Genomic DNA, 56,726 nt, shown 5'->3' on the forward strand with positions numbered 1-56,726 from the left:
GGCCGGGTGGCGCTGATCGCCGGTGACGTGGTCGGGCACGGGGTCACCGCGTCCGGGGCGATGGGCCAGTTGCGGGCGGTGCTGCGCGACCGGCTCGACGACGGTGCCGGCATCGCCGAGGCGCTCGGCGCGGCCGACCGGTTCGCGTCCCGGTCGCCGGCCGCGCACGCCACCACGGTGGCCATGGCGGTGGTCGACCCGGTCAGCGGCGAGGTCGCCTACTGCACGGCCGGGCACCCGCCGCCGCTGCTGGTCACGCCCGGCGGCGAGGCGCGTTACCTGCCCGGCACCGGCGGCACCCCACTGGCCACCGGCGGCTCGTTCCCGGTCGGCACGGCCCGGCTCGAGCCCGGTGACCTGCTGCTGCTCTACACCGACGGGATTCTGGAACGCCCCGGCCGGTCCCATCCGGAGAGCGCGGCCGAACTCGCCGCGGTGGCGGCCGACAGCGCCGCCGGCCGGGCCCTGCACGAGCCGGACGTCACCGCGGCCGAGCGGGTCTGCACCCAGTCGGTGGAGCTGCTGGTGCGGCTCACCGGGCACGCCGACGACATCACGTTGCTCGCGGCGCAGCGGGTGCCGGTGGCCGCCGACCTCGACCTGGAGCTGCCGGCGGTGCCCGCGTCGCTGAGCGCGGCCCGGGAGCGCATCGGCGCCTGGCTCGATGCGATCGGGGCCACCGCCCGCGACGGTTTCGTTCTGCAACACGCCCTGGGCGAGCTGATGTCCAACGCGATCGAGCACGCCGGCTCGGTCGGCTCGGTGTCGGTCCGGGCAGGTTTGTCGGCGTCGGGTCAGATCGATGCGGCCGTACGCGACCAGGGCGTCTGGCGGGCACCGACGCGTGAGCCGAACCGGGGCCGCGGGCTGGCGCTGGCCACCCAGCTGGTCGAGATGCTGCGGGTGGAACCCGCCGCGGACGGCACGGTGGTCCGGCTGCGGCACACCCCGGTGCGCCCGGCCCGCCTGCTCGACGTCCGCGACCCGGTGCCGGCCCGGCCGCTGGCGCCGCCGGCCACCGGCTTCCGGATCGTCGAGCAGCCCGGCGACGACGAGGCCCTGGTGCGCATCGAGGGACCGGTGGACGCGGCCACCGCGGTCAACGCCCGGCAGGAGCTGCTGCGGCGCAGCCGGGGCGGCATGGTGCCGATGACCGTCGACCTGTCGGCGGTCACCCATCTGTCCAGCGCCGGGGTGTCCGCCCTGCACCAGTTGGCCGGCAAGCACGCCGAGCAGCATGCGCCGCTGAGCCTGCGCGCCGCGGCCGGCAGCCCCGCCCAGCTCGTCCTCGAACTGGTCGCCCTGCCGTACGTCCTCGCCTGAAAAAGTTGCACCCTTGCAAGCTTCTGGCCGGCCCTCTAACCTTTGCGCCCTCGGGGGCGGGCCGGGGGCGTCGTTCGGCGCCGCCCCGGCCGCGTTATCCACAGGCCGTCGGCAGACTGTCGGCCCACGTCTCTAGTATCGCGGGGTGACCTCGGCCCCCCTGCTCCCCGGCGCGTCCGCCACCGACGTCCTCAACAAGGTGTTCGGTTACCCCGACTTCCGCGGGCAGCAGCGCGACATCATCGAGCACGTCGTCGGCGGCGGCGACGCGCTCGTGCTGATGCCCACCGGCGGCGGCAAGTCGCTCTGCTACCAGATTCCCGCCCTGGTCCGCCCCGGCACCGGCGTGGTGATCTCCCCGCTGATCGCCCTCATGCAGGACCAGGTCGACGCGCTGCGCACGCTCGGCGTCCGGGCCGGCTTCCTGAACTCCTCCCAGGACTACGAGGAACGCCGCATCGTCGAGGCCGAGTTCGTCAACGGCGACCTCGACCTGCTCTACGTCGCCCCCGAGGGCCTGGGCGTGGCGGCCACCCAGCGGCTGCTCGACCGCGGCAAGATCTCGCTGTTCGCCATCGACGAGGCGCACTGCGTCTCGCAGTGGGGCCACGACTTCCGCCCCGACTACCTGGGCCTGTCGATGCTGCACGAGCGCTGGCCCGACGTGCCCCGGATCGCACTGACCGCGACCGCCACCAGCGCCACCCGCACCGAGATCGCCACCCGGCTGCGCCTGACCGACGCGCGGCACTTCACCGCGAGCTTCGACCGCCCCAACATCCAGTACCGGATCGCTCCCAAGAACGAACCCCGCCGCCAGCTGCTCGACCTGCTCCGCACCGAACACCCCGGGGACAGCGGCATCGTCTACTGCCTGTCCCGGGCCGGCGTGGAAAAGGCCGCCGAGTTCCTCAGCCAGAACGGCGTTCCCGCGCTGCCCTACCACGCCGGCCTAGACAACCGGGTGCGCGCCGCCAACCAGTCCCGCTTCCTGCGCGAGGACGGCCTGGTCATGGTGGCGACGATCGCGTTCGGCATGGGCATCGACAAACCGGACGTCCGCTTCGTGGCCCACCTCGACCTGCCGAAATCGGTCGAGGGCTACTACCAGGAGACCGGCCGCGCCGGCCGCGACGGCCTGCCGTCCACGGCCTGGCTCGCGTACGGCCTCCAGGATGTCGTGCAGCAGCGCAAGATGATCGACAGCTCCGACGGCGACGCCGCGTTCCGGAGGAACGCCTCCCAGCACCTGGACGCCATGCTGGCCCTGTGCGAGACGGTCTCCTGCCGCCGCGGCCAGCTGTTGGCCTACTTCGGCGAGACGCCGGAGGGCGCCAACTGCGGCAACTGCGACACCTGCCTCAACCCGCCCGAGTCCTGGGACGGCACGGTCCCCGCCCAGAAACTGCTGTCCACAGTGCTGCGCCTGCAACGCGAACGCGGCCAGAAATTCGGCGCCGGCCAGTCGATCGACATCCTGCTCGGCAAGCAGACCGACAAGGTGACCCAGTTCCGCCACGACCAGCTCTCGGTCTTCGGCATCGGCACCGAGTTGCGCGACCAGGAGTGGCGGGGCGTCGTCCGCCAGCTGCTGGCCGCGGGCTACCTGGCCGTCGAGGGCGACTACGGCACGCTGGTGCTCACTGGCACCAGTTCCCAGGTGCTGCGCGGCGAGGTCAAGGTGATGATGCGCCGCGAGCCACCGCCCAAGGCCCGCACCCCCCGCTCCCGCAGCGCCACCGCCGCCACCGCCGCACCGCCCGCCGCCGACCTCCCCGCCGAGGCCGCCGCCGACTTCGAACGCCTGCGAGCCTGGCGAGGCGCAACCGCCAAGGACCAGGGCGTACCCGCCTACGTCATCTTCCACGACGCAACGCTGCGCTCGATCGCCGCGCTGCACCCCAGGACCCTGGGCGAACTGGGCACGGTGAGCGGCGTAGGCCAGGCCAAACTGACAAAGTTCGGCCAGCAGGTCCTCGACATTCTGGCCGGCGCCGCTCCCTCGACCAGCCCGGCGCCCGCTGCCAGCCCGCCGCCCGCTGCCAGCCCGCCGCCCGCTGCCGTCCCCCGGTCCGCTGCCGTCCCCCGGTCCGCTGCCGTCCCCCGGTCCGCTGCCGTTCCTCCGCCGGCCGCGGCACCTCCGGCCGCGCCGGGGCCGCGCCGCCCGGCTCCCGCGTCCGCCCGCCTCGGCCCCGACGAGCCACTGCCCTTCTTCGACGACGAGGAGCCGCCCCTCGACGACTACCCACCCGACGACTGGGACCGCGGGTAGCGCACCCCGGCCCTGCCCGCGCGAACCACTACACCCGCCAACAGCCAATCACCGCTCGGCGGGGCTTCGCGGCGATCGCGGTCAGGACCAACGCGCGTGCGGGCTGCCCCGCGACAGCCCAGCACCGCACCCGCCACATCCCCATGGACCCCGTGACAGTCGGCGGGACGGTCAGTGACAGTGGAGGGTGGGCTGCTGCCTGGCTCGGCCACGACGCCTCCCGCCCGCGGTCCGCCATCGCGGTTGGCGGGCGGCGGTGGGCGTCGGCGGTCCGCGGTCTGCGTCGGCGGTCCGCGTCGGCGGTCCGCGGTCAGCGGTCCGCTGTCGATCCATGTCGGTTATTTTGGGTTTGTCGTTTCTGGTGGCGCTCCCCCATGTGAAGCCGCGTCCATTGGAGCAGCGATCCCCGATCTTGGCGGGTTCGTGTTCGGCGCGGGCACTAACTTTTCAAGGTCGGAAGCATCGGAGCCGGCCTTGGAGAGATGCTGTTTCGCGGGCGCAGAAAGTCACCTAGATCTAGAGCCGCAGAACGGCACGCGCGGGACCATGCTGCGCTGTGCGTTGTGCGGCGGAACCACGAGAATGGGCCGGCGAGACAGTCGCGAGCCGCACGGGTGCGGGCAGTCGGCGGAGGCGCCCGCGCCGACGACTGACGGTGTTGGCGGCGACTGGCGGTGTTGGCGGCGACGGCTGCCGGTGGTGCGGACGCCGGTGGAGTGGTGGGAGGTCGGGGGTCTTGGTGGTTCGGGTGGCTATGTGGTCGGGGCCGCGGAATGTGTCGACGGCTCTCATGCGCAGCTTCGGGGCTCGGGACGACACCGTGGTGGTGGATGAGCCGTTGTATGCGCACTACCTCGACGTGACCGGGATCGATCATCCGGGGCGGGAGGAGATCCTGGCCAGCCAGCCTCGGCGGTGGGAGGACGCCGTTGCGGGGCTGGTCGGGGAGCTTCCGGCGGCGGTGGGGGTGCATTATCAGAAGCACATGACGCACCACCTGCTGCCGGACATCGGGCGGGGGTGGCTCGGGCAGGTCAGCAACGCCTATCTCATCCGGGATCCGGCGGCCGTGGTGGCGTCCTATGCCAAGGTTCGCGGGGAGCCCACACTCGACGACCTCGGCTACGCCCAGCAGGTGGAGATCTTCCGGGCGCACGGCGGGCCCGTGGTGGACGCCGCCGATCTGCTCCGGGACCCGGGGGCCGTGCTCGCCGGGTTGTGCGCGGCGCTGGGGATCCCGTACCGCAAAAGCATGTTGGCCTGGCCCGCCGGACGGCGAGAGACGGACGGGGTTTGGGCGCCGCACTGGTATGCGGCGGTGGAGAAGTCGACCGGATTCGCACACTACAACCCCGCGGTGCCGGAGGTGCCGGAGCGGCTCCGGCACCTCGTGGCGGCGGCCCGGCCGCACTACGACGAGCTGGCGGCGTGCCGCATTCAGGCCGGTGGGGCAAGTGGGAGCGGCTCGCCGGCCGCGTAGGCGTGCGACTGGTAGATGCCGGCCAGGCGGGACGTCAGCTTGCCCACTTCGCCGCCGGCGATCGGGCGGCCGTCGATCGCGACCACGGCGGCCAGTTCGCCCATCGTGCCGGTGCAGAAGACCTCGGCGGCGGTGTGGAACTCGGTGAGCGAGACGTCGCGGACCGCCGACGGGATGCCGTGCTCCGCGGCCAGGTTCAGGACGGTCTGGCGGGTGATGCCCTCGGGGCAGGCCACCGTGTGCGGGGTGGTCAGCACGCCGTCGAGCACGGCGAACAGGTGGGTCGCGTTGGTCTCGGCGACGAAGCCGCGGGCGTCCAGCATCAGGGCGTCGTCGGCGCCGGCCACGTTGGCCTCGATCTTGGCGAGGATCGAGTTCAGCAGGTTGTTGTGGTGGATCTTCGGGTCGAGGACGTCGGGTGCGGGGCGGCGGGTGCTCGACGTGATCAGGCGCAGGCCGGTGGTCTCGTACACCGGAGGCTTGTGCTCGGCCAGCACGATGAGCGTGCCACCACCGGTGTTGAGGCGCGGGTCCATGCCGCTGGTGAGCTTCACGCCCCGGGTGAGGGTGAGGCGCACGTGCACGCCGTCCCACATGTTGTTGGCGGCCAGGGTGGCCACCAACGCTTCGGTGATCTCCTCGTGGGTGGGTACGGCGGCGAAGCCCAGGGCAACCGCCGAGCGGCGCAGGCGGTCCAGGTGCTCGGTGAGGCCGAAGACCCGGCCGCGATACAGCCGCAGGCCCTCCCAGACCGCGTCGCCGCCCTGCACCACCGAGTCGAACGGGGAGATCCCGGGCTCGTCGCGGTGCCGGAGCACACCGTTCACCGAGTACTTCAGGTCGGCGTTTCGTTCGTCGTAGCGCTGCAGCATCCGCCAAGCAGATCATGCCCGCCGCCGGCCGGTGGCAGGAGGGAACCGGCCGGCGACGGGGGTCAGGCGGCGGCCCGGTGGAAGGCGCGTACCTGGTCCTCCACCGTGGCCCGCAGCGACAGGAAGCCGGGCAGGCGCTTCACCGTCAGCGGGCGGTCCTCGGGCAGCGGAACCGGCAGGTCGGCCGCGATCCGCCCCGGGTTGCAGGCCAGCACCACCACGCGCTGACCCAGGAACACGGCCTCCTCGACGTCGTGGGTGACCATCACGACCGTGGTGCCGGTGTCGCGCCACACCCGGCGCAGAAAGACCTGCATGTCCTCCTTGGTCTGGACGTCCAGCGCGCCGAACGGCTCGTCGAGCAGCAGCACCGACGGCTCGCAGGCCAGCGCGCGGGCGATCGCCACCCGTTGACGCTGGCCACCGGAGAGCTGTTTGGGCAGGTGGCGGCGCAGCGCCGTGAGGCCGGTCTCGGCGAGATACCAGTCGACGCGGCGGTCCCGTTCCGCTTTGGTCAAGGGCAGAAGTTCGAGGCCGAACGCGACATTGCGCTCGACCGTCCGGAAGGGATAGACGGCTCCGGACTGGAAGACCAGGCCGCGCTCCGGGCCCGGTCCGGTCACCGGGCGGCCGTCCAGGGTGACCGTGCCGGCGGTGGGGCGGGTCAGGCCGGCGATCAGCGACAGCAGCGTCGACTTGCCGGAGCCGCTCGCCCCGACCAGGCACACGAACTCGCCCTCGGTCACCTGCAACGACACGTCGGACAGCGCGGTGAAGTCGGCGTACCGCATGGTCACGCCGGACAGCGTGAGGGCCATCAGACCCACCTACCGACGCGGTCGCGCAACAGCCGCAGCAGTACGTCGATGGCCAGCCCGATCAGGGCGATGACCACGAGAATCGCGAAGATCCGGTCGCTGGCCAGGAAACGCTGGCTGCGGGCGATCCGGTAGCCGAGGCCCTCCTCGCTGTTGATCAGTTCGGCGACGACCACGAAGTTCCAGGCGGCCGCGGCGTTCACCCGTACGGCGTCGATCATGCCGGGCAGTGCATGCAGCACGACCACCTTGCGCAGCACCTCGCCGCGGCGGGCGCCGAGGGTGTACGAGACGTCGATCTGCGCGCGCGGCACCTGGCGCACCGCGTCGGCGATCATCAGCGTGTTGAAGAAGACCGTGCCGATGAACAGCAGCATCACCTTCGACGGCTCGCCGATCCCGAGCCAGATGGTGAGCAGCGGGATGAACGCGCTGGCCGGCAGGTACCGCAGCAGGCCGACCACCGGCTCGCACAGCGCCTGCCCGGCCGAGAAGCCGCCCATGAGCAGCCCGAGCGGCACCGACACCAGCACCGAGAGCCCGAAACCGATCAGGATGCGCTGGACGCTGGCCCAGGTGTCGGCGGCCAGCGTGCCGGAGCGGGCCATGTCGAGGCCGGCCTGCCACACCGCGGCCGGCGACGGCAGGAACTCCTCCGGCACCCGCCCGGTCGCCGACACGATCACCCAGACCGTGACCGGCACCAGCACCGAGGCCGCGATCAGGCCGAGCCGCCAGCCGCGCGGGATCGGGGCCCGGGGCGCCCAGATCCGCGGCGGCCGCACCGCCCGCCGCCGCGGCAGCGGATCGGCGAACGGGCGGGCCGGTGCGGTGTCGACCATGGCCGGTGTCATTTCGCGGCCTGCACGAAGGACGGATCGAACAGGCCGTCCAGCGGCGGCTTCTCCTCGGCCAGGCCGGTGGCCACCAGGAACTCGACGATCTGCTGGGCCTGGAAGTCGAGGTTGGCGGGGGTGCTGCCGGGGGTGAACGCGTCCAGGTTCTGCTGCTTCGTGAAGATCGTGGTGCCGGCGTCGTACGACTTGTAGTCGGTCGCGGTGACGCCGCCGCGCTTCGCCATGATCTCGACCGCCTGGTCCGGGTTCGCCTTGATCCACGCCACGGTGTCGAACCAGGTCTGCACCACGGCCTGCACCTCGGTCTTGTGCTCCTTGACGAAGCCGGCCGTGAACACCAGGTGGTCGGGGATGGCGCCGGGGAAGTCCTTGGAGGTGGCGATCGCCTTGCTGCCGGGCAGTTCGAGGGCCGTGGTGGTGAACGGAGCGAAAACGCCGACGGCGTCGACCTTGCCGGCCACGAACGCGGCCGCGGCGGCGTCGGTCAGCAGCGGGGTGAACTCGACGTCCTTCTCGGAGAGACCGGCCTGCTTGAGCGCGAGCAGCAGCAGGTAGTGGTCGACCGTGCCCTGCTCGGCGGCGACCTTCTTGCCGCGCAGGTCGGCCACCGTGGTGATGCCGGGGCGGGCGATGATCTGGTCGTTGCCGGTGGAGTTGTCGTTGACCAGCACGACCGTCTGCTTGGCGCCGCCGCTCACCGAGGAGAGCGTGTCGTTGAGCGTCTGGCTGTTGGCGTCCAGGTTGCCGGTGCTCAGCGCGGTCAGCGAGTCGGTGTAGGACTCGAAGTACTTGAGGTCGACGGTGACCCCGTTCTTGGCGAACAGCCCCTGCTCCTGGGCCACCTGCCAGGGGAACCAGCCGGGCCAGGCGGAGAAGCCCAGGCGCACCGTCGTCGTGCCGGCCGCGGCGTCGCCGGTGGTGGGCGTGTCGGCACACGCGACGAGCACCAGGAACGCCGCTATCGCACAGAAAAGTCGCTTCATCGAGCGGCACCCCCCAGGTGACCGGAACGGACCAGGCAGCCGAGGGTGTCGCAGATGACCCGGGTGGCCAGCAGCGCGGTGATCTCGGCGTTGTCGTACGGTGGCGCGCACTCGACCACCTCGATGCCGGCCAGCGGCCGCGCGTCGGCGATGATCTGGATGAACTTGAGCACCTCGCGGGGCAGGAAGCCGCCGGGCTCGGGCCAGCCTGTGCCGGGGACGAAGGCGGCGTCCAGGCAGTCGACGTCGAACGACAGCCAGACCGCGTCCGCACCGTCCCAGGCGACCTCGAGTGCGCGCTCGGCGGCCTGCTCGATGCCCATCTCGACGCAGTCGGTGACCGTCATGATCGTGGTGCCGCGCTCCCGGCCCACCCTGACTCCCGGGCGGGGCGCCTGCCAGCCGCCGATGCCGATCTGCACCAGGTTCTTCGGCGGCACGTTCGGGATGTCCGTGGCGTGGAACCAGGGCGTGGTGTGCATCCGCTCGTCGAGGTCGGTCTCCTGGGTGTCGACGTGCCGGTCGAAGTGGATGATCCCGAGGTTGCCCTGCAGGTGCTGGGCCACCCCGCGCACGGTCGGATAGCCGATCGAGTGGTCGCCGCCGAGGACCACCGGGAACGCGCCGGACTCGTACACGTGCGCCACGGCCTTGGAGATCTGGTCGAACGTCTTCTCGATGTTGGCCGGGATCGTGAAGATGTCGCCGAGGTCGCACATGGTGATCGACTCGCGAAGATCAACACCAAGTTCGAAGGAGTACGGGCCATAGAGCGCCGAAATCTTGCGGATGCCCTGCGGGCCGAACCGGGTGCCGGACCGGTAGGTCGTGCCGCCGTCGAACGGCGCGCCGAGGACCGCCACGTCGTACTCGCCGCAGCGCCGCACGTCCTCCAGGTAGTGCGCCTTGAGGAACGTGTTGATCCCGGCGAAGTGCGGCAACTCGCCGCGGGAGAACGTCGGGATGGTGCGGTCCCGGATCGAGTCGGCCCCGGGCAGGCCGTACTCCAGGCCGCGGGTGATCTCCTCCTGCCATTTCGTGGTCGGCAGCTTGGCCTCGGCCGCGACCGCGAAGGCGGCCTCCGGCCCGTATCGGTCGTGGATGGTCGGCTCGGCGTCGGTCTGCTCGACGGCGTCGTGCGGATGATCGTGGTGGTGCAGGCCCACGGGCGCCTCCGGGTGGCGAAGGCCCTGGCTGGGAGCAGCCAGAACCTATGGCTGTCTCCCGGGCTTTTGTCCCGCCGTGGAGCGGCCCGGCGAACCGGGCCGCCTGCGCCTCTCGGACCAGTCCCCTGCCTCACGGAAGGGCGGAACCCTAGGCGCGCCCCACCGGTTGGTGAGTCACCTGGCAGTAGAGACCCGCATCATTGCCTGCCGATATCCCTTCCGTTACCGCCGCGTGTCGGGACCCGCGGTCAGCTGGCGGCCACCACGTTGACCATCCAGGGAATGCCGAACCGGTCGGTGCACTGCCCGAAGACGTCGCCCCACATCTGCTTCTCGAAGGGCACCTGCACCTGACCGCCCTCGGACAGCTTGTGCCAGGCGTCCTCGAGCCCCTCCCCGGGGTCACCGCTGAGGCTGACGGTGATGCTGGCGCCGGCCTTGTAGGTCTCGCCGGGCGGGATGTCGGACACCATCAGCGTGTAGCCCTGCGGTGTCTCGAGCTGGCCGTGCATGATGCGGTCGGCGGTGGCCGGGTCGGGGCCGCCGAACTCGCCGTACGTGTTGACGTGCAGCTCACCGCCGAACACGGACTGGTAGAACTCGATCGCCTCGCGGGCCTGGCCGTCGAAGTTGAGGTAGGGGTTGAGTCGCGATGCCACCACAGGCTCCCTTGGCTGGAATGACGGTGTCTGTCACCCGCAGACGTTAGCGCTCCCCTGAAGATAAGAATGGGCTTATGGGTGACACCACGGTGGCCGGCCTGATGGCCGAGCTGGCCGCGCTAGACGACCCGAGGACGCGCGCGGTGAACGAGAAGCACGGCGATGACCACGGGGTCAACCTCGGCCGGCTGCGCGAGATCGCGAAGCGGCTGAAGACGCAGCCGGACCTAGCCCGCGAACTGTGGCGGACCGGAGACAGCGCGGCCCGCCTGCTGGCCCTGCTGATCTGCCGCCCGCGGGCGTTCGAGCGCGCCGAGCTGGACGCCATGCTGCGCGCGGCACGCACACCGAAGGTGCACGACTGGCTGGTCAACTACGTGGTGAAGAAAAGCCCGCACGCCGAGGACCTGCGAGTCGCGTGGTCGGCCGACCCGGACCCGGTGGTGGCCAGCGCCGGCTGGCAGCTGACCACCGAACGGGTGACGAGGAAGCCCGACGGCCTCGACCTGCCGGTCTTGCTCGACACGATCGAGGCGGACATGAGGCAAGCCCCGCCGCGCCTGCAGTGGGCGATGAACCACTGCCTCGCGCAGATCGGCATCGACCACGCCGATCACCGGCCCCGCGCCATCGACATCGGCGAGCGCCTCGAGGTGCTCAAGGACTACCCGACGCCGCCGGGCTGCACGTCGCCGTTCGCCCCGATCTGGATCACCGAGATGGTGCGCCGGCAGACCACCTAGACAGCCACCGGACCTTTCGGATGGACGTGCCACGGTGACCGGCCCCGCCGGGCGGTCAGCGGTGGTCGGAGCCGGCTGACTCGATCGCGGCGCGGCCCGCCTCCAGCCGGGCCACCGGCACCCGGAACGGGGAGCAGGACACGTAGTCCAGGCCCACCTCGTGGAAGAAGTGCACCGACTCCGGGTCGCCGCCGTGTTCGCCGCAGACGCCTAGTTTGAGCCGCGGGCGGGTGGCCCGGCCCTCCTCGGCGGCGATGCGCACCAGCCGGCCGACGCCGTCGCGGTCGATCGACTCGAACGGGCTGATGCCGAAGATGCCCAGTTCCAGGTAGCGCCAGAAGAACGCGCCCTCCACGTCGTCGCGGGAGAAGCCCCAGCCCATCTGGGTCAGGTCGTTGGTGCCGAACGAGAAGAACTCGGCGGCCTCGGCGATCTGGCCGGCGGTCAGCGCCGCGCGCGGGACCTCGATCATGGTGCCGATCAGCACCTCGACGCCGGAGTCGCCGACGACCTCGGCGATGATCTTCTCGGCTTCGGTGCGTACCGTCTCCAGCTCCTGGACCGCGCCGACCAGCGGGACCATGATCTCGGGCCGCGGGTGGCCGCCCTCGCGGGCGAGGGCCACCGCGGCCTCGGCGATGGCCCGCACCTGCATCCCGAACAGGCCGGGGATCACCAGGCCGAGGCGTACGCCGCGCAGGCCGAGCATCGGGTTCTGCTCGTGCATCCGGCGCACGGCCGCCAGCATCCGCTCGTCGCGCTCGGCCTGCTCGCCGCGCTCCTTGGCCACCGCCACCTGCACGGCCAGGTCCTCCAGCGAGGGCAGGAACTCGTGCAGCGGCGGGTCGATCAGCCGCACCGTGACCGGCAGGCCGTTCATCTCGCGGAAGATCTCCAGGAAGTCGGCGCGCTGCAACGGCTGGAGCGCGGCCAGGGCCTCGGACCGTTCCCGCTCGGCGCGCGCCAGGATCAGCCGCTCGACCAGCTCGCGGCGGTCGCCGAGGAACATGTGCTCGGTGCGGCACAGGCCGACGCCCTGCGCGCCGAACCGCCGGGCCCGGGCCGCGTCGGTGCCGGTGTCCGCGTTCGTCCGCACCCGCAGCCGGCGGCGCTCGTCGGCGTGCGTCATCAGCAGGTGCACGGCCGCCACCAGCGGCTCGTTGGCCAGGGCCGGGTCGAGGTCGCCCTCGAAGTACTGCACCACCTCGGACGGGCGCACCGGCACCTCACCGAGGTAGACCCGCCCGGTGGTGCCGTCGATCGAGACCACGTCGCCCTCCCGGACCACGTGGCCGTCGACGCTGAACTGGTCGCTGCCGACCTCCATCTGGTCGGCGCCGCACACGCACGTCTTGCCCATGCCGCGGGCCACCACCGCGGCGTGCGACGTCTTGCCGCCGCGCGAGGTGAGGATGCCCTGTGCCGCGATCATGCCGGGCAGGTCGTCCGGGTTGGTCTCCCGGCGTACCAGGATCACCGCGCGGTCCTCGGCGGCCAGCTCGACCGCGCGCCGGGCGGTGAAGACCACCTCGCCGAACGCCGCGCCGGGTGAGGCGCCGACGCCGCGGGTGATCGGTGCGGGCTCGCCGGACATGTCGAAGCGGGGGAACATCAGCTGGGCGAGCTGGGCGCCGCTGACCCGGGTGAGCGCCTCGTCCAGGTCGATCATGCCCTCGTCGACCAGCTGCGCGGCGATCGTGAAGGCCGCGGCCGCGGTACGCTTGCCGACCCGGGTCTGCAGCATCCACAGCTTGCCGCGCTCGATCGTGAACTCGATGTCGCACAGGTCGTGGTAGTGGCCCTCGAGGGTGGCCATGATGGTGAGCAGCTCGTCGTACGACTTCTTGTCGATCTTTTCGAGGTCGGCCAGCGGAAGCGTGTTGCGGATGCCGGCGACCACGTCCTCGCCCTGCGCGTTCTGCAGGTAGTCGCCGTAGATGCCGGTCTCGCCGGTGGCCGGGTCGCGGGTGAAGGCCACCCCGGTGCCGGAGTCCGGGCCCAGGTTGCCGAACACCATGGCGACCACGTTGACGGCGGTGCCGAGGTCGGCCGGGATGCGCTCCTGGCGGCGGTAGAGCACCGCGCGATCGGCGTTCCAGGACCGGAACACCGCCTCGATGGCCAGGTCGAGCTGCTGGCGCGGGTCCTGCGGGAACTCGTGTCCGACGTGCTTGGAAAAGACTTTCTTGTACGCCGTGACGAGCGCGCGCAGATCCTCGGCGTCCAGCTGCACGTCGTCCTTGACGCCCTTGGCCTGTTTCGCCCTGTGCAGCTCCTCCTCGAACTCCCCGCCGGGCACGTCGCAGACGGTCTTGCCGAACATCTGGATGAGGCGGCGGTAGGAGTCCCAGGCGAACCGGTCGTTGTCCTCATTACCCGCCTGGCCGTTTCTTGCTTGTGCAGCCAGGCCGGCCACCGACTCGTCGTTCAGCCCGACGTTGAGGACCGTCTCCATCATGCCGGGCATCGAGAACTTGGCCCCGGAGCGCACCGACACCAGCAGCGGGTCGGCCGGGTCGCCGAGCCGGCGGCCCATGGTGGACTCCAGGCCGGCGAGATGCTCGTCGAGCTCGGCGCCCAGGCCGTCCGGATGCGAGCCGTCGGCCAGGTACTGCTGGCAGGCTTCGGTCGTGATGGTGAAACCGGCCGGCACCGGCAGGCCGAGATTCGTCATCTCGGCCAGGTTCGCACCCTTACCGCCGAGAAGGTCCTTGAGGTCCTTGTTTCCTTCGGCGAAGTCGTAGACGAACTTGTGCATGCCAGCCACCTCCGGTTTCGATTCCGCGGCCGTACTGGTTCCTGCCCCGAGATTCGTAAGGCTAAGCAGACTCCGGCCGAATAGTTAACGCCCCGTGGGGTTTTCCACAGGCCCGCGGCGGCGGTTGTTCGGGAAGCGCTTTCTTCGCGCAGTTCCGTGCAGATGCGCACGCCGGGTAGCCTGACCGCGATGGAGGGTCTCCGGCGGCAGTGCGAGCGGCGTCTGCGTGGTATCCGGATACCCAATCCGTTCGACCTCGATGCATTCTGCGGCGAAGTGTCCCGCCGCCGGGGCCGCCCGCTGATCCGGCGGCCGGTGCCGGGGCTCTCCGCGGACGCGCCCTGCGGCCTGTGGATCGGCACCGACCGGGCCGACCACGTCTTCTACGACCCGGGCACGTCGCCGCTGCACGCCGAGCACATCGTGCTGCACGAACTCGCGCACATCCTGTGTGGGCACGCCGGGCACACCGGCGCGGGCGGCGCGCTGGCCCAGCTCTTCCCCGACCTCGACCCGGAGACCGTGCGCCGGGTGCTGGGCCGGGTCAGCTACTCGTCGGCGCAGGAGCGCGAGGCCGAACTGATGGCGTCGCTGATCCGCGGCCGCTCGACCAGGCCGCCGGGCACCCCGCTCGGCCGGCTCACCGACGTGCTCGGCTTCCACTAAGGCCTGTTTCAAAGGGGGGTCGGAGTGAGGCGAGGTCCAGGTGTCGTCTGGGTGTGCGGCGCGGGCGCCCAGATACCGGGGTTGTATCTGGGTGTTCGCGACGTGCGGCCAGGCGGCGGCTGGGCCACGCCGCAGCCCGGCCATCCCTTTGGAAACAGGCCTTAGGACGACATGGTCCTGGACGGCACCCTGCTGGTGCTCCTGTGGGGCACCGTCGCGGCCCGGGTACCGACGCTCTGGCGCGACGCCCGGCAGCGGGCGCTGTGGGCCAGCGTCCTGATGCTCGCCCTGGTCAAGACCGTCGTCCTGCCGCCGGTCGCGGCCGTGCTGGGCGTCCCGATCCTGCCGCACCTGCTCGGTGTGGCCGCCGCGTACTTCCTGCTGCGGTTCGTCATGCTGGTCGCCGGCGCCCGGCACCGCCGCTGGCCGCTCGTCCTGGCGGCGGCCGTGCTGCTGGCGCTCGGCACGCTGGCCGCGGTGTCCGGGGGCATCGAGACCAGCGCCGAACTGCTCACCCGCGACCTGCCGCCGGCCACCGTGGCGTACTGGGTGGTGCTCGAGGCCTACCTGGGTGCCGTGCTGGCCACCACCACCGTGCTGTTCTGGACCGTTTCCCGGGAGGCACCCGCCGGCCTGGCCCGGCTCGGGCTGCGGGCGATCGCGGTGGGCGCCGCGCTGGTCGCCACCTATGCCGCGGCCAAGACCGGGATGATCATCGCGCGCGGCACCGGGACACCGGTGGACTTCCCGGCGATCGAGCCGGTGGCCCGGGATGTGCAGGCGGCGGGTTTCCTGCTCACGGTGGCCGGCGCCACGGTGCCGGCCAGCCGCCGGGCCCGCTCGGTCTGGGCGGCGTACCGCTCGCTGCTCGCGCTGCGGCCGCTCTGGACCGCGATGCGGGACGCGTTCCCCGAGGTCATCCTCTTCACCCCGCGGCGCGCGGTGATCGAACTGGCCGGGGTCGACGACGTGCACCTGCGGCTGTACCGGCGGGTGATCGAGATCCGGGACGGGATGCTGGCGCTGCGCCCCTACCTGCCGGCCGGCCCGCCCGCCGGCGACGACCCGGCGGCGGCCGAGGCCGCGGCGATCGCGCTGGCGCTGCGGCGCCGGGCGGACAGCGGGCCGGCGGACGGCCCGGAGGGTGCCTGGGCGGCGGTGGGCCCGGAGATGACCGACGAGGTGGCCTGGCTGAGCCGGGTCAGCCGCCAGTTCCGCCGGGTGCGTCGCGCTCCGCTTCCCAGACCTTGCGGATCAGCTCGTTGATCGTCTCGCGGCCGCGTGGCGAGACGTCGGCGGCACGCAGCGCGATCTCGGTGACCCCGGCGTCCCGGATGGTCCGCAGCAACGCGAGCTGAGCGTCGACCTGCCGGGTCTGCTCGTCGTCCAGGAAATACGAGACGGGTACGCCGAAGTACCGGGCCAGCGCGGTCAGGTGCTGCACGGTCGGGTTGTCCCGGCGCCCGGTGCGCAGCTGCCAGATGTACGTGTGCGAGATCGGTACACCCTGCTGCGACCGGATCGCCTCGGCCACGGTCATGTAGCTCGGCTCCGCCTGGCCGGTGGGCCGGACCTGACGGAACAGCCGGTCGAGCTTTTCGGCGATGGAGAAGGCGCCCACCCACGCCCTCCTCCCCGCTGACGCCATGAGCAGGGGCGCACCCCGCGCACCCGTGCACATCCCCCGATGTAGGACGCCATAAACTGTGGTTGATGAAACCGCGCAAATCCTAAGCCACGACCTCCCGCCGCTCAAGCCCTGCCCTTGTATGGTCGACCGTGTGGTGGACATTGTGGATGGACCCGAGGTCTCGGCCCTGCTCGGTGAGCTGACCACGCTGACCGGGCGGGACGATCCCTACCCCCGCTACCGGCGCCTGCGGGAGATCTCCCCGGTGGTCCGCGCCGACGACGGCGCCCTGGTGGTGACCCGGCACGCCGACTGCGCGGCGGTCGCCCGGGACGCCAGACTGGGCCACATGCCGGCGCACATGCTGGCCTTCGTCGGCCTGCCCGACTGGGAGCAGAGCCCGGCGCTGCGCCAGCTGTTCACCAGCATGCTGGCGCTCAACCCGCCCGACCACACCCGGCTGCGCCGGCTGGTCAGCTCGGCGTTCACGCCCCGGCGGGTGCAGGCGCTGCGGCCGGCGGTCGAGCGGATGGTCGACGACCTGCTCGACGGCCTGGACGGCGAGGCCGACTTCATCGCCTCGTTCGCGTTCCCGCTGCCGGTGAACGTGATCGGCGAGCTGCTCGGGGTGCCACCGGCCGACCGGCCGCCGTTCCAGTCGCTGGTCCGGGACTGGTCGCAGGTGATCGAGGTGATGACACCGGACGTGCTGGCCACCGCCGACCCGGCCGCCGCCACGATGCGCGAGATCCTCGGCGGGCTGATCGCCGAACGCCGCCGCGACCCGCGGGACGACCTGCTCAGCGCGCTGGTGGCCACCGAGGAGGGCGGCGACCGGCTCACCTCCGACGAGCTGGTCACCATGGCGGCGCTGCTGTTCGCGGCCGGTTTCGAGACCACCACCAACCTGCTGGGCAACGGCCTGGTGGCGCTGCTGGAGCACCCCGGCCAGGTGCCGGCGCTCGCCGCCGACCCGGCCACCGCGGTCGAGGAACTGCTGCGCTACGACTCGCCGGTGCAGATCGTCGGCCGGGTGGCCTGGGAGCCGACCACGATCGGCGGTGCGGCCATGGAACCCGGTGACCGGGTGGTGGCGTACCTCGGTGCCGGCAACCGCGACCCGGAACGCTTCGCCGACCCGGACCGGCTCGACCTGTCCAGGACGGACAACGCGCCGCTGTCGTTCGGCGGGGGCATCCACTACTGCCTGGGCGCGCCGCTGGCCCGGCTGGAGGCACAGGTGGCGTTCCCGGCGCTGCTGCGGCGTTTCCCGGCGCTGGAACTGGCCGGCCGGCCGGTGCGGCGGGACAGCCTGACCATTCGCGGCTACACCGAGTTGACCGTGAACTTCAGCGAAAAATAAGGGCGCCGCTGCGAATTCCACGGGGGAAGAACTCGCAACGGCGCACGCCGAACATTAGACGAACTACGGCCGACTGTCTATCCCACGCGTTGCACAACTGTCCCGAGGAGCCGTTTCCAGTCGCCGTCGAAAGTGGGCGACGGACTGGCGGTGTTCAGGCGATAGATCGCGTACGCATCGACGAGCACCACATTCTTGGTGCTCACGACGGCGACCGCGGTGTCGGCGGTGCCGGGGTGCGCGGCGTCGTACGACTTGTGCCGGACCGCCACGAAGCCCTTCCAGCCGCGCTCGTCCAGTTCCTGGATGGCGACGGTCTCGACGTACGCCGGCTCGTTGCGGTCGTTGGTGACGGCGGCCGGCACCGAGTATCTGGCGAGGCAGGTCTGCGCGACCGCGCGCAGCGCCGACTGGGCGACCTCGGCCAGCGTCTCGTCCGGGAAGATCAGGGCGGTCTGCTCGAGCGTCTGCGCGCCGGCGTCGCCCTCGTCGACCAGCGGCGCGGACACGACCTCGGCGGCCGGTGGCACCTCGGGCGGCGTGGTGGTGCCGCCGCAGATGCTGACCAGCCGCTGCGGGTCGGCGCTGCGGGTCGGGGTGCCCCAGGTGGGACCGACCTCCTCGGCCCGCAGCAGCGCACCGCGCATGGTGGTCACGGAGATGAGGCCGTCGTTGTCCGGCGCCGTGTCGTCGCCAGAGCACCCGGCGGCCGCGGCCAGCGCACAGACGGCGGTGACGGCGGCGAGGGCCGCTCTCCCGGTCGTGAACATCGGGCCATCTTTGCAGAAGCTCACGCCGCGTCCACATGACGCCACCTTTCGGCACGCAGGGTAACTGGATGACCAGCCCCGGGTCAGCGGGATAGGTTGGCCGGGAGGCGTCGGCGCTGAGGAGGCCCACGGTGACCGTGATCGATGCGCTTGCCGGGCGGCTGCGCGCCGCCCTGGGCCCGGACCTGGTGGTCACCGACCGGCAGGAGCTGCGCACGTACGAGTGCGACGGCCTGGCCCACTACAAGGTGATCCCGGCCCTGGTGGTGCTGCCGCAGACCACCGAGCAGGTGGCCGCCGTGGTCCGCGCCTGCGTCGACTGCGAGATCCCGTTCGTGGCCCGCGGCTCGGGCACCGGGCTGTCCGGCGGCGCCCTGCCGCACGCCGACGGGGTGCTGATCGTGACCGCGCAGATGCGCCGGATTCTCGCCGTCGCGCCCGCGGACGAGCGGGCCGTGGTGCAGCCCGGGGTGATCAACCTCCAGGTCACCCGGGCCGCGGCCCCGCACGGCTACTACTACGCGCCCGACCCGTCCAGCCAGCAGATCTGCTCGATCGGCGGCAACGTGGCGGAAAATTCGGGCGGCGCGCACTGCCTCAAGTACGGCTTCACCACCAACCACGTGACCGGCCTCGAGGTGGTGACCCCGGACGGCGAGGTGGTGCGGCTCGGCGGCGGCCGGGCGCTCGACCCGCCGGGGTACGACCTGCTCGGCGCGTTCGTCGGGTCGGAGGGCACGCTCGGGGTGGCCACCGAGGTCACCGTGCGGCTCACCGCGGTGCCCGAGTCGGTGCGCACGCTGCTGGCCGCGTTCCACGGCATCGACCAGGCCGGCGCCGCCACCTCGGCGATCATCGCGGCCGGCGTGGTGCCGGCCGCGGTCGAGATGATGGACGCGCTCGCCATCGAGGCCGCCGAGAGCGCGGTGGCCTGCGGCTACCCGCCCGGCGCGGCGGCCGTGCTGATCGTCGAGCTGGACGGTCCGGCCGCCGAGGTAGCCGCCCAGTTCGACGAGGTGACCCGGCTGTGCGGCGCGAACGGCGCGTTCGAGATCCGGATCGCGGCCGACGACGCCGAGCGCCAGCTGTTCTGGAAGGGCCGCAAGTCGGCGTTCGCGGCGGTGGGCCGGATCAGCCCGGACTACATCGTGCAGGACGGCGTGATCCCGCGGACCGCGCTGCCCGAGGTGCTGCGCCGGATCGACGAACTGGCCGCCGCCAACGGGGTGCGGGTGGCCAACGTGTTCCACGCCGGCGACGGCAACCTGCACCCGCTGGTGCTGTTCGACGACGCGATCGAGGGCGCCGCCGCGCGGGCCGAGGTGGCGTCGGCCGCCATCCTCGACCTGTGCATCGAGTACGGCGGGTCGATCACCGGCGAGCACGGGGTGGGCGCCGACAAGGCGAAACACATGCCGCGCATGTTCACCGACGACGACCTGGACACCATGCAGCTGCTGCGCTGCGCGTTCGACCCGGGCGGCCTGGCCAACCCCGGCAAGATCTTCCCGACCCCGCGGCTGTGCGGCGAGCGGCCCGGCCGGCGGCAGGCCGGCGACAACCGCTGGCCGGGCGTGGAGGTCTTCTGATGACCGCGCTCGACGACCTGGCCCGCCCGGCCGGCGACGACGACGCGGTCGGCGGCGTGCCGGCCCGGCTGGTGGCCGCGCCGGCGTCGACCGAGGAGGCGGCCGCGCTGGTGGCCGCGGCCCGCGGCCTGACCGTGGTGGTGCGCGGCGCCGGCACCAAAATCGGCTGGGGCCGGCCGCCGCGCGCACTCGACCTGATCGTCGACACCCGCCGGCTGGCCGGCGTGGTCGAGCACGCGGCCGGCGACCTGATCACCGTGGTCCGGGCCGGCACCCCGCTCGGCGACCTCGACCTGGGACACCAGCTGCTGGCACTGGACGGCCCGGCCGGGGCCACCGTCGGCGGCACGGTGGCGGCCAACACCAGCGGGCCGCGCCGGCTGCACTACGGCACCGCCCGCGACCTGCTGATCGGCATCACCGTGGTGCGGCCGGACGGCCGGATCACCAAGTCCGGCGGCAAGGTGGTCAAGAACGTCGCCGGGTACGACCTCGGCAAGCTCTACACCGGCTCGTACGGCACCCTCGGTCTGATCACCGAGTGCGTGTTCCGGCTGCACCCGCAGCCGCAGTCGCAGGTGTACGTGCGGGCTCAGGCTCCGGCCGCGGACGCCGCCAAGGTCCGCACGGCCCGGGTGGCGCCGGCCGCGATCGAGGTGGACAGCCGCAGCGGTGAGCTGGCGGTGCTGGTCGAGGGCACCGCGGACGGCGCGCGGGACCGGGCCGGCACGGTGGCCGAGCTGCTCGGCGGCGACATCGCCGAGACACCCCCGCCGTGGTGGGGTGCCGACCCGTGGGAGCCCGGCGGGATCGGGATGAAGCTGTCGGTGCCGCTGTCCGGAGTTCCTGACCTGGTCGCCGCCGGCGCGGCGATCCGCGGCTCGGCCGGCACCGGCGTGCTCTACGCGGCCGCCGCCGACGCCGCCGGGGTCGACGCGCTGCGCGAACGCTGCACCCGGCTGGGCGGGCACGCGATCGTGCTCACCGCTCCGGAGCACCTGATCGACGGCCTCGACGTGTGGGGACCGGTGCCCGGGCTCGACCTGATGCGCCGGGTGAAGGACCAGTTCGACCCGGAGCACCGCTTCGCGCCCGGCCGATTCGCGGGAGGCATCTGATGGTCGACTCGACCTGGGGCACCGGCGAGCCGCCCCGCGACGTGCTGGGGCCGGCGGTGGGCGAGCCGGCCTTCGACCACGACCATCCGCCGCGGGCCGAGCAGGTGGCCGACTGCGTGCACTGCGGCTTCTGCCTGCCGGCCTGTCCCACGTACGCGCTCTGGGGTGCCGAGGCCGACTCGCCCCGGGGCCGCATCTACCTGATGGGCCAGGGCCTCGGCGGCGAGCCGCTCAGCGACTCCATGGTCCGGCACTTCGACCGCTGCCTGGGCTGCATGTCCTGCGTGACCGCGTGCCCGTCCGGGGTGCGGTACGACCGGCTGATCGAGGACACCCGGGCCCAGGTGGAACGGCGGCACCGGCGCTCGCCGCGGGAGCGGGCACTGCGCGCGGCGATCTTCGCGTTGTTCCCCTATCCCCGGCGACTCCGGCTGCTCCGGGCGCCGCTTCGTGCGTACCAGAGCCTTGGTTTGCAGCGCCTCGTAGCCCGCACCGGCCTCCTGCCTCGACTGGCACCCACCCTCGCCACGCTGGAAGCGCTGGCACCGCGCCTGCGCGGGGTGCCGCGCCCACCCCGCCGCGTCCGGGCTCGCGGCACCCGGCGGGCCGTGGTGGGGATGCTGACCGGATGCGTGCAGAGCGCCTTTTTTCCGGACGTCAATGCGGCGACCGTACGCGTCCTGGCCGCCGAGGGCTGCGAGGTGCTGATCCCGCCGGGGCAGGGCTGCTGCGGGGCGCTGAGCGTGCACAACGGACGCCGGGACGAGGCGCAGCGGTTCGCCCGGCGGCTGATCGACACGTTCGAGCACACCGGGATGGACTACTTCGTGGTGAACGCGGCCGGCTGCGGCTCGTCGCTGAAGGAGTACGACGAACTGCTCGCCGACGATCCGGCCTACGCGAGCCGGGCGGCCGCCTTCACCGCCAAGGTGCGTGACCTGGCCGAACTGCTGCACGAGCTGGGGCCGGTGGCCGAACGGCACCCGCTGCCGGTGACGGTCGCCTACCACGACGCCTGTCATCTCGGGCACGCGCAGGGCATCCGGGCCCAGCCACGCGCCCTGCTGCGCGGCATCCCCGGCCTCGACCTGCGCGAGATAGCCGACCCGGAGATCTGCTGCGGGTCGGCCGGGATCTGGAACGTGCTGAACCCGGCGCCGGCCGCCGAACTGGGCGACCGGAAGGCGGCGAACGTGCTGGCCACCGGCGCCGACCTGCTGGTCACGGCAAACCCGGGGTGCCTCATGCAGGTGGCCGCCGCGGTCCAGCGGCACGGCGGAACGATAGCCCTGGCACACACCGCCCAGGTCCTGGATGCCTCCATCCGGGGCCTGGGCAGTGCGGCGCTGGTGCCCCCTAATGGATAGCGAAACTCGGGTGCGGGGGCTGGTTGTACGCGGTGTTCTGCCAGGCGATCGCCGCGCGGTACTGCGGGTCGTGCAGCAGCGTGACCACCTTGCGGTCGGTCTGTACCGGGGTGCTGTAGATCCGTAGCGCCGTGTTGCTGCTGGTCGGCCAGATGACCTCTTCGCGCCAGTCACCCAGGATGTCGCCGGACAGCGACGGGGTGGCCTTGGTGCCGTTGTTCGAGTGCACGCCGCTGGCGCTGAGCAGGTTGGTGTCCGAGCCGGTGCCGTACTTGTCGATCCGGGTCTGGTCGAGCAGCTCGCGCTGCGCGTCGCCGTCCCACCAGATGACGAAGTTCGAGCTGGACGGCTTGCGGCCGATGCCGGCCCCGTTCGCGCCGTTGGACAGCTGGCTGACCGACGACGACCAGGCTTCCGCGCCGGCGCTGCCGGCGTAGATGTCGGCGGCCACCGCACGGCCGTTGTCGCAGCCGCAGGAGGCGTGCGACCAGATCACCGCTCCGGTGCGGCCGTCGAGCATCGCGTCGGTCGGCTGCGAGGTGCTCTCCGACGGCCGGTAGACCTCGAGGCCGGCGCGGGACGGGATGAAGTCGCCGACGTGCAGCGCATCGCCGTGACCCAGACCGGAACGCCACATCAGCGAGCCGTTGTCGTTGATCGCGGCGGCGCCGTAGATGACCTCGTCCTTGCCGTCCGCGTCGGTGTCGGCGATCGACAGGTTGTGGTTGCCCTGGCCGTAGGCGCCGACATTGCTGTTGCCGGAGTCGTAGGTCCAGCGCCGGGTCAGCGAGCCGTTGCGGAAGTCCCAGGCCACCACGACCGCGCGGGTGTAGTAACCGCGGGCCATGATCACGCTGGGCCGGGCGCCGTCCAGGTAGGCGGTGCCGGCCAGGAAGCGGTCGACCCGGTTGCCGTACGAGTCGCCCCAGCTCGACACGGTGCCGCGCGGCGGCTCGTAGTTGACCGTGGAGAGCGCGGCGCCGTTGCGGCCGTCGAACATGGTGAGGAACTCCGGGCCGGTCAGCACGTAACCGGAGGAGTTGCGGTAGTCGGCGCTGGAGCTGCCGATTACCTGGCCGGTGCCGGAGACGGTGCCGTCGGCGGTCTTCATGGCCACCTCGGCGTCACCGTCGCCGTCGTAGTCGTACACCTGGAACTGGGTGTAGTGGGCGCCGGCCCGGATGTTGCGGCCCAGGTTGATCCGCCACAGCCGGGTGCCGTCGAGCTTGTAGCCGTCGATGTAGACCACGTCGGTGACGCCGGACTGCGAGTTGTCCTTGGCGTTGTTCGGTTCCCACTTGAGGACGATGTCCGGCTTGCCGTCGCCGTCCAGGTCACCGGCGCTGGCGTCGCTGGCCGTGTACAGCGAGCTGTTCGGGTTCTGGATGGGGACGTCCAGGTAGCCGTTCGCGAAGTTCAGCGAGGTGCCGTCGGCGGCCTGCTCGACCCCGCCGACAACCGGGCGGACCGAGTACGACTGGCCGGCCGCGGCCCCCGAGTCGAGGTAGTTGGTCGACGCGGTGATCGGGCTGGCGTTGACCTTGGTGCTGCCCCGGTAGACGTTGAACGCCACGCCGCTCGGGTCGTTGCCGAGCAGCCGCCAGGTGACCAGGTTGCCGGAGCCGGACCGGACGCTCACCACGCCGCGGTCGAGCCGCTCCAGCTGCTTGCCGCCGATCGTCACCGGGCCGGTGGCCGGCGGCGAGGTGGTCGGCGGCGTGGTCGGCCCGGTGGTGGGCGGGGTCGTCGGCCCAGTGGTCGGCGGCGTGGTCGGCGCCGTCGTCGGCGGGGTGGTCGGCCCGGTGGTGGGCGCGACGCCGCCGGTGCAGACGGTGCCGTTCAGGCTGAACGAGGCCGGGGTGGCCGCGTCGCCGCTGCCGTTGAAGCCGAAGCTGGTGGAGGCGTTGGTGGCGAGCGAGCCGTTCCAGCCGGCGTCCTTCACCGACACGTTCGCGCCGGACTGGGTGACGCTGCCGTTCCACAGCGAGCTGATGGTCTGCGAACCCGGGAAGGCGAAGGTGAGGGTCCAGCCGTTGATCGGGTCACCGAGGTTGGTGACGTCGACGGCGACACCGAAGCCGCCCGGCCACGAGTTCGAGACGGTGTAGTTGACCTGGCAGCCCGCGGCGGCGTCCGCGCGCGTCGCGACCAGAACCAGCCCTGCGCCGACGGTGGAGACGGCGAGAGCGGCGGCGGCAAATTTCTTCCGGTTGGCCACCTTTGGCCTTTCCGATAGACGATTTTGAATTGGGAGCGCTCCCAGGTTGAATCGTTTTTGGACCCGCGTCAAGCGCATCTCACATTGGCCGGTATCTTTGCCGTCTTCCGCTGGGAGCGCTCCCATGCGATAGTCCGGTCAACCCCCATCCCGCGTCCTCCGGGAGGAATACCCCCATGTTCCGCCTTAAGCACCATCGAAGAATGGCAATTGCGGCCGCCGCGGCCGCGTCCGTGGTGGCCTCGGCCGTCGTGGTCACCGCCGGACGGGCCGACGCCGCGGCCGGCTGCCAGGTGTCGTACACGATCAGCAGCCAGTGGCAGGGCGGCTTCGGCGCCGCCGTCGACGTCACCAACCTGGGCGACCCGCTCACCAACTGGTCCCTGATGTTCACCTTCGGTGCCGGCCAGTCCATCAGCCAGCTGTGGAACGGCAGCGTCACCCAGTCCGGCTCCGCGGTCACCGTGCGCAACGCGGCCTGGAACGGCAACCTCGCCACCGGCGCCAAGGCGTCGTTCGGCTTCAACGGCTCGTGGACCGGCAGCAACCCGGTGCCGGCCAGCTTCGCGCTGAACGGCACCGTCTGCACCGGCGGGGTCGCGCCGACCACCAGTCCGACCACGCTGCCGCCGCCCACCCTGCCGCCGACCACGGCGCCCACCACGCCGCCGACCACCGCGCCGACGACCCCGCCCACCACCGCGCCGACCACACCGCCGCCGGCCGGTTCGCCGGTGAAGATCATGGCGCTCGGCGACTCGATCACCGGCTCGCCCGGCTGCTGGCGGGCGCTGCTCTGGCAGAAGCTCCCCGCGTCCCGGGTGGACTTCGTCGGCACCCTGCCGGGGCAGGGCTGCGGCTTCCCGTACGACGGCGAGAACGAGGGCCACGGCGGCATCCTGGCCACCAACGTGGCCAACCAGGACCTGCTCGTCGGCTGGCTGGCGCAGACCCGGCCGGACGTGGTGATGATGCACTTCGGCACGAACGACGCCTGGAGCAACATCTCGGCACAGACGATCCTCGCGGCGTACACCCGGATGGTCGGCCAGATGCGGGCCAGCAACCCGAACATGAAGATCCTGGTCGCCAAGATCATCCCGTTGAACCCGAGCACCTGCTCGGACTGCGGCCAGCGGGTGGTCACCCTCAACAACGCGATCCCGGCCTGGGCCACGTCGCTGTCCACCGCGGCGTCGCCGATCACCGTGGTCGACCAGTGGACCGGCTTCAACACGGCCACCGACACCTACGACGGCGTGCACCCGAACGACGCCGGCAACGTGAAAATCGCCGACAAGTGGTACCCGGCCGTTTCGGCGGCCATTTCGTAATTCGGAAGTTTTCCGGCCCCGGCACTTTTGTGCCGGGGCCGTTTTGTCACTTCACCGCCATTTCCCCCAGTTCGTTCCAGTCGTCCTGCTCCAGGCTCTGACTGACGATCTTCGGGGTGGCCGCCAGGTACTGCGGCAGGTCCTGCTGGGCCTGCTTGAAGTGCGCCGAGCCGACGTGCGCCGCACCCGCGTCGCCGTCCCGGAACGCCTCCACCAGCACATACTCGGTGGGATCGTCGAGACTGCGAGACCAGTCGAAGAACATGCAGCCCGGCTCGGCCCGGGTCGCCTCGGTGAACGGCCGGGAGATGTCCGGCCACCGCTCGGCGTGCTCCGCCTTGATCCGGAACTTGGCGGTAATGAAGATCATCGTCGGTCCTCACCTTTCGCGCGATCAGTCATCGGGGTTCCCTCATCCTCCCCCGCGCAGCAGGCTGAGGTCATGAGTGGCAAGGGTGCCGGTCTGCTCCAGTCCGTCGAACGCGCGATGCGGGTCCTCGACCACCTCGCCGCCTCGCCGGACCCGGTGCCCGCCCGCGACGTCGCCCGGTCGCTCGGCCTGACCCTGCCCACCACCTATCATCTGCTCACCACCCTGGTCACCGGCGGTTATCTGGTCCACCTGGAGGAGCAGCGGGCGTACGCGCTGGGCCACCGCGTCGACGACCTGGCCCGCGGCCTGCACCGCCAGATCGCCGCGCCGCCCGAGGTGCAGCGGGTGGCCGCCGTGGTGCACCGGGAGGCGCAGGCCGCGGCATACTACGCAACACTGCGGGACGCCGAAATGGTGGTGGCGCACGTGGCCGAGTGCCCGGTGCACCCCCGCATCCACCCGCTGGCGGTCGGCTTCCACCGGGTGCCGCACGCCACCGCGTTCGGCAAGCTGATGCTGGCCAAGCTGCCGGACGCCGACCGCGAGGCGCTGCTCGACCACGCCGGCACGCCCCCGGTCACCCCCGGCACGGTCACCGACCGGTCGCTGCTGCGGCGCCAGTTGCGCCAGGTGCGGGGCACCGGCCTCGCGGTCGAGGTGGACGAGTTCCAGGCCGGGCTGAGCTGCATGGCCGCCCCGGTGTCCGACGCGGCCGGGCGCTTCGTCGGCGCGGTGGCCATCTCGATGCCGACCGCCCGGTTGCGCAACGACCGCTGGACCGCGGAACGCGCGGTCCGCCTCGGCGCGGTCCGGGCGACCCGGGCGGTGGCGCTGTCCATCGCCGCGCGCGCCGGTGGTTAGGGCCAACAGGCGCGGACCAGCACCTCCTCGGCGCCCAGACCCGCCGAAGCCGCACCGGAACGGGCAGCTGATCACGGCGCCGGATCGACCTGAGTCTCCACCGGACCGTCCACCTCGCCGCCGACGCCCACCGCGCCGGCCCCGTCAGCGCGCACGCCGCCGCCGGACGCCGGCTGACCGGGGACCGGCTGACCGGGGACCGGCTGACCGGGCACTGGGCCACGCACCGACGTGCTCACCCCGCCGCCGACCGACCCGCCGACCGCCACGGACCCGTGACCGGACGCCGTAACCGACCCCGGCGCGGCCCGCCCGCCGGCACCGCGCGCCGTCGCGATCTGCACCGCGGCCAGCGCCGCCACCAGCACCCCCAACGCCAGGCCCCAGGGCCACGCCCATCCGTCCGTGAACACGTTGGTCGCGACGCCGGCCGCGGCGGCGAGCAGCACCGCCGCACCGGAGAGCAGCACCTTCGACGACATCCGCCCACCGTAGTCTCAGGCCGCGACCGGCACCGCCAGCTCCTCGGGGTGCAGCGGCCGGCACAGGTGGTGGCCCTGGCCCAGGTCGCAGCCGAGGCGGTGCATGGCCACGCGCTGCGCCTCGGTCTCCACGCCCTCGACCACGGTGCGCAGGCGCAGCGCGTGCGCCAGGTCCACGATGGCCCGCACCACCGCGAGGTCGCGGGTGGTCGGTTCGGGCCGCCGCAGGAACGCGCGGTCGATCTTGATCTCGTCGACCGGCAGGCGCTGGAGGTAGGACAGCGACGAGTGGCCGACGCCGAAGTCGTCGATCGCCACGCCGACGCCCAGTGACTTGAGGCCGGCCAGGTGCGGCAGCGCCTCCTCGGGGTTGCCCATCAGCACCGACTCCGCCAGTTCCAGGGTCACCGCGGCGGCCGGCAGGCCGCTGCGCCGCAGCATCCGCTCCACCTCGCCGGGGAACCCCGGGTCGGTCAGCTGGCGGCCGGAGATGTTCACGTTCAGGGTCAGGTCGGGCGTGCTCCGCCGCCACTGCGCGGTCTGCTGGCACGCCGTGTGCAGCACCCAGTTGCCGATGTCGACGATCAGCCCGTTCTCCTCGGCGGCCGGCAGGAAGTCGCCGGGCAGCGTGTACCGGCCGTCCGGCCGGTGCCAGCGGACCAGCGCCTCGACGCCGGCCGGCAGTCCGGTGGCCAGGTCGATCAGCGGCTGGTACTGCAGCCGGAACTCGCCCAGCGCCAGCGCCTGCTGGAGGTCGCCGCTGAGGGTGAGCCGGGCCAGCGCCTCGGCGTGCATCTGCGGCGCGAACACCACGACCTTGCCGGGACCGTCCTTCTTGGCCCGGTACATCGCCACGTCGGCGTTGTCGAGCAGGCCGGCCGGGTCGGTGCCGGCGGTGCTGTGGGTCGCGATGCCGATGCTGGCGCCGATGAAGACATCCTTGCCGGCGATCCGGAACGGCCGGCGGATCGACTCGATGAGCCGCCACGCCACCGGCACGGCGTCTTCGGCGGTGGTGTCGCCGAGCAGCACCGCGAACTCGTCGCCGCCCAGTCGCGCGCCGGCGTCGCCGGGCCGCAGGCAGCCGCGGATCCGGGCCGCCACGTGCCCGAGCAGCTCGTCGCCGGCCGCGTGGCCGAGGCTGTCGTTGACCGCCTTGAACCGGTCCAGGTCGATGAACAGCACGCTGGCCGGCGCCGGCACCCGCACCCGTTCGGAGAGCATCTCCAGGAACAGCACCCGGGTGGGCAGCGCGGTGAGCGAGTCGTGCCGGGCCTCACGCAGCGACTCGAGCAGCGCGAAGCGTTCGGCGGCCTCCCGCTCGCGCTCCTCGCGCAGCCGGCGTTCGGCGCTGAGCAGCATGATGTTGTGCAGCGCCAGGCCCAGCGACTGGGCCATGGCCTGCAGCAGCTGCCGCTCCTCCGGGTCCAGTTGGTCGCCGGTCCGGGCCACCATCAGCTCGCCCTGGTACTCCGAGCCGAAGGCGGCGGTCGAAACGCACATCTCCGGCAGGCCGGGCACCCGGATCGCCCGCAGGCTGGGTGCCCCGGCCAGCGCCTCGGCGAGGTGATCGCGTTCGACGCCCCAGGCGCGCCGCACCCGGCCGTCGAGCACGACCGCGCCGATCTCGGCCTCCAGGATCTCGGTGGCCCGCTCGACGGCCATCCCGGCCGCCGTCTCCTCGTCCTGCGCGGCGCACACGGCCGCGAAGAACTCGGTGAGCTGATGTGTGGACCAGTGATTCACGCCGACCCGCTTTCCATCCGGCCCGCCGTCAGGCGAGCGCGAGCGTGACCAGGGTGAAGTGGTGCATGCCGAGGGCGCCGCGGACCCGGGCCACCTCGCCGTTGGTGTAGAAGCCGCCGAACGGGACCTCGCCCATCGCCTTGCTGATGCCGGCGATCTCCTGTTCCATGCCGTCCGGGCCGAGGGTCAGCCCGCGCGCGGCGCAGTCGAAGACCAGCATGCCCCGGGCCGGTTCGCCGCCGAGCGCCTCGATGGCCTGCACCGCGGCCTGCCGGCCGCCGTCGACCAGCGACTCCGCGTCGCTCTCCATCAGCCAGGCCAGTGCGCCGGTGGGCACGTCGGCCAGGCAGACCAGCGACCGGTCGGTGCGGTCGCCGGCGTGGATCACCCGGATGTCCTCGCCGCTGCGCCGGGACAGCCCCAACGGGTGCAGGAACGCGGCGTCCCGGAACGCCTTCTCGTCGTCGACCATCGACTCGTCGATACCGAGCCGGCGCAGCAGCACGTCCAGGGCCGGCTCGCCGTCCAGCTCGTAGACCCGGCCGTCCCGGCTCCGCGTGACGATCATCGCGGGGCCCTCCTTGCGCCAGCCGTGCGCGATGCCCACGCCGAGCGGCGCGTCCGAGCCGATGGCCACCCCGATGACGGTGTCGGACAGGATCTCCACGCCGTCCCGGCCGCCGTGGAACTGGTAGGTGCGCACGTAGTTGAGCTGGTCGCCGGCGCACCCGCCGACCAGCGGCACCGCGGCGCCGACCACCGAGAAGGCGCCCCGGACGATCTCGTGCTGGTTGCCGGTGAGCCCGTCGCAGAGCATCAGCAGCGCCTTGTGCTCGCGGTCGGTGAGGGCGGGCAGGCAGGAGGCCGCCTCGGCGCCGGCCTCACGCAGGCCGCCGGACGCGTCCCGGGCCACATGCGTGCGGACGGTGCAGCCGGGCCCGCCCCAGGCGGTGATCGACACGCCGTCCCGGCTCGCCTCGCCGGTGGCGATCTGCCCCGAGGTGGTGCAGCCGACGATCACCGTCTCGTCGCCGATCTGCTCGCGGATCGCGTCGAACAGCTCGGGAACGTGGTAACCGATCGAACAGAACACGAACGCGACGGTCGGCAGGCGGCCGGCGAACGCGGCCGTGGCCGCCTCGGCGCCGGCCTTGGCGGGGTCGTCGATCGTGCTGTGCCCGGTGCCGAACCAGCGGCCGTCCGGGGCGGTGCGGATGGCGAGTGTCATGCCGGATGCCATCGGCACCGGCCCGGCCGAGGTGAGGCGAATCCGGCCCCGGGTTGCCGGACGGTTGACGCCGCCCCGGACACTGTCAGCATGCTGCGGGGCCGGATCCGTACACCCGAGTTGTACCGGCTGGTGACGGCCGGGCTCGTGCTGCTGGCAGTGGCCACCGGTGCCGCCGCGCTGGCCGCCGAGCGGCACCGGTCGGCGCTGCTGGCCGACATCACCGCGGTCAGCGGCCCGCTCAGCGTCGGCGCCCAGGAGCTGCACCGGTCGCTGGCCGACGCCGACGCCACCGCGGCCACCGCGTTCCTCACCAACGGGGTGGAGCCGGCCGCGCTGCGGCAGCGCTACCTGGACGACATCGCCCGGGCGAGTGCGGCGCTGGCCGTGGCGCTGCGCGACGCCGACGACGCGGACGCGGCCCGGCTCGCCCGGCTGGCCGACCAGTTGCCGGTCTACACCGGGCTGGTGGAGACCGCCCGGTCGTACAACCGTCAGGGTCTCCCGCTCGGCGGCGCGTACCTGCGCGAGGCCTCCGCGCTGATGCGCGAGGTGTTGCTGCCGGCCGCGCAGGAGTTGTTCGCCGGCGCCCAGAGCCGGCTGATCGCCGCGCAGCGGTCGGCGGCCGGCTTCCCGGGAGGGGTGCTGCTGCTCGGCCTGGTTACCGTCGGCGCCCTGGTGGCCGCGCAGGTGTTGCTGGCCCGCCGCACCAACCGGGTGTTCAACCCGGGGCTGGTCGCCGCGAGCCTGGTCGCGCTGCTCGCGCTGGCCTGGCCGGCGGTGGCGCTCACGGTGGCGGCCGGCCAGGTCGGCGCCGGTCACCGGGACGGCTCGGCGCTGGTGTCGCTGCTCGCCGACGCCCGCCGCACCGCGTTGCAGGCGCGGGCCGACGAGGCGCTCACGCTGATCGCCCGCGGCAACGGCGCCGCCTTCGAGAAGGACTTCGACGCCATGCTCACCGGCCTGATCGGCCCGGACGGCCGCACCGGGCTGCTGCTGCGGGCCGGGGCGCAGGCACCGGCCGCGGCCGACCGGGCGGTCATCGAGGAGGCCCGCGGCGCCGCCCGCGACTGGCGGGAACGGCACCGCCGGGTCCGCGCGCTGGACGACGGCGGCAACTACCAGCAGGCCGTCGCCACGGCCACCGCCACCGGCCCGGACAGCCCGGCCGCCGCGTTCGGCCGGCTGGACGCCGCGGTGAGCCGGGCACTGGAGACCGCCAACCGGCGGGTGGACCGGCAGGCCGGCGACGCCGGCGGCACGCTGCGCGGTCTCGCCGCCGGGCTGGTGCTGCTCACCGCCGGCCTGGTGGCAGCGGTGCTGCTGGGGTTCCGGCCGCGGATCGGAGAGTACCGGTGAGGACGCGTACGGCGGCCGTCGTGGCCGCGCTGCTGCTGACCCTGCCCGCGGCCGCCTGCGCCGGCGACGACCGGTCCCGGGAGCCGGCCGGTCCGGCACGGGCGGTGCTCCCCCGCCCGCAGAACGTGCAGGATCCGGCCGAGGTGCCCAGCGCCGGTCCGGCGCCGGACTGCGTGCCCCGGGCCAGCCTGCGCCCGCCCGCCGCACGGCCGCGACCGGGCCGGATGCCGGCCGGCAGCACGATGGCCCGGATCGCCCAGCGCGGCCGCCTGCTGGTCGGCATCGACCAGAACGCGTACCTGTTCGGCTTCCGCGACCCGGCCACCGGCGACCTGGCCGGCTTCGAGGTCGACATGGCCCGCGAGGTGGCCCGCGACCTGTTCGGCGACCCGGCCCGGGTGCAGTTCCGGGCGATCACCACGGCCGAGCGCATCCCGGTGCTCCAGCGCAACGAGGTCGACCTGGTGATCCGGACCATGACGATGACCTGCGAGCGCTGGGCGCAGGTCAGCTTCTCCACCGAATACCTGGAGTCCGCGCAGCGCCTGCTGGTCCGCAAGGGCGACGGCATCCGCGAGTTCGCCGACCTGGCCGGCCGCAAGGTGTGCGCGACCCGGGGCAGCACCGCCATCCGCGGCATCGCGGCCCAGCCGTCCCGCCCGGTGCCGGTCAGCACCGACAGCACCCTGGACTGCCTGGTGCTGCTGCAACAGGGCCAGGTCGACGCGGTCTCGACGATCGACGTGCTGCTGGCCGGCCTGGCCGCCCAGGACCCGACCACCGAGGTGGTCGGCCGGCCGGTGTCCGACGAGCCGGCCGGCATCGGCATCGCCCGCGACGCCCCCGACCTGGTCCGCTTCGTGAACGGCACGCTGGACCGGATCCGCGCGGACGGCACCTGGCAGCGCAGCTACGACCGCTGGCTGGCGCCCCGGCTGGGGCCGGCGTCACCGCCGGCCCCGGTCTACCGGGACTGATACCTGGTCCGCAGCAGGCCGCGGCACAGCGACGCGTTGCCGTCGATGCTGACCCGGACGGTACGGGCGAACCGCAGCCACACCGGCAACGCGTCCGGGGCCAGCGGGGCGCCGGAGCCGTCGCACAGGGCCAGATCGGTCACCAGGCCGAGCCGGGCCCGGCGGCGGGCCACCCCGGCCGCGGCCGCCGGGGCCAGCCGGGCCGCCTCGGCGAGGGTGAGCGCGACGAGCGCGGCCGGGTCGCTCAGCTGCGGGGCCACCTGCCGGGCCAGGCGTTCCTGGGCGGCCACGTGGGCCTTGCGTTCGAAGATGCGGCGCAGCTCGGTCAGGTCCGGGTCGAGGCCGTCGGCGGCGAAGGCGGTGCTGAAGCTGCCCGCCGCGTTGATCTCGTCGGCCGCGAAGTGGTCGAGCAGAAGCACCCGCGGGTCGGTCACGCCGGGCAGGGCGGCCAGCGCGTCGCGGGCGTCGGCCACCATCAGCCAGGCGAAGTTCGGGGCGCAGAAGTACGTCGGCAGGCGCAGTTCGACCACCACCGCCGGGTCCACCCGCACCGACTTCACGAAGCCGAGTTCGGTGACGGGGCGGTCCAGTTCCGGGTCGACCACCCCGGACAGTGCCGCCCACACCGCGTCGTGCGAGGCGGTCATGCTGTGCCCTCCTCAGGCATGCCCTTCCGGCCCTCGCCTCCAGCGCCGTCCGCAGGTCCGGCTGGGTGCCGCTCGGTGCAGGCGGTCATGCTGGAGCCGAACCGATCGCCGGGCCGCTGGTCACCGGCTCGTCGACCACGTCGAACTCGCCCGGGACCTTGATGTCGTAGAGGCGTGCCGCGTTCAGGCCCAGGATCTTCTTTTTGATCGCGGGGGTGAGCACGCCGTACTCGCTCTGCATGTCCTCCGGGATCTGGAAGTCGACGAAGCGCTCGATCAGCCACTTCGGCTGCCAGATCGCGTAGTCGCTGCCGAACAGGATGCGGTTCTCGTCGAGCCAGTAGAGCAACTCGCCGATGATCTGGGCGAAGTAGCGCGGCCGGGAGTGGATGAACGGCATGGCCACCGCGAGCCCGCCGTACACGTTCGGCTCCTGGGTGGCGATCCAGCAGAAGTCCTCGAGCCGGGGCAGGCCCACGTGCTCCACGATGAACCGCAGGCCGGGGAAGGCGGTGGCCGCGTCGTCCACGTCGGCCACGTCGAAGGCGTCCCGGTTCATCGGGTAGACCGTCGGGCCCTTGTGCACATGAATGTTGCGAATCCCAAGATCAAGACATTTTTCCAGATAGCGGTACGCCCACGGGTCGCTGAGCTTCCATCCTTTGCTGTCCCCCTTCCACTCGGCCGTGTAGAGCTTCACGCCCTGGAACTGCCAGCGCTCGTGCTGCCGTTCCAGGGTGGCCAGCCCGGCCTCGCCGTCGCGCGGGTCGAAGCGGCCGTTCACGATGAACCGCCCCGGGTGCCGCTCGGCCATCTCGCCGTTCTGGTCGGTGGTGTTGAAGCCGTTCACGTACCAGTCGGTGAGGTAGGTGGACTGCAGGATCGCGACGTCGTCGTAGCCCACCTCGAACAGGTCGTGGATCATGCGCTCCTCGGGGTAGCGCTCGAACTCCTCGAGGGTCCACTTGTATTCGTCCGGCGACAGGTTGGCGTGATAGTCGTAGAAACACTTGATGAAGCCCTCGCCGTACCGGTTGATCTGGTTGGCCGGGCTGCCGTCCCAGAAGTGGGTGTGGCCGTCGACGACGAAATAGCTCTGTCCGTCCTTGCTGTACATCAGGGCACCAAGATTCCCCGGCCGCGTAACCGGCCGGCTTCGAGATCGTCAATGGCTTCGTTGACCGCCGCGAGCGGGTAGGTCTTCGTGTGCAGGGTGACCCGGCCCTGCGCGGCCAGCGTCATCAGCTCGTCGAGGTCGTTGTACGAGCCCACGAGGTTGCCGACGACGTTGCGCTCGGTGGAGATCAGGTCGATGGTCGGGATGTCGACCGTGCCGCCGTACCCGATCACGAAGTAGCTGCCGGCCCGCCGGGTGACCGCGAGGCCCTCCTTCTCGGCGCCCTGCTCCCCCACGAAGTCGAGCACCACGTGCGCGCTGTCGTGCAGGCCGGCGGTGTTCGCGAAGGTCTCGTGCGCGCCGAGCCGGGTGGCCAGTTCCCGGGCGGCCTCGTTGGGGTCGACCACCACGATCCGGGTCGCGGTCATCGCGGCCAGGCACTGGATGCCGATGTGCCCCAGCCCGCCGGCGCCGATCACCACGCAGGTGGTGCCCGGGTACAGCAGCGGGACGGCCTTGCGCACGGCGTGGTACGCGGTCAGCCCGGCGTCGGCCAGCGCGGCCACCGCGGCCGGCTCCAGCCCGTCCGCCAGCTTCACCACCGAGCGGGCGCTGGTCAGCAGGTACTCGGCCATCCCGCCGTCGCAGTCGATACCGGGGAAGCGCGAGTTCTCGCAGTGCACGTCGTCGCCGGAGCGGCAGGCCCGGCACAGCCCGCAGGTCACCAGAGGGTGCAGGATCACCGCGTCGCCGGCCGCGACGTTGGTCACCGCGCTGCCCACCTCGCGCACCCAGCCCGCGTTCTCATGCCCGATCACGTACGGGAGCTGGACGCCGGACTTCTCGGCCCACTGACCCTCGACGATGTGCAGGTCGGTGCGGCACAGCCCGGCGGCGCCCACCTGGACCAGGACGTCGAACGGCCCGGTCACCCCGGGTTCGGCGATCTCGTCGACCGAGGGTCGTTTGCCATAGGAGTGCACCCGGACGGCCTTCATCGGCTTCGCCTCCTTCGCAGGTTCGATGCACCGACCCTGCAAGCACCCGACCCGCCGTGACAGAGCGCGTTCAGATGATGACAACGCCCGCTCCCCCGCGCCCGACTCCACAGTGGGACGGCGCGCGGCCGTACCAGCGGAACGGCATAATCGATCGAGTGACGAATTACGAATACGCGCGGTTGGAGTACCGCGCGGCCGGCACTCTCGGCGCCGACCGGTTCCAGGACTGGGCCGCCACGTTCCACCACCCGGGCGGGGTGCTGCGCTGGGGCACCGACGAGCGTTTCGACGACCTGCGCCACCTCAACCGGGCCGGTGCCGCCGGCTGGTGCGCCTACAACCGGCACGCCATCCACGTGATCAACGAACCACACCGGCTGAGCAGCGTCACGTACTCCATGCGCCGTCCGGTCCCCTAGTCTTTGGCGTGTGGCCAAGGAGACCGGGCGCAAGCTGATCGCCTCGAACAAAAAGGCACGGCACGACTACGCGATTCTCAAGACGTACGAGGCCGGCATCGTGCTGGCCGGCACCGAGGTGAAATCGCTGCGGGAGGGCCGCGCCTCGCTGGTCGACGCGTTCGCCCAGGAGCACGAGGGCGAGATCATGCTGTACGGCCTGCACATCGCCGAGTACGGCTTCGGCAGCTGGACCAACCACGCCCCGCGCCGCACCCGCAAGCTGCTGCTGCACAAGGTCGAGATCAACAAGATCCTCAGCCAGCTGCGGGACGGCAACGGGCTCACCCTGGTACCGCTGTCGATGTACTTCAGCGAGGGCTGGGCCAAGGTCGAGCTGGGCCTGGCCCGCGGCCTGAGGTCGTACGACAAACGCCAGGTCCTCGCCGAGCGCGACGCGCAGAAGGAGATCGCCCGCGAGATGGGCCGGCGGCTGAAGGGCCGGCGTTAGAGTTCGTCGCATGGCCGAACGTCTGGACTGGATCGACCCGACCCTGCGCGAGTGGGACTGCACCGTGGTGTGGTCCGACCCGGCGGACCCCGAGGCGGGCATCGTGCTCGACCGGTCCGCGTTCTACCCGGGCGGCGGCGGCCAGCCGCCGGACCACGGCGTGCTGCTCTGGGAGGGCGTGCAGACCCGGATCGTGGACACCCGCAAGGGCGACGCCAAATGGCGGGGAGACAGTTACCTGATCCCGGCGCCGGGTGACCCGGTGCCGGCTGCCGGCACCACGGTCCGCGGCGCGATCGACGACGAGCGCCGCAGCTCGCTCATGCGCACCCACTCCGGCCTGCACATCCTGTGCGGCACGGTGTTCCGCGACTTCAACGCGATGGTGACCGGCGGCAACATGCAGCCGGGAGAGGCCCGGATGGACTTCAACCTGCCCGAGGTGCCGCCCGGCTTCAAGCAGACCCTCGAGGACACGGTGAACGCCGAGATCGCCGCCGACCGCAAGATCGTGGCGCGGGTGCTGCCGCGCGCCGAGGCGCTCGAGATCCCCACGCTGATCCGCACCCAGGACGCGCTGCCGCCGATCGACCACCCGGAGATCCGGGTGATCGACATCGTCGGCCTCGACGTGCAGGCCGACGGCGGCACGCACGTGGCGTCCACCGCGCAGGTGGGCCGGATCCAGGTGGTCAAGGTCGAGAGCAAGGGCCGGCAGAACCGCCGGGTGCGGATCCGCCTGGCCTAGCGCCCGCTACTCGACGCCGTAGCGGTCGCAGAGCTTGGCGTACTTGCCGGTGCACAGGTCCTTCTTGGCCACGAAGCCGTCGGCCACCACATTGCGCACCGTGGTGATGTCGATGGACTCCGGCGGCAGCTTGGCGAACCGCACGTACGCCCCCGACTCCGGGTCCTTGATCTGGCTGGTGACCACCGGCTCCTGGCCCTTGAACAGCTGGACCGCGAGGCTGGCCGCGGTCTCCGCCTCCGGCTTGATCTTCTTGTAGATGGTCATGCACTGGTCGCCGGTCAGGATGTTCCGCAGGCCCTCGACGGTCGCGTCCTGGCCGGTCACCGGGACCTTGCCGTTGAGGCCCTTCTTACGCAGCACCTTGATCACGGCGCCGGCCAGGCCGTCGTTCGCCGCCAGCACCGCGCTGATCCTGGGCTGCTGCTGGATCATCTGCTCGAAGATCTTGCCGCCCTCTTCGTTGTCCCAGTCCGGCACCGACTGGTCCGGGCCCTTGGTGTACTCGGCGTTGTCGTACCTGGGTTGGAGCACCGAGGTCGAGCCGGCCTTGAACAGGGTGGCGTTGTTGTCCGTCGGCGAGCCGTTGAGCTCGGCCACGACCGGGTTCCGCACGCCCGCGTCGGCCAGGCATTTCGTGAGGCCGTACGCCTGCAGCTCGCCGACCCGCTCGTTGTCGAAGCTGACGTAGTAGTTCGCCCCGCCGTTGAGGGTGAGCCGGTCGTAGTCGATGGTCGGGATCTTCTTGGCCCTGGCCTTGTCGAGCACAGCCTTGCCGGTGATCGAGTCGAGGTTCGCGATGATCAGCACCTTGACGCCGCCGTTGATCATCTCTTCGCCGATCCGCTGGAACGCGGCCCGGTCGCCCTCGGCGTTCTTGATCTCCACCGGCACCCCGGCCGCGTCGAACGCCTCCTTGAGGAACTTGGGATCGTCGGTGCCCCAGCGCTGCGAGCTCTTGGTGTCGGGCAGGATCACGCCCACCCGGGCCTCGCCCGAACTGCCGCTGGTGGTGGTGCTACTGGCCTCGCTTGATGAGTCAGCATCGTCACACGCTGTCATGCCGCCTGACGCCATCAGTCCCACCGCGGCGACCGCCAGCAGCTTCTTCCGCATCTTCGAGAGTTCCTCTCAAATGGATCACGACCTGTGGGTCTGCAAGGTTACCCCCGAGTATGCGACGGCACGACACGCGCGGGCGAATAGTTCATTTTCCTACGCATTTACCCCTGCCGACTACCCACCGTGGCCTCGGACCCTACGTCACCCGCCGCCGGATCCACCAGAAGCAGAAGATCACGAATAGCACCGCGGCACCGAGAACCACCCCGGACTCGCGCCACTGCAACGTCCAGAACTTGTCCGCGCCGAGATACACGACCCGCTGGGTCAGGTTCTGCGCCGCCACCCACTGGTGGCACCCGCGGGGCCCGGCGGTCGCCTCCATGCCGCACTTCGTGCGGTCGTACGGGCCGGTGAACGGCACGCCGGCGGCGGTGTCGACGCTCTGCTCCAGCACCCACGCGCCGGCCACCGGCGTCTGGGCGCCCAGCACCACGGACCCGTCCTGGCTCAGCATCAGCTCGCCGATGTCGTCGGCGCCGAGCGGTGCCGAAAACGTGACCGGCGTGGCCAGGTGCGGCCGCAGCAGGTACGGCGAGGCCACCATCGCGGCCGCCACCACGACGAGCGTGACGGCCATCGCCACGGTCGTCCGGCGCAGCACCATGCCGATCGCGACGCCGGCCGCGAAGGCGAAGACCGCGTACGCCACCGGCACCATCCCGCGGGCGGCGAAGACGTACGGCTCCATCCAGCCGCCGGCCCGGTCGAGCGGGCTGGCCCACCAGGTGATCACGAGGCTGAGCAGACCCGCCGCGAGGGCCGTGACGAGCGCGCCGGCGGCCAGCTTGACGGCCAGCCAGCGGGTGCGGCTCACCGTCTGGTTCCACACCAGACGGTGGGTGCCGGTCTCCAGCTCGCGGGCCACCAGCGGCGCGCCCCAGAAGAGGCCGATCAGCGCGGGCCCGGCGAACAGCAGCACCAGCGCGCCGTAGAAGAGCGTGGCGAAGTACGAGTCCTCCGCCCGCTTCACGAACGCGTCGGCCAGTTCGGCGCAGCCGGCGGTGCACCCGGTGTACCCGATGTCGGCGGCCAGGGCGACCAGGGCCGGCCGGGTGGCCGCGAACAGCGCCGCGATCACGGCCACCGCGCCGAGCCCGGCGAGAGCCTGCAGGCGGAACTGCCGCCAGGTGAGCCAGATCATGGTTGCCTCTCCAGGACGCGGCCGGCGCCGGCCTCGGACATGTACGCGAGGACGAGGTCCTCCAGGTCGATCCCGTCCACCCGGAACGCCGGGTCGTCGATCGGCGCCGAGCTGCGGACCACCAGCGACGACTGCACGTCGGTGTGCCGGGCCTGCACCACCTGCCGGCCCGGGCCGAGTGCCGCCGGGTCGATCCGGGCGCCGGTCAGCCGGTGGTGGGTGGCCAGCAACTCCTCCACCTCGCCGGTGACCTTCACCTTCGAGCGGGACAGCACGATCAGGAAGTCGCAGACCCGTTCCAGGTCGGTGACCAGGTGCGAGGACATCACCACGCTGGTGCCCTCGTCGGCGATGAACTCCATCAGCGCCTGCAGGAACTCGCGCCGGGCCAGCGGGTCGAGCGCGGCCACCGGCTCGTCGAGCAGCAGCAGGTCGGGCCGTTTCGCGATGGCCAGGGTGAGTGCGAGCTGGGCCCGCTGGCCGCCGGAGAGCCGGCCGGCCCGCTGCGTCGGGTCGAGCCCCAGGTCGTCGATCCGGCGGCGGGCGACGGCATCGTCCCAGGACGGGTTGAGCCGGGCACCGAACGCGAGGTGCTCCTCGACGGTCAGGCCGGCGTAGACCGGGGTGTCCTGGGCCACGAAGCCGACCCGGGCCGATCCGCTGCGCGGCCGCTCGCCGAGCACCTCGAGCCGCCCCGCGGTCGGCTCGAGCAGGCCACAGACGAGCTGGAGCAGGGTCGACTTGCCGGCACCGTTCGGGCCGACCAGCCCCACCACCCGGCCGGCCGGCACCTGGACGGTGCAGTCGGACAGCGCGGTGCGCCGCCCGTACCGCTTGGTGAGTGCGTGGGTCACCACCACGTTCTCACTCATCGGCGTCCCGCTCCCGGCTCCGAAAACCGGCGGAACGCACTGACGAACAGCGCCTCGATGCTCTCGTTGTCGAGTCCGGCGTCGCGGGCCTTGGCCAGCCAGCCCTCCAGGTCGCGGCGCAGCGGCTCGTGCGCGGCGATCGCCTCGTCGCCGCCGAGCGTGCGGGTCACGAAGGTGCCGAGGCCGGGCCGGGGCTGGACCAGACCCTCAAATTCCAGTTCCCGGTACGCCTTCAGCACGGTGTTCGGGTTGATCGCGACCCGGGCCACCACGTCCTTGACGGTGGGCAGCCGGTCGCCCTCCTTGAGCAGGCCCAGCCGCATGGCGTGGCGCACCTGCTGAATCAGCTGCATGTACGGCGCCACGCCCGAGCGGGTGTCCAGATGAAACTCGATCATTACTACCGCCATTCCACTAGGTTCCTAGCACAATAGCAGTATGCGGCCGGCCGGTGTGGTCACCAGTTGACGGCGATGTATTTCGACTCCAGGTACTCGAGCAGGCCCTCGTGCCCGCCCTCGCGGCCGATGCCGCTCTGCTTAACGCCGCCGAACGGGGCCGCCGGGTCGCTCACCAGCCCCCGGTTGAGGCCGACCATCCCGGCCTCGATCGCCTCGCTCACCCGCAGGCCGCGGGCGAGATCACCGGTGTAGACGTACGCGACCAGGCCGAACTCGGTGTCGTTGGCGTACCGGACGGCCTCCTCCTCGCCGGTGAACGTGACGATCGGCGCGACCGGCCCGAAGATCTCCTCGCGCAGGATCGCCGCGCCCGGCCGCACGCCGGTCAGCACCGTGGGCGGGTAGTAGTACCCCGGGCCGTCCGGGCGTTCGCCGCCGGTCACGGCCGTCGCTCCCGACTCCAGCGCCCCCCGCACCAGACCGTCCACCTTGGCCACGGTGTCCTCGTTGACCAGCGGTCCGACCTGGGTCTTCTCGTCGGTGCCCGGGCCCACCACCAGCGCGGACATCCGCTCGGCCAGCTTGCCGGAGAACGCGGCGGCCACCGGTTCCTCGACGTAGAAGCGGTTGGCCGCGGTGCACGCCTCGCCGCCGTTGCGCATCTTGGCGATCATCGCGCCGTCCACCGCGGCGTCCAGGTCGGCGTCGGCGAAGACCACAAACGGCGCATTGCCGCCCAGCTCCATCGACGTGTTCACGACGTTGTCTGCGGCCTGGGCCAGCAGGAGCCGGCCCACCTCGGTCGAACCGGTGAACGACACCTTGCGCACCCGCGGGTCGTGCAGCATCCGGCCGACGACCTTGCCGGAACTGCGCGACGGCAGCACGTTGACCACACCGGCCGGCACGCCCGCCTCGGCCAGGATCGCGGCCATCGCCAGCGCGGTCAGCGGGGTGTCGCTGGCCGGCTTGAGGATCACGGTGCAACCCGCCGCGAGCGCCGGACCGATCTTGCGGGTGGCCATGGCGGCCGGGAAGTTCCACGGGGTGACCAGCACGCACACGCCCACCGGCTGGCGCACCACCAGGATCCGGTTGGCGCCGGACGGGGCGGTCGCCACCTCGCCGGACCCGCGCACCGCCTCCTCGGCGAACCAGCGGAAGAATTCGGCTGCGTACGTGACCTCGCCCTTCGCATCGGTCAGCGCCTTGCCGTTCTCCAGGCTGATCAGCTTGGCCAGCTCGGCGGACCGCTCGGTCATCAGCTCGAAGGCCCGGCGCAGGTGCTCGCCGCGTACCCGCGGAGGCGTGGCCGCCCAGGCCGCGGCCGCGTCGGCCGCCGCATCCACCGCGGCGATCGCGTCCTCCTCCGACCCGTCCGCCACCGACGCGATCACGTCACCGGTCGCCGGGTCCTTGACGTCGAACCTGGCCCCGGACCGCGCCGGGACCCATTTGCCAGCAATGAAGAGTTCAGTTTCCACAACCCCAGCATGGTCCTGGTCCGGCCGTCCTGCCACGCTTACCGGATGAGGTCACGGGGACTCTCGTTCGCCGACGCCGTCCGTCTGCTCGACGGAGGTTCGGAGCTGGTCGACCGGCTGGGGCAGGCCGGCGGACTGGCGGCCGGCACGGTCACGGTGGCCAGCGCCGGCACGGTGGATTTCTTCGCCCTGCGCGACCAGGTCGTGCGCTGGGGGCACGCGGCGGTGCGCTCGTGGCGCGAAAAGGTGCGGGGCCTGAGCCGCTTCGACCGCACCGACCGGATCGTCGCCGCCTACTCGGTGATCGTGCTGGTCGCCTACTTCGAGGTGCTCGGCGAGTGGCTGGCCGCCCACGGCGTCGACCTGGACGCTGCCGAGATCACCGTCGAGGAGCAGGTGGCCCTCGGCACCCGGAGCGGGCCGCCGGACAGCTACGCCACGCTGATCACCGCGCTGGTGCGGGACGCGCCACCGCTGCCCAGCCCGGCCCAGCCCTTCGAGACCCTCCGGCGCCGGCTGGAGCTGCACTACGACATGCTGAACTACGACGTCGGCGCGTTCCTCCAGGGCCTGGCGGCGACGCAGGGCGTCACGATCGGCAAGGATCTGCCATGGGCGGCCGTGCGGCGCTTCACCGAGCTGTACCGCGGACTCGCCACCGAGATCCCCGAGTTCCGGCTCTGGTCCGAGATGATCGACGCGCAGGCCACCCGCGAGATGATCCAGGCGGCGGTCGCCCGTCTGCGCAGCGAGCAGGAGATCGCCGACGCCGTCCGGTCGGGGCTGGTCCGGCGCTACGAGGCCCAGCTGGGCAAGCCGATCCTGAGCGCCGCGAACGCGCCGGCCGACCTGCTCCTGCCCACCCTCCAGCAGGGTTACCAGGACCCGGCCGGCCTGGCCGCCATCGCCGGACCGGACGCGTCGCCGGCCACCGAGACGTGGTGGGCCACCAACGGCCATTCGGTGCCCGACGTCCAGGACTTCCTGATCGCCCACCTGACCAGCGCACCGGCGACCGGCGGGCCGATGGTCGTGCTGGGCCACCCCGGCTCGGGCAAGTCGGTGCTCACCCGGGTGCTCGCCGCCCGGCTGTCCACCGCGGACTTCCTCCCGGTACGGGTCGAGCTGCGCACCGTGCGCGCCGACTCGCCGGTGCAGCGGCAGATCGAGGAGGCGCTCTACCTCGCGCTCGGCGAGTCGGTGACCTGGCCCGACCTGGCGCGGCGGTCCGGCACCGCCCTGCCGGTGGTGATGATGGACGGCTTCGACGAGCTGCTGCAGGCCACCGGCCAGAACTGGGCCAACTATCTGGAGCAGCTCCAGGAGTTCCAGCAGCGCGAGGCGGAACTGGGCCGTCCGGTGGCGGTGCTGGTCACCAGCCGGACCGTGGTGGCCGACCGGGCCCGCTTCCCGGAGAACACCACCGTGCTGCGGCTCAGCCCGTTCGGCGACGCACAGGTGTCGGCCTGGCTCGGCGTGTGGAACGCGCTCAACGGTGCCGGTTTCGCGGCCCGCGGGGTCCGCCCGCTGTCCGCCGGGGTGCTGGCGGTGCATCGTGAGCTGGCCGAGCAGCCGCTGCTGCTGTTGCTGCTCGCCCTGTTCGACGGCCGCGACAACCAGCTCCAGCGGCACGGCGGCGGGATCGGCCGGGTGGAGCTGTACGAACGGCTGTTCCACGACTTCTTCGAGCGGCAGGTGGACAAGTTCGGCACCGCCCTCGGCACCGACCAGCGGGACGCCCAGGTGGCCGCCGAGTGGCGCCGGCTCTGCGCGGTCGCGGTGGCGATGCACAACCGCGGCCGCGACGTGGTGTTCGAACCGGAGCTGGAGTCCGACCTGCGGCACCTGCTCAGCGAGGACGACCGGGCCCCCGAGCCGGGCAGCCGGCCGCTGACCCCGGCCCAGCTCCTGGTCGGCCGCTTCTTCTTCGTGCACGAGTCCAGGGCCAGCCTCGACACCGGCGCCGCGGAACGCAGCTTCGAGTTCCTGCACGCCACGTTCGGCGAGTTCCTCACCGCCCGGCGCATCGTGACGGCGCTGACCGAACTGGCCGAGGACCGCGCCTACCTGCGCCGCCGCCCGGGCGCCACGCTCGACGCCGGCTTCTTCCACGCGCTCACGTCGTTCACCACGATCACCCGGCGGCAGCCGCTCTGGGAGTTCTGCCAGGGCATGGTGACCCGCCTCGACGCTCCGACCCGGCGCGACTGCCGCGAGCTGGTTCTGGAGCTGCTCGCCGAGGCCGGACACCCGCACCCGACCTGGGCCCTCGGCGGCTACCAGCCGGAACGCAAGACGATGGCGGCCCGGCAGGCCGCGTTCTCGGCCAACCTGACCTGCCTGGCCGTGCTGCTCAGCGACGGCCCGGTGGACGCGGCCGAGCTGGTCGGCGAGCCCTTGGTGACCAACTGGCGCGGCCAGGCCCTGCTCTGGATGGGCCAGCTCGAATCCGAGGACACCCGCCGGCTGTGGCAGGCGTTGCGGATCGCCTGGGACCTGGACACCGACCCGGCCAGGCTGCTGGTCCGCGTGGAGGACGGCACCGACGTCAGCGTCTTCGCATCACTGCCCTGGCCGCCCGAGGAGCGGCCGGCCGCCGGACGGCCGCGATGGGACGTCGCGCTGCCCGCGCAGACGCGCACCGGGCTGCAACTGCGCAAATCGGCGTTCGCGCAGACCGGGGTGGACTTCCGCGAGCTCTACCACGCGATGATCCCGTTCTGGCGGCGCTTCGGCGACCTCAGCCACCCGGCCAATCGGGACCGATCCGAATCGGACGTGCGCGCCCTGCTGGAGTTGTTGCTCACCGAGGAACCGGGCGCCCTGGAGTTCTTCACCGCTTCGCTGGCCAACACCGCCTCCGACGTATGGGACTTCCTGGCCGGCCACCTGGAGACTCAGGACCACCACCGACGGCGGCTGCTCGGTGCCATGACGCAGTACGGGGACCCGCCCGAGGCGTGATTGGCCGTGATCCGGCGCCTGATTGCGACGGTGCTGGCCGGGCAACGGCCCTAGCGTCGATCCCATGAAGGTGGGATTTCTGGGGCTCGGCGTGATGGGCCGGCCGATGGCCACGAACCTCGCCGCGGCCGGCGTCGACCTCGTCGGGTGGAGCCGCTCCGGCGGCACGATCCCGTGCGCGGACACCGCCACCAGCCCCGGCCAGGTGTTCGAGCGGGCCGGCGTGGTGATCCTGATGCTGGCCAACGCCGAGGCCGTCGACAGCGTGCTGGGCCGCGGCACCGCGGCGTTCCCGGTGCACGTGGCCGGCCGGACGGTGGTGCACATGGGCACCACCTCGCCGGAGTACTCGGCGGACCTCGGTGCGGCGGTCGCGGCGGCCGGCGGTCGCTATGTGGAGGCGCCGGTGTCCGGGTCGCGCGGGCCGGCCGAGGCGGGACAGCTGGTCGCCATGCTGGCCGGTCAGCCGGACGACCGGGAGCGGGTGCGGCCGCTGCTGCGGCCGATGTGCCGGGAGGTGTTCGACTGCGGGCCGGTCCCGCAGGGGCTGCTCCTGAAGCTGGCCGTGAACACGTTCCTGATCAGCATGGTCACCGGGCTGGCCGAGGCGTTCCACTTCGCGGCCGGGCACGGGCTGGACGCGGGGCTGCTGCGCGACGTGCTCGACGCCGGGCCGATGGCCAGCTTCGTCTCCCGGGGCAAGGCCGCCAAGCTGGTCGACGGCGACTTCGCGGTGCAGGCCGCGATCCGGGACGTGCACTACAACAACCGGCTGATCGTCGAGGCCGCCGCGGCGCGCGGACTGGCCGCGCCGCTGCTCGACGTGTGCGCCGATTTGTTCGCCGAGACCGGGCGCCTGGGGCACGACGGCGCCGACATGGCCGCGGTCATTCACGCGATGACAGCGCGAAGCGGCTCCGGTACTGCGTCGGCGAGCAGCCGAACCGGCGCTGGAAGTGCTGCCGCAGCAGGGCCGCCGAGCTGAACCCGGCGCGGCCGGCCGCCTCCTCGACCGCCAGGCCGGGTTCCTGCTCCAGCAGCTGCTGGGCGAGCCGCACCCGCTGCTCCAGGATCCAGGCGTACGGCGACGTGCCGGTGGCCTGCCGGAACCGGCGGGCGAACGAGCGCCGGGACAGGAACGCCCGCCGGGCCAGCAGGTCGATCGACAGGTCCTCGTGCAGGTTGCCGAGCGCCCAGTCGAGCAGCCGGTCGATGCCCTCGTCACGGCGCGGGCCGGGCGGCAGCGGGACCGGCCGCCGACCGGGCACCATCCCCCGGGCCACGGCGTCCGCCGCGGCCTCGCCGTGGCCGGTGCGCACGAGGTGCAGGCACAGGTCGATGCCGGCCGCGGCACCGGCCGCCGTGAAGATCGGATCGTCGGCCACGAACCGCATCGCGGTGTCGGCCCGCACCCGCGGAAACCAGCCGGTCAGCAACGGGGCATGCCGCCGGTCGGTGGCGACGGTGCGGCCGTCGAGCAGGCCCGCGGCCGCCATCGTGAACACCGCGGAGCAGGCACCGGCCACCCGCGCGCCGCGATCCACCGCGGCCCGGAGCGCCTCCGCGACCGCCGGGCTCACCGCACGCGCCGGCGAGCCGGGCGGCGCCACCGCGACCAGGTCGGCCGCCGCCAGCCGGTCCAGCCCCTCGGTCGGCGTGAGGCACATGCCGCCTGCCATGGGTACCGCCCGGCCCGGCCATTCCGAGACGATCGCGAAGTCGACGGGAAGCGAGGCACCGAACACCTCGCAGTACACGGCCAGCTCGAACGGCCGGACCGTGGACGACATCAGCACCGCAACGTTGCGCACCTCATCGAGCCTGCCAGCGCCGCGGCGCGCCGGGGACAGCCAGTTCGGCGACCGTGGCCTGGTCGAAACTAAGCTGCCCGGGTGGCGAAGTATTTCGACGTGCATCCCGACAACCCGCAGGCGCGCTCGATCCGGCAGGTGGCCGACATCATCCGCGGTGACGGCCTGATCGCGTACCCGACCGACTCCTGCTTCGCGCTGGGCTGCCGGATGGGCAACAAGGAGGGCCTGGACCGGATCCGGGAGATCCGGCATCTCGACGACCGCCACCACTTCACCCTGATGTGCCGCGACTTCGCCCAGCTCGGCCAGTTCGTGACGATCAACAACGCGTCGTTCCGGGCGGTCAAGGCGGCGACGCCGGGTCCGTACACGTTCATCCTGCCCGCCACCAAGGACGTGCCGCGCCGGCTGCTGCACCCCAAGAAGCGGACCGTGGGCGTGCGCATCCCCGAGCACGTGGTGTGCCAGGCGCTGCTGGCCGAACTGGGCGAGCCGATCGTCTCCAGCACGCTGCAACTGCCCGGCCAGACCGAGCCGATGACCATGGGCTGGGAGATCAAGGAGACGCTCGACCACGTGGTGGACGCGGTGGTCGACGCGGGCGAGTGCGGCGTCGAACCGACCACGGTGATCGACCTGTCCCAGGGCGAGCCCGAGGTGCTGCGAGCCGGCGCCGGCGACCCCGGCCGCTTCGCCTGACGTCCCGCTTGACAACATCGCGTCGCGGGCGAGACCAGGGTGGGGAACGCCGGAGCGCTATGTGAGCCAGTCCAGTGGCACCGCGCCGGCCAGGGCGCCGTACCCCGCCGGGTTGAGGTGCAGGTGGTCGCCCGTGTCGTAGGCCGGCCGCAACTGGCGCGGGTGGGCCGGGTCGCGGACCGCGGCGTCGAAGTCGGCCACGCCGTCGAAGATCCGGCCGTGCCGGATGGCGTCGTTCGCCGCCACCCGGGTGGCCTCGCGCGCGCCGTCCGGGTCGTCGTAGTCGTGGCCGCCGAACGGGGTCAGCGTGGCGCCGTACACCCGGATGCCGCGGGCCTGCGCCCGCAGCACCACCTGCCGGAACGCGACCAGCAGGTCGCCGGTCACCCGGTCCTGCCCGGCCGCCGTGGCCGGCGCCGTGCCGATGTCGTTGACCCCGGCGAACAGCAGCATCCGGTCGACGCCGCTGACCGCGAGCACGTCCCGGTCGAGCCGGGCCAGCACGCTGGGGCCGAGGCCGTCGTCGAGCACCCGGTTGCCGCCGGCCGCCTGGTTGACGACGGCCACCCCGGGCTTGCGGGCGGACAACTGGTCGGGCCAGCGGTCGTTGCCGTCGGTGGTGGAGCCCCGGCCGTCGGTCAGCGAGTCGCCGACCACCGCGAACACCGGCCCGCCGCAGTCCACCTCGACCCCGCTGATCAGGTACCAGTGTTCGACCCCGGTGGCGCCGGCCAGCTCCGCCTCGGCGTGCCGGTCGCCGGCCATCAGGTACGACGTGGTGCGCGAGCCGGGATGCGCGGTGAGCGCCGGGCCGGCCTGCCCGCCCGCCAGGTAGACCGAGATCGTCAGATTTTCCCCCGGCCCGACCGGCGCGGCCACCGGGTCGGAGACGATCTGCGCCCCGGCCGGCACCACCACCGCGGGCCGGCCGCCGAAGGTCAGCGTGTGCCCGCTGCCCCGGCAGATGTCCGGCACCCCGGCACGGCCGCCGACCGGCCGGGCCACGGCGGCCGCGGTGACCGGCAGCGCCGACCCGCCGAACGCGTTGGACAGCCGCACCCGCAGCCGGTCGCCGCCGGCCGTCACCCGCACGGTCTGCCGCAGCGTGGTGTCGGCGAGCAGCACGCCGTCGCCGGCGAACGGCGCCGGCGGCAGGTTGTCCGGCTCGGCGGCCTGCGGCATCGCCGTCCAGGTGTGCACCCAGCTCATAGCTGGACCCGTCATGGCTAGACCCGCAGGCTCTCGGGCGGGCCCAGGTAGCTGTCCCGGACGCCGCCGGTGTCGACCACCAGCCGCTGCACCACGATTGTCGGGTCGAGCGCCCGGAAGGTCAGCGTGTGCAGGCCGGGCCGGTCGATCCGGTGCGTGGTGGTGGTCGTGTTGATGTTGTCCGAGGTGTGCCGGGCCCACGGCAGGTTCATCTCCCCGTCGTCCGCCCCGGTCGCCTCGATCACGTCGACCACCTGCGCCTCCTGGCCGTCCACCGCGATCGCGTAGCGCAGGCCGCCGGTGGCCCGGACGTTGTTGCGCGGCGACAGGTAGGCGGTGATCCGCACCGGCCCGGCGGTGGTCAGCGTCATCAGGTAGTCGAGGCGGGCGTCGTCGCCGAGCGGGGTGAGGCCATTGCCGGTGCGGCCGATCCCGGGAAGCAGCCGCCACCGGCCGGCCATCCCGTCGTAGTGGTCGGCCTCGATCGCGACGCAGCCGCCGGCCTCCAGGAAGCCGGCCGGTGCGACCTGCGGGTTGTCGATCGGCGCGTGCACCACCACGGCCCGGCCGCCGCCGATGACGGTGATCGGCACGTCGGTGCGGCCCGGGGGCGCGTGCCGCCAGTCCACCGTCACGGTGGCGCGGAGCTGCTCGTCCACCACGCCCTCGCCCGGCTCCACCCGGACCCAGTCCTGATCTGCGGTGATCTCGAACCGGAACGGTGTTCCGCCGCGGTTGTAGACCTCGATGAACGGATCCGGGCCGCTCTGCCACGGGCTCAGTTCGGGCAGCACGGCCGGGTCGCCGCCGTCGAGCGCCACGCCCATGTCGGCCGCTTCCGGAACGGTGATCCGCCGCAGGTGCGGGTAGATCTCGTCGGGCAGCGCAATGGCGTCGCGTTCGGGTTGCTGCCAGGGCGCGTCCGGGCCGTAGCGCGCCACGTCCCCGTACCCGATCTTGGGTTGGATCTGCCAGCCGCACCATTTCCCGCCGGCCAGCACGTTGTTGTAGAAGTCGCTCATCGCCTGGTCCTCGGCGAACAGCCGCTCGGCGAGATCGGCCAGCCGGTTGGTGGCGGCCCGGCCCTGCGCCGCATACGCGAGGTTGGTGAACTGGGCCCGCCTCAGCTCGTACAGGATCGCGGTGTCTTTGATCTGGTAGTGCACCAGCTGGAAGTAGGCGTCCTGCCATTCCCCGCCGACCCGCTCGCGCAGCTGCTCGGACCGGTGCGCCAGTTCGATCCAGTCCTGCGTCACGCGGTCCAGTTCGCCGTAGTTGACCAGGCTGAACGGGCTCGCCTCGTCGTCGTAGAGCACCCGGTCGCCGGAGAGCACGATGCGCCGGTTCAAGAGCTCCGGCTTGCGCCGGGACTGCAGATGGCCGTAGGCGTCCAGCAGCGCCGCGATCTCCGGCGCCAACTCGGCACCGAAGTTCTCGGCCGCATACCGCCGGGTCCACTCCCCCAGCCGCTCGACCGGCCAGTCCGCCGGGTTCCACGCGTAGTCGAGGAAGAACTGGGTGGGCATTTCCTCGTTCTTGAGATCGCCTACGTTCACCATCCAGAGCCGGTCGACCCCGGAGGCGTACGCGAGATTCAGCTGCTCCCAGGTGTTGGTCAGGTTGATCGTGTCGGCCCACTTGTAGTTGCGGCCGCCGCCCACGTAGTCGAAGTGGTAGTACAGGCCGTAACCGCCGGACCGGGACGGCAGCCCGGCCTCCGGCAGCCGGCGCAGGTTGCCCCAGTTGTCGTCGCAGAACACCACGGTCACGTCGTCCGGCGGCCGGTAGCCGTCGTCCCAGTAGCGCTGCACCTCCTTGTAGAGGGTCTGCACCTGGGGCCGGCCGAGCAGCCCGGTTTCGCCGAGGATCCGCCGCTGGCTGTCGATGATCTCGCGCATCAGGTCGACGCCGTCGCCGTCCGGCAGGCTGACGTCGCCGGTGCCGCGCATGCCGAGCGTGATCACGCCCTCGACGTCCTGGACCGCCATCCGCCGCGCGCCGGCCCGCCAGTACTCGGTGATCGCCGCGGCGTTGCGCCGGAAGCTCCACTCGCCGGTGCCGGTGGGGTTGCGGTTCCACTCCTCGATGCCGCGCATCATCGGCGCCTCGTGCGAGGTGCCGATGACGATCCCGTAGTAGCTCGCAACCGCGTGGTTCGCCGGGTCGTCCTCGGCGAACGCCCGGCCCCAGACCGCCGGCCACAGGTAGTTGGCCTTGAGCCGGAGCATGGTCTCGAAGACCTTGGCGTAGTACGACGAGGTCAGCCCGCCCGGGTGCCCCGGCGCCTTGCCCGGCCCGAAGAAGCCGGGCGCCCAGGTGCCGGTTGACGGGTTCTCGTCGTTGATGAAGATGCCGCGGTAGCGCACCGCGGGCGTGCCCTGGCTGTGCCGGCCGGGCAGCACGTACAGGTCGTCGCGCCGCTCGACCGGCACGTCGTCCCAGAAGTGCCAGGGCGAGACGCCGATCTCGCGGGCCAGGTCGTACGCGCCGAAGATGGTGCCGCGCTGATCGCTGCCGGCGATCACGAACGCCCGCGCGACGCCCGGCAGCGGGTCGTCCACCACCTGCTCGACCGTGGTCTCCCAGCGGCCGGCCAGGTCGCCGACGTCGAGCCGGCCGCGGGCGACGATCCGGTCGATCAGCGGGCTGCGGCCGAGCGTGCCCACGATGATCGGGTCGGCGCCGGCCGGGATCGTGTCGTGCCCGAGGGCCGGCTGCACCCCGGTCACCCGGTGCAGGTCGGCTCGCAGGTCACCGGCCACCCGGAGCACGCCGGGGTGGTCGGCGGAGCTCACCACGACCGGCGCGCCCACCAGCGGGAACCGGCCCGGCCCCGGCTGGTGGACGACGTAGCTCCGGGCCGGTGCGTCGAGCAGCGCGGCGGTGGTCACCGGAACAGCCGGGAGGGCACGGCTGCGGCCATGGCGGCCATGCCCGCGTCGTTCGGGTGCAGATGGTCGCCGCTGTCGTAGGCCGGGTTGAGCCGGATCGGATCGGCCGGGTCACCCATCGCCCGGTCGAAGTCGATCACCGCGTCGTACTCGCCGGAGGTGCGGATCCACCGGTTCAGGGCCTGCCGCTTGCGCTCGTTCTCGGGAGTGTAGAAGCCGAGGGTGTCGTCCTTGAAAGGCAAAATCGTGCCGCCGTACGCGACCAGCCCGCTCACGTGTGCCCGGGCGATCAGCTGGCGGTGGCCGGCGACCAGATCGTCCACGGTGACCACCTCGGACGGCGGCGCAACCGTCCCCGGGTGGCCCAGGTCGTTGACGCCCAGCAGCACCACCAGATAGCGGGCACCCGGCTGGGCCAGCACGTCCCGGTCGAACCGGCGCAGCCCGCTGTGCCCGAAGAAGTTGGCGAACGCCACCGCGTCGCTGCCGGCCGGCGGGTTGGGGTCGTGCAGCAGCCGGTTGCCGGCGATGCCCACGTTGGCCACGCCGCGGTCGATACCGGTCGCGCGCAGCCGGGCGGCGAGCAGGTCGGGCCAGCGGTGGTTGAGGTTGGCCTGGGTGTTGGCGCCGTTGGTGATCGAGTCGCCGAGGGTCACGATGGCCGAGCCCCGCCGGCGCACCGCAACCCCGGCCAGGAACAGGTATTGCCCCACGGTCGAGGTGGGCGTGACCGTCCGGGCCGCGGTGACGTTGTCCTGGAAGGCGAACGCGAACAGCGTGGTGACCGGGGTGCGCTCGGCGACGTAGATGCTGATCGCCAGGTCGCCGCCGGCCGGCACCCGCAGCCGGACCGGGTCGCTGACCAGCGGCGCGCCGGCCGGGATGGTGACGCCCGCCCGGCCGCCGAAGGTGACCGGCCGGTCGGTGCCGGGCACCGTCGCGGTGCTCGCGCCGGTGCCGTCGCGCCGGGCCACCCGGACCGCGGCGATCCGCAGCGGCGTGCTGCCGAATTCGTTGGTGAGCCGGATCCGCAACTCGTCGCCGCCGATGCTGCAGTGCACCACCTGCCGGACGGTCTGCCGTTCCAGGACGGCGGGCGCGGACGGCGGGATCGTGGTGGGCGGGGCCGCCCAGGTGGCGGTCCAGCCGCCGGCATCGGCCGCGGACGCAGCAGCCGGGCCGGCGACCCCGGCCGTGGCGGCGCCGACCGCGGCGCCGGAGGCGAGGGCGAGTACTTCGCGTCGAGTGGCAGGCACCGGAGTCCTCCTGGTCAGCCGCGGGCGCGGGGCAGCGTGAACCGCCAGCCGGCGGCACGCAGTTCGGGAATGATCTGGTTGACCGCCTCGACGGTCTGGCTGCGGTCGCCGCCGCCGTCGTGCATCAGCGCCACCGCGCCCGGGGTGATCCGGTCGCGGATCCGCTGCACCAGCACGTCGGTGCCCGGCGGCTCCCAGTCGGCGATGTCGAACTTCCAGCCCAGCGGCTGCAGGCCGAGCGACGCGGCCACCTCCGGGGTCTGGCCCCAGGAGCCGTACGGGGCCCGGAAGTACGGGATGCGGGCGCCGGGCACGGCCTGGCGGATCAGCCGGTTCGTCTCCGCCAGGTCGGCGCGGATCACCTCGGGCGTGGCCGCTCCCAGGTCGTCGTGGTGCAGCGAGTGGTTGCACAGCACGTGCCCCTCGGCCGCGATCCGGCGTGCCACGGCGGGGTATGCCGCGACCTGGTCGCCGGTCAGGCAGAACACGGCCTTGACGTGGTGCCGGCGCAGCACGGCGAGCAGCCGCAGCGTGTCCGGCGGGTTGGGGCCGTCGTCGAAGGTGAGGCTCGCGACGTTGCCGTGGCCGCGGGCGGTGTCGACGATCGCCGCGGTGGCTGGGCCCCCGGCGTCCCCGCCGCCGGCCGAGGCGGCGGACGGCACGACGGTGAGGACGGACGCCACCGAGACGGCGGCGGCGGCGAAACAGCGGAGCAAGGAGCGGGACACCCGGATCCTCCCGGAAGGACGGTGCGGAAGTTTCGGAAACATGTCAGCCGAACATCCGTAACGTAGAGGGATAGATCTATGTCCGTCAAGCACTCAGCTGCGCGCAAAACCTTCGCAAGCTTTCGGAACTTTCGGCACCCCACATAAAAAGCCGGGCGGCGGCGCAAATGCGCCGCCGCCCGGTTTCTGTAAGGGAACTGCTAGCCGGCCGTACAGGTCAGGTTGTTCACCGACGGGGCCGTGGCCCCGTTGGCGAGCAGCCCGAATGTGACATAACTGTTCGGCGCGATCGAGCCGTTCCAGCTCGCGTTCTTCACGGTCACCAGCGAACCGGTGGTGGTCGCCTGCCCGCTCCACAGCTGTTGCAGGGTCTGCGACCCCGGCCAGGTGAAGGAGACCTCCCAGTTACGAACCGCGGTGGCACCCGCGTGCACCATCAGTTCGGCCTGGAAGCCGCCCGACCAGGCGCTCGTGATGTTGTACATCGCGGAGCAACCGCCCGAGGGGTTACCGGTCGGACCCGTGGTGGGCCCGGTGGTCGGTCCCGTGGTCGGGGACGTGGTCGGCGGCGTCGTGGGGTTGGTGGTCGGGGTCGTGGTCGGCGGCGTGGTGGTACCGCCACCGCCGACACCGGTCACCTCGCCGTTGCCGCCGTCGAACACGACGTCGGAGCAGTTGTAGAACGTCTCGTTGCTGTCCGAACGCTGCCACACCGAGTAGATCAGGTGGCGGCCGCTCTTACCGGACGGCAGGGTCGCGTTCCAGTAGTAGTGACCGTCGTCGGTGCCCGGCCCGCCGCGCTCCGCCGGGTTGGTCACCGAGTCGAACGCCGTCGGCTCGAGGTCGTTCCAGGCCAGCGCGCGGGTCGGGCTCCAGCTGTCCTTGGTGATGTACAGCCGGAAGGTGCCCGGGTGCCGCGCCCAGTTGTTGTACTTGACCTCGATGGTGCGACCCGAGGTCAGGTGGGTGACCGGCCAGTCGTTACGGGCCAGGTTGAAGCCCGAGAAGTCGTACGGGCCGCCGGTACCGCCGCTGCACAGCTCGCCGTCCGGGATGAACCCGGCCATCCGGCCGGCACCGTCGGAACGGAGCACGGCGAACCAGTTGTACAGGGCGTTCGGGCCGTTCTTGGCGATCGCGGCCGCACAGGCCGCGTTCTTGGGCTCGATCGCACCCGTGTTCGGGTTACGGCCGTCCTGGTAGCACAGCCAGGTCCGGCCGCCCGGCACCTGAATGGCGCCGTGTGCCTGTGCGGCGGTCGGTGCGACCACCGCCGCGAGCCCGGCGGCCACAATGCCGGCCACCGCGTAGATCAGAAATCTGCGTTTCATGGTGTTGCCCCCTCTCAGCCGTTCGGGAACAGGCGCGCGAAGTCGGCGTAGCCGGTGGCGACGTCGACCTGGGCCCAGAAGCGGTGGTAGTTGAAGGTGGGTGCGGGTCCGCCGTTCAAGTACGCCTCGAGCTTGGGGTAGTCGGGGTCGTTCTTGTAGAAGGAGCGGATGTCCAGGAAGGACTTGCCGGGGGCGATCACGTCGCCGTTCGGCATGGTGCCGGTCCAGCCCTGCGGGATGTAGAGACCCTGACCGGTGGACGCGTTGTAGACGTCGTCCATGCGGTTGTAGTCGCCACGGGTCTCGGTGACCGAGACGCCCTTCGAGTCCTTCTTGGTCCAGATGGCGTCCAGCAGGTTCTTGGCCGCCGTCTTCGCCGCGGCGTTACCGGACTTCGCGGCGTAGTAGGTCAGCAGCTTGGCGTACGAGCCCGCCACACCGAGGTCCTGACCGTGGCTGGTGACAGTCACGCGCAGGTTGGTGTTCGCGGCCGGGCTGGACGGGTTCCAGGTGGCCGGCGCACCGGACCACGCCATGTCCGACGGGATCGAGAAGTCGGTCGCCGAGATGGTGCTGTTGGCCAGCGCCCACGGGACCCACTTGTCGAGCACGGCCTTGGCCTTGGCGTTGCCGGTCACGTAGTACAGCTCCGCGAGCCGCTCCAGCGACCAGGTCTGCATGCCGAACCAGCGGTTGGACGGCGGGTCCTCGTAGACCGGGGCCTCCACGTAGGCCAGGCCGTAGAACGTCGGGACGTTCGCGGGACGGGCCGAGTAGTTGCCGTTCCAGCTGTTCGTCGCGCCACCGGCGATCGCACCGTCGGCCGACTGCAGCCACTGGTAGAACTCGAGCTGCCGGTCGAGGCTGGCCTGCCAGTCCGCCTTCGCGGTCGGCGACTTCGGGGTGAAGGCGCTGACGTTGGAGAGGATGTAGGCGGCCATCGGGTTCTGGTAACCGAAGTGGCTCACGCTCGAGCCGATCCGCCACGCCCAGCCGGCGTTCGCGTCGGTCGCGCCGCCCCAGGCGTAGTACCAGGACATCAGGTTGTTGGAGGCGTTCTTGCCGGTGCCCGCCGCGCAGGACGTCGAGGCACAACCCGGCTGCTTGAAGTACTTGTCGTAGAACGAGTACCGCAGGTAGTCACCCATCTTGGCGGCGTTGGCCACCGCGGCGGAGAGCTCGGCCTGCTTGCCCTGCTCGGTCGCCCACTGCAGCGCCCAGTACGCCACCTGCACCACGCGGGCGTCCGCGTCCGGCGCGTTGGTGTACTTCCACTGCTTGGCGTAGCTGGCGTCCTTGGTGAACAGGTCCAGGAAGCCGTTCGGGCCACCGTGCGCGAACGTGTCGCAGGAAGGCTGCGGCACGGTCTCGAAG

General features: G+C 72.0%; 49 protein-coding genes and 1 riboswitch (2 of these 50 cut by a window edge). Of the genes, 20 read left to right on the forward strand and 29 right to left on the reverse strand.

The window, feature by feature from the left end:
- The 3 genes from Ari01nite_RS24065 to Ari01nite_RS24075 all read left to right on the forward strand — a co-directional run.
- On the forward strand, positions 1-1,323 hold the 3' portion of the coding sequence (locus Ari01nite_RS24065; RefSeq protein ID WP_203784195.1) for a SpoIIE family protein phosphatase. 576 nt of this gene lie to the left of the window's left edge; only the last 1,323 of its 1,899 coding nucleotides appear in the window; the start codon falls outside the window, past its left edge; its stop codon occupies positions 1,321-1,323.
- A 145-nt stretch (positions 1,324-1,468) separates the two neighbouring features.
- A complete protein-coding gene (gene recQ, locus Ari01nite_RS24070; protein ID WP_239162976.1) occupies positions 1,469-3,595 on the forward strand; it encodes a DNA helicase RecQ in 2,127 nt (708 codons plus the stop codon).
- A 754-nt stretch (positions 3,596-4,349) separates the two neighbouring features.
- On the forward strand, positions 4,350-5,075 hold the full coding sequence (locus Ari01nite_RS24075) for a sulfotransferase-like domain-containing protein (RefSeq protein WP_275410868.1): 726 nt from the start codon (positions 4,350-4,352) through the stop codon (positions 5,073-5,075).
- Here Ari01nite_RS24075 and Ari01nite_RS24080 read toward each other — a convergent pair.
- The 6 genes from Ari01nite_RS24080 to Ari01nite_RS24105 form a co-directional block, all read right to left on the reverse strand.
- The gene (locus Ari01nite_RS24080) at positions 5,033-5,947 is read right to left on the reverse strand and encodes an aminotransferase class IV (RefSeq protein ID WP_203784200.1); all 915 of its coding nucleotides are present in this window, start codon (positions 5,945-5,947) and stop codon (positions 5,033-5,035) included. The genes Ari01nite_RS24075 and Ari01nite_RS24080 overlap by 43 nt on opposite strands.
- Positions 5,948-6,009: 62 nt before the next feature.
- Entirely contained in the window at positions 6,010-6,765 is a 756-nt protein-coding gene (locus tag Ari01nite_RS24085; protein WP_203784202.1) for an ABC transporter ATP-binding protein, read from the reverse strand.
- Positions 6,765-7,607, reverse strand: coding sequence for an ABC transporter permease (locus Ari01nite_RS24090; protein WP_203784204.1), 843 nt, complete (start codon positions 7,605-7,607; stop codon positions 6,765-6,767). Before Ari01nite_RS24090 ends, Ari01nite_RS24085 begins: the two co-directional genes overlap by 1 nt.
- Positions 7,608-7,615: 8 nt before the next feature.
- Positions 7,616-8,605 carry an ABC transporter substrate-binding protein gene (locus tag Ari01nite_RS24095; RefSeq protein ID WP_203784206.1) on the reverse strand — a complete coding sequence of 330 codons (990 nt, stop codon included), beginning with the start codon at positions 8,603-8,605 and terminating at the stop codon, positions 7,616-7,618.
- The gene (locus Ari01nite_RS24100) at positions 8,602-9,771 is read right to left on the reverse strand and encodes an agmatinase family protein (protein WP_203784214.1); all 1,170 of its coding nucleotides are present in this window, start codon (positions 9,769-9,771) and stop codon (positions 8,602-8,604) included. Before Ari01nite_RS24100 ends, Ari01nite_RS24095 begins: the two co-directional genes overlap by 4 nt.
- Before the next feature lie 53 nt (positions 9,772-9,824).
- Positions 9,825-9,934: riboswitch (guanidine-I (ykkC/yxkD leader) on the reverse strand.
- A gap of 85 nt (positions 9,935-10,019) precedes the next feature.
- Positions 10,020-10,430, reverse strand: a complete 411-nt coding sequence (locus Ari01nite_RS24105; RefSeq protein WP_203784216.1) for a VOC family protein — start codon at positions 10,428-10,430, stop codon at positions 10,020-10,022.
- 77 nt (positions 10,431-10,507) lie between these two features.
- Between Ari01nite_RS24105 and Ari01nite_RS24110 the strand changes: the two genes are divergently transcribed.
- Positions 10,508-11,176: a DNA alkylation repair protein gene (locus Ari01nite_RS24110; RefSeq protein ID WP_203784217.1), complete on the forward strand. Its 669-nt coding sequence runs from the start codon at positions 10,508-10,510 to the stop codon at positions 11,174-11,176.
- A gap of 55 nt (positions 11,177-11,231) precedes the next feature.
- On the opposite strand, the gene ppdK is transcribed toward Ari01nite_RS24110, so the two are convergent.
- The gene (gene ppdK, locus Ari01nite_RS24115; protein WP_203784219.1) at positions 11,232-13,934 is read right to left on the reverse strand and encodes a pyruvate, phosphate dikinase; all 2,703 of its coding nucleotides are present in this window, start codon (positions 13,932-13,934) and stop codon (positions 11,232-11,234) included.
- 189 nt (positions 13,935-14,123) lie between these two features.
- On the opposite strand from ppdK, the gene Ari01nite_RS24120 reads away from it, so the two are divergent.
- Positions 14,124-14,600 carry a hypothetical protein gene (locus Ari01nite_RS24120; RefSeq protein WP_203784221.1) on the forward strand — a complete coding sequence of 159 codons (477 nt, stop codon included), beginning with the start codon at positions 14,124-14,126 and terminating at the stop codon, positions 14,598-14,600.
- A 171-nt stretch (positions 14,601-14,771) separates the two neighbouring features.
- On the forward strand, positions 14,772-15,866 hold the full coding sequence (locus Ari01nite_RS24125; RefSeq protein ID WP_203784223.1) for an MAB_1171c family putative transporter: 1,095 nt from the start codon (positions 14,772-14,774) through the stop codon (positions 15,864-15,866).
- On the opposite strand, the gene Ari01nite_RS24130 is transcribed toward Ari01nite_RS24125, so the two are convergent.
- On the reverse strand, positions 15,802-16,221 hold the full coding sequence (locus tag Ari01nite_RS24130; protein ID WP_203784225.1) for a helix-turn-helix domain-containing protein: 420 nt from the start codon (positions 16,219-16,221) through the stop codon (positions 15,802-15,804). The two genes, Ari01nite_RS24125 and Ari01nite_RS24130, sit on opposite strands and share 65 nt — an antisense overlap.
- 172 nt (positions 16,222-16,393) lie before the next feature.
- On the opposite strand from Ari01nite_RS24130, the gene Ari01nite_RS24135 reads away from it, so the two are divergent.
- Positions 16,394-17,593 carry a cytochrome P450 gene (locus Ari01nite_RS24135; RefSeq protein WP_239162978.1) on the forward strand — a complete coding sequence of 400 codons (1,200 nt, stop codon included), beginning with the start codon at positions 16,394-16,396 and terminating at the stop codon, positions 17,591-17,593.
- A gap of 77 nt (positions 17,594-17,670) precedes the next feature.
- On the opposite strand, the gene Ari01nite_RS24140 is transcribed toward Ari01nite_RS24135, so the two are convergent.
- Entirely contained in the window at positions 17,671-18,363 is a 693-nt protein-coding gene (locus Ari01nite_RS24140) for a hypothetical protein (protein ID WP_203784228.1), read from the reverse strand.
- Positions 18,364-18,494: 131 nt separating this feature from the next.
- On the opposite strand from Ari01nite_RS24140, the gene Ari01nite_RS24145 reads away from it, so the two are divergent.
- From Ari01nite_RS24145 to Ari01nite_RS24155, 3 genes are read left to right on the forward strand one after another with little or no spacing between them, the layout of a single operon-like run.
- Entirely contained in the window at positions 18,495-19,952 is a 1,458-nt protein-coding gene (locus Ari01nite_RS24145) for an FAD-linked oxidase C-terminal domain-containing protein (RefSeq protein WP_203784237.1), read from the forward strand.
- Positions 19,952-21,070 carry an FAD-binding oxidoreductase gene (locus Ari01nite_RS24150; RefSeq protein WP_203784239.1) on the forward strand — a complete coding sequence of 373 codons (1,119 nt, stop codon included), beginning with the start codon at positions 19,952-19,954 and terminating at the stop codon, positions 21,068-21,070. The genes Ari01nite_RS24145 and Ari01nite_RS24150 overlap by 1 nt, the downstream gene beginning before the upstream one ends.
- Positions 21,070-22,437, forward strand: coding sequence for a (Fe-S)-binding protein (locus Ari01nite_RS24155; RefSeq protein WP_203784241.1), 1,368 nt, complete (start codon positions 21,070-21,072; stop codon positions 22,435-22,437). The genes Ari01nite_RS24150 and Ari01nite_RS24155 overlap by 1 nt, the downstream gene beginning before the upstream one ends.
- On the opposite strand, the gene Ari01nite_RS24160 is transcribed toward Ari01nite_RS24155, so the two are convergent.
- Entirely contained in the window at positions 22,427-24,655 is a 2,229-nt protein-coding gene (locus Ari01nite_RS24160; RefSeq protein ID WP_239162979.1) for a rhamnogalacturonan lyase family protein, read from the reverse strand. The two genes, Ari01nite_RS24155 and Ari01nite_RS24160, sit on opposite strands and share 11 nt — an antisense overlap.
- A 203-nt stretch (positions 24,656-24,858) precedes the next feature.
- On the opposite strand from Ari01nite_RS24160, the gene Ari01nite_RS24165 reads away from it, so the two are divergent.
- On the forward strand, positions 24,859-25,989 hold the full coding sequence (locus tag Ari01nite_RS24165) for a cellulose binding domain-containing protein (protein WP_203784245.1): 1,131 nt from the start codon (positions 24,859-24,861) through the stop codon (positions 25,987-25,989).
- A gap of 46 nt (positions 25,990-26,035) precedes the next feature.
- Here Ari01nite_RS24165 and Ari01nite_RS24170 read toward each other — a convergent pair whose 3' ends face one another.
- Positions 26,036-26,359, reverse strand: a complete 324-nt coding sequence (locus tag Ari01nite_RS24170; RefSeq protein WP_203784247.1) for a putative quinol monooxygenase — start codon at positions 26,357-26,359, stop codon at positions 26,036-26,038.
- 72 nt (positions 26,360-26,431) lie between these two features.
- Here Ari01nite_RS24170 and Ari01nite_RS24175 point away from each other — a divergent pair, with 72 nt between their 5' ends.
- The gene (locus Ari01nite_RS24175; RefSeq protein WP_203784249.1) at positions 26,432-27,223 is read left to right on the forward strand and encodes an IclR family transcriptional regulator; all 792 of its coding nucleotides are present in this window, start codon (positions 26,432-26,434) and stop codon (positions 27,221-27,223) included.
- Between the two features lie 71 nt (positions 27,224-27,294).
- On the opposite strand, the gene Ari01nite_RS24180 is transcribed toward Ari01nite_RS24175, so the two are convergent.
- From Ari01nite_RS24180 to Ari01nite_RS24190, 3 genes are read right to left on the reverse strand one after another with little or no spacing between them, the layout of a single operon-like run.
- Positions 27,295-27,705 (reverse strand): hypothetical protein, encoded by a 411-nt coding sequence (locus tag Ari01nite_RS24180; RefSeq protein ID WP_203784251.1) that lies wholly within the window; start codon positions 27,703-27,705, stop codon positions 27,295-27,297.
- Positions 27,706-27,720: 15 nt separating this feature from the next.
- The gene (locus Ari01nite_RS24185; RefSeq protein ID WP_203784253.1) at positions 27,721-29,451 is read right to left on the reverse strand and encodes a putative bifunctional diguanylate cyclase/phosphodiesterase; all 1,731 of its coding nucleotides are present in this window, start codon (positions 29,449-29,451) and stop codon (positions 27,721-27,723) included.
- Positions 29,452-29,479: 28 nt separating this feature from the next.
- Complete coding sequence (locus Ari01nite_RS24190) at positions 29,480-30,679, reverse strand: FIST signal transduction protein (protein WP_239162980.1); 1,200 nt, start codon at positions 30,677-30,679, stop codon at positions 29,480-29,482.
- Positions 30,680-30,769: 90 nt separating this feature from the next.
- On the opposite strand from Ari01nite_RS24190, the gene Ari01nite_RS24195 reads away from it, so the two are divergent.
- Positions 30,770-32,038 carry a GlnX family signal transduction membrane protein gene (locus tag Ari01nite_RS24195; protein WP_203784257.1) on the forward strand — a complete coding sequence of 423 codons (1,269 nt, stop codon included), beginning with the start codon at positions 30,770-30,772 and terminating at the stop codon, positions 32,036-32,038.
- Positions 32,035-33,015 carry a glutamate ABC transporter substrate-binding protein gene (locus tag Ari01nite_RS24200; RefSeq protein WP_203784258.1) on the forward strand — a complete coding sequence of 327 codons (981 nt, stop codon included), beginning with the start codon at positions 32,035-32,037 and terminating at the stop codon, positions 33,013-33,015. The genes Ari01nite_RS24195 and Ari01nite_RS24200 overlap by 4 nt, the downstream gene beginning before the upstream one ends.
- On the opposite strand, the gene Ari01nite_RS24205 is transcribed toward Ari01nite_RS24200, so the two are convergent.
- The 3 genes from Ari01nite_RS24205 to Ari01nite_RS24215 form a co-directional block, all read right to left on the reverse strand.
- On the reverse strand, positions 33,003-33,662 hold the full coding sequence (locus Ari01nite_RS24205) for an iron-sulfur cluster assembly protein (protein ID WP_203784261.1): 660 nt from the start codon (positions 33,660-33,662) through the stop codon (positions 33,003-33,005). The two genes, Ari01nite_RS24200 and Ari01nite_RS24205, sit on opposite strands and share 13 nt — an antisense overlap.
- A gap of 85 nt (positions 33,663-33,747) precedes the next feature.
- Positions 33,748-34,779 carry an amidohydrolase family protein gene (locus Ari01nite_RS24210; RefSeq protein ID WP_203784263.1) on the reverse strand — a complete coding sequence of 344 codons (1,032 nt, stop codon included), beginning with the start codon at positions 34,777-34,779 and terminating at the stop codon, positions 33,748-33,750.
- Positions 34,779-35,777 carry an NAD(P)-dependent alcohol dehydrogenase gene (locus Ari01nite_RS24215; RefSeq protein ID WP_203784265.1) on the reverse strand — a complete coding sequence of 333 codons (999 nt, stop codon included), beginning with the start codon at positions 35,775-35,777 and terminating at the stop codon, positions 34,779-34,781. Before Ari01nite_RS24215 ends, Ari01nite_RS24210 begins: the two co-directional genes overlap by 1 nt.
- Before the next feature lie 158 nt (positions 35,778-35,935).
- On the opposite strand from Ari01nite_RS24215, the gene Ari01nite_RS24220 reads away from it, so the two are divergent.
- From Ari01nite_RS24220 to Ari01nite_RS24230, 3 genes are read left to right on the forward strand one after another with little or no spacing between them, the layout of a single operon-like run.
- Positions 35,936-36,199, forward strand: coding sequence for a hypothetical protein (locus Ari01nite_RS24220; protein ID WP_203784267.1), 264 nt, complete (start codon positions 35,936-35,938; stop codon positions 36,197-36,199).
- 10 nt (positions 36,200-36,209) lie between these two features.
- Complete coding sequence (gene smpB / locus Ari01nite_RS24225; protein ID WP_203784270.1) at positions 36,210-36,689, forward strand: SsrA-binding protein SmpB; 480 nt, start codon at positions 36,210-36,212, stop codon at positions 36,687-36,689.
- 10 nt (positions 36,690-36,699) lie between these two features.
- The gene (locus Ari01nite_RS24230; protein WP_203784273.1) at positions 36,700-37,437 is read left to right on the forward strand and encodes an alanyl-tRNA editing protein; all 738 of its coding nucleotides are present in this window, start codon (positions 36,700-36,702) and stop codon (positions 37,435-37,437) included.
- 6 nt (positions 37,438-37,443) lie between these two features.
- On the opposite strand, the gene Ari01nite_RS24235 is transcribed toward Ari01nite_RS24230, so the two are convergent.
- From Ari01nite_RS24235 to Ari01nite_RS24255, 5 genes are all read right to left on the reverse strand, one after another.
- Entirely contained in the window at positions 37,444-38,553 is a 1,110-nt protein-coding gene (locus Ari01nite_RS24235; protein WP_203784275.1) for a sugar ABC transporter substrate-binding protein, read from the reverse strand.
- Positions 38,554-38,695: 142 nt separating this feature from the next.
- Positions 38,696-39,703: an ABC-2 membrane transporter-related protein gene (locus Ari01nite_RS24240; protein ID WP_203784276.1), complete on the reverse strand. Its 1,008-nt coding sequence runs from the start codon at positions 39,701-39,703 to the stop codon at positions 38,696-38,698.
- Positions 39,700-40,575 (reverse strand): ABC transporter ATP-binding protein, encoded by an 876-nt coding sequence (locus Ari01nite_RS24245; protein WP_203784277.1) that lies wholly within the window; start codon positions 40,573-40,575, stop codon positions 39,700-39,702. Before Ari01nite_RS24245 ends, Ari01nite_RS24240 begins: the two co-directional genes overlap by 4 nt.
- Complete coding sequence (locus Ari01nite_RS24250; RefSeq protein ID WP_203784278.1) at positions 40,572-40,973, reverse strand: GntR family transcriptional regulator; 402 nt, start codon at positions 40,971-40,973, stop codon at positions 40,572-40,574. The genes Ari01nite_RS24245 and Ari01nite_RS24250 overlap by 4 nt, the downstream gene beginning before the upstream one ends.
- 59 nt (positions 40,974-41,032) lie before the next feature.
- The gene (locus tag Ari01nite_RS24255) at positions 41,033-42,460 is read right to left on the reverse strand and encodes an NAD-dependent succinate-semialdehyde dehydrogenase (protein ID WP_203784279.1); all 1,428 of its coding nucleotides are present in this window, start codon (positions 42,458-42,460) and stop codon (positions 41,033-41,035) included.
- A 45-nt stretch (positions 42,461-42,505) separates the two neighbouring features.
- Here Ari01nite_RS24255 and Ari01nite_RS24260 point away from each other — a divergent pair, with 45 nt between their 5' ends.
- Both Ari01nite_RS24260 and Ari01nite_RS24265 read left to right on the forward strand, forming a co-directional pair.
- Positions 42,506-45,424 carry an NACHT domain-containing protein gene (locus Ari01nite_RS24260; protein ID WP_203784280.1) on the forward strand — a complete coding sequence of 973 codons (2,919 nt, stop codon included), beginning with the start codon at positions 42,506-42,508 and terminating at the stop codon, positions 45,422-45,424.
- Between the two features lie 64 nt (positions 45,425-45,488).
- Positions 45,489-46,409, forward strand: coding sequence for an NAD(P)-dependent oxidoreductase (locus tag Ari01nite_RS24265; protein ID WP_203784282.1), 921 nt, complete (start codon positions 45,489-45,491; stop codon positions 46,407-46,409).
- Here Ari01nite_RS24265 and Ari01nite_RS24270 read toward each other — a convergent pair.
- Complete coding sequence (locus tag Ari01nite_RS24270; RefSeq protein ID WP_203784283.1) at positions 46,312-47,235, reverse strand: GlxA family transcriptional regulator; 924 nt, start codon at positions 47,233-47,235, stop codon at positions 46,312-46,314. The genes Ari01nite_RS24265 and Ari01nite_RS24270 overlap by 98 nt on opposite strands.
- 81 nt (positions 47,236-47,316) lie before the next feature.
- Here Ari01nite_RS24270 and Ari01nite_RS24275 point away from each other — a divergent pair, with 81 nt between their 5' ends.
- Complete coding sequence (locus Ari01nite_RS24275; protein ID WP_203784285.1) at positions 47,317-47,937, forward strand: L-threonylcarbamoyladenylate synthase; 621 nt, start codon at positions 47,317-47,319, stop codon at positions 47,935-47,937.
- A 57-nt stretch (positions 47,938-47,994) separates the two neighbouring features.
- Here Ari01nite_RS24275 and Ari01nite_RS24280 read toward each other — a convergent pair whose 3' ends face one another.
- From Ari01nite_RS24280 to Ari01nite_RS24305, 6 genes are all read right to left on the reverse strand, one after another.
- Complete coding sequence (locus tag Ari01nite_RS24280) at positions 47,995-49,161, reverse strand: SGNH/GDSL hydrolase family protein (RefSeq protein WP_203784287.1); 1,167 nt, start codon at positions 49,159-49,161, stop codon at positions 47,995-47,997.
- A gap of 2 nt (positions 49,162-49,163) precedes the next feature.
- Complete coding sequence (locus tag Ari01nite_RS24285) at positions 49,164-52,037, reverse strand: glycosyl hydrolase 115 family protein (RefSeq protein WP_203784289.1); 2,874 nt, start codon at positions 52,035-52,037, stop codon at positions 49,164-49,166.
- On the reverse strand, positions 52,034-53,293 hold the full coding sequence (locus Ari01nite_RS24290; RefSeq protein ID WP_203784291.1) for an SGNH/GDSL hydrolase family protein: 1,260 nt from the start codon (positions 53,291-53,293) through the stop codon (positions 52,034-52,036). Before Ari01nite_RS24290 ends, Ari01nite_RS24285 begins: the two co-directional genes overlap by 4 nt.
- 14 nt (positions 53,294-53,307) lie before the next feature.
- Positions 53,308-54,021: a polysaccharide deacetylase family protein gene (locus Ari01nite_RS24295; RefSeq protein ID WP_239162981.1), complete on the reverse strand. Its 714-nt coding sequence runs from the start codon at positions 54,019-54,021 to the stop codon at positions 53,308-53,310.
- Between the two features lie 200 nt (positions 54,022-54,221).
- The gene (locus Ari01nite_RS24300) at positions 54,222-55,352 is read right to left on the reverse strand and encodes a lytic polysaccharide monooxygenase (RefSeq protein WP_203784298.1); all 1,131 of its coding nucleotides are present in this window, start codon (positions 55,350-55,352) and stop codon (positions 54,222-54,224) included.
- Between the two features lie 14 nt (positions 55,353-55,366).
- On the reverse strand, positions 55,367-56,726 hold the 3' portion of the coding sequence (locus Ari01nite_RS24305) for a glycoside hydrolase family 48 protein (RefSeq protein ID WP_438872222.1). Its footprint extends 1,568 nt past the window's final position; only the last 1,360 of its 2,928 coding nucleotides appear in the window; its start codon lies beyond the right edge, outside the window — the gene reads right to left on this strand; its stop codon occupies positions 55,367-55,369.

Source organism: Paractinoplanes rishiriensis (assembly GCF_016862375.1).
In the GTDB taxonomy this organism is placed as follows: domain Bacteria; phylum Actinomycetota; class Actinomycetes; order Mycobacteriales; family Micromonosporaceae; genus Actinoplanes; species Actinoplanes rishiriensis.

Coding starts and splice junctions, on each gene's coding strand:
- Ari01nite_RS24120 (WP_203784221.1), top strand. CDS start 14,124: ATGGAGGGTCTCCGGCGGCAGTGCGAGCGGCGTCTGCGTGGTATCCGG.
- Ari01nite_RS24180 (WP_203784251.1), bottom strand. CDS start 27,705: ATGTCGTCGAAGGTGCTGCTCTCCGGTGCGGCGGTGCTGCTCGCCGCC.
- Ari01nite_RS24300 (WP_203784298.1), bottom strand. CDS start 55,352: ATGAAACGCAGATTTCTGATCTACGCGGTGGCCGGCATTGTGGCCGCC.
- Ari01nite_RS24265 (WP_203784282.1), top strand. CDS start 45,489: ATGAAGGTGGGATTTCTGGGGCTCGGCGTGATGGGCCGGCCGATGGCC.
- Ari01nite_RS24095 (WP_203784206.1), bottom strand. CDS start 8,605: ATGAAGCGACTTTTCTGTGCGATAGCGGCGTTCCTGGTGCTCGTCGCG.
- Ari01nite_RS24245 (WP_203784277.1), bottom strand. CDS start 40,575: ATGAGTGAGAACGTGGTGGTGACCCACGCACTCACCAAGCGGTACGGG.
- Ari01nite_RS24085 (WP_203784202.1), bottom strand. CDS start 6,765: ATGGCCCTCACGCTGTCCGGCGTGACCATGCGGTACGCCGACTTCACC.
- Ari01nite_RS24240 (WP_203784276.1), bottom strand. CDS start 39,703: ATGATCTGGCTCACCTGGCGGCAGTTCCGCCTGCAGGCTCTCGCCGGG.
- Ari01nite_RS24165 (WP_203784245.1), top strand. CDS start 24,859: ATGGCAATTGCGGCCGCCGCGGCCGCGTCCGTGGTGGCCTCGGCCGTC.
- Ari01nite_RS24210 (WP_203784263.1), bottom strand. CDS start 34,779: ATGTACAGCAAGGACGGACAGAGCTATTTCGTCGTCGACGGCCACACC.
- Ari01nite_RS24230 (WP_203784273.1), top strand. CDS start 36,700: ATGGCCGAACGTCTGGACTGGATCGACCCGACCCTGCGCGAGTGGGAC.
- Ari01nite_RS24110 (WP_203784217.1), top strand. CDS start 10,508: ATGGGTGACACCACGGTGGCCGGCCTGATGGCCGAGCTGGCCGCGCTA.
- Ari01nite_RS24250 (WP_203784278.1), bottom strand. CDS start 40,973: ATGATCGAGTTTCATCTGGACACCCGCTCGGGCGTGGCGCCGTACATG.
- ppdK (WP_203784219.1), bottom strand. CDS start 13,934: ATGCACAAGTTCGTCTACGACTTCGCCGAAGGAAACAAGGACCTCAAG.
- Ari01nite_RS24280 (WP_203784287.1), bottom strand. CDS start 49,161: ATGACGGGTCCAGCTATGAGCTGGGTGCACACCTGGACGGCGATGCCG.
- Ari01nite_RS24080 (WP_203784200.1), bottom strand. CDS start 5,947: ATGCTGCAGCGCTACGACGAACGAAACGCCGACCTGAAGTACTCGGTG.
- Ari01nite_RS24215 (WP_203784265.1), bottom strand. CDS start 35,777: ATGAAGGCCGTCCGGGTGCACTCCTATGGCAAACGACCCTCGGTCGAC.
- Ari01nite_RS24235 (WP_203784275.1), bottom strand. CDS start 38,553: ATGCGGAAGAAGCTGCTGGCGGTCGCCGCGGTGGGACTGATGGCGTCA.
- Ari01nite_RS24090 (WP_203784204.1), bottom strand. CDS start 7,607: ATGGTCGACACCGCACCGGCCCGCCCGTTCGCCGATCCGCTGCCGCGG.
- Ari01nite_RS24155 (WP_203784241.1), top strand. CDS start 21,070: ATGGTCGACTCGACCTGGGGCACCGGCGAGCCGCCCCGCGACGTGCTG.
- Ari01nite_RS24175 (WP_203784249.1), top strand. CDS start 26,432: ATGAGTGGCAAGGGTGCCGGTCTGCTCCAGTCCGTCGAACGCGCGATG.
- Ari01nite_RS24150 (WP_203784239.1), top strand. CDS start 19,952: ATGACCGCGCTCGACGACCTGGCCCGCCCGGCCGGCGACGACGACGCG.
- Ari01nite_RS24190 (WP_239162980.1), bottom strand. CDS start 30,679: ATGACACTCGCCATCCGCACCGCCCCGGACGGCCGCTGGTTCGGCACC.
- Ari01nite_RS24170 (WP_203784247.1), bottom strand. CDS start 26,359: ATGATCTTCATTACCGCCAAGTTCCGGATCAAGGCGGAGCACGCCGAG.
- Ari01nite_RS24260 (WP_203784280.1), top strand. CDS start 42,506: ATGAGGTCACGGGGACTCTCGTTCGCCGACGCCGTCCGTCTGCTCGAC.
- Ari01nite_RS24075 (WP_275410868.1), top strand. CDS start 4,350: ATGTGGTCGGGGCCGCGGAATGTGTCGACGGCTCTCATGCGCAGCTTC.
- Ari01nite_RS24195 (WP_203784257.1), top strand. CDS start 30,770: ATGCTGCGGGGCCGGATCCGTACACCCGAGTTGTACCGGCTGGTGACG.
- Ari01nite_RS24140 (WP_203784228.1), bottom strand. CDS start 18,363: ATGTTCACGACCGGGAGAGCGGCCCTCGCCGCCGTCACCGCCGTCTGT.
- Ari01nite_RS24125 (WP_203784223.1), top strand. CDS start 14,772: ATGGTCCTGGACGGCACCCTGCTGGTGCTCCTGTGGGGCACCGTCGCG.
- Ari01nite_RS24205 (WP_203784261.1), bottom strand. CDS start 33,662: ATGACCGCCTCGCACGACGCGGTGTGGGCGGCACTGTCCGGGGTGGTC.